Source organism: Pseudomarimonas arenosa (assembly GCF_014841215.1).
GTDB lineage: Bacteria > Pseudomonadota > Gammaproteobacteria > Xanthomonadales > Xanthomonadaceae > Pseudomarimonas > Pseudomarimonas arenosa.
Genome location: NZ_JACYTR010000015.1, coordinates 1 through 57671 on the forward strand (window position 1 = coordinate 1; position 57671 = coordinate 57671).

Below are 57671 nucleotides of genomic sequence, written 5' to 3' on the forward strand. Positions count from 1 at the left end.
GAACAACGCGGCAATCGGCGCAAAGGACCTCAGGGCGAATGCCCTGCGTAGCCGCGCAGCGGCCGAATGAGGGCCGTGCCAGCGCCGAAAGATCGCGAACACTCTGTTATCTCAACACCATCGATCGAAACCCTCGCCCCGCTTGGAATTGCCGGATCTTTCGGCGCGACCTCATGAAATATCCGGGCTAGGCACGCCATCCTTGGCGCACCTTAACAGGCCGCTGAAAGCAGTCTCAGCAGCCTGCTGGACGCATCCTTATCCGATCCTTGCCAAGTGCCGCGTGCTGCTTGGTGCGCCCAAGGCGCACCTGTAGCAAGCGCTGCCGTCAGTCGATCGGCACAAAAATGAACTCGGCTTCGCTCGGTGCCAATGCCTCGCGCACCCGCTGCTCGTCTTCGCGCTTGCCGACCAGCAGCACCTTGACGCCCTTGAACGAACCGGCCTGCGCCTCCTTGAACGACTCGATCACCATATCAGCCATGCGACTCGATTCCGGCGAACCAAACGCCAGCATGTTGCCCGGGGTCACGGTACGCATCACCACGCCGACCACGTTGTCGAGCTGACGGACGTATTGATCTTCGAAGTCTTCGACGGTGGCCGACGGCAGGTAGTACATGTACGGGCTGGAACGAACTCCCTTCATGTGCTGTTTGACCACGCCGCTGAGATACAGCTTCCAATCCTGATCGCTGGTCGAGGTCGGCACTTCCAACGCCACCGGCGCGGCTTCCTGCTTGCCCTTACCTTCATCCTGCTTGCCGCAGGCCACCAGACCCACCAGCATGAAGCCCAGTGCTGCACTCTTGATCATCGAATTCATCTAGGTCCTACCTTCATCGGGTTGAAATTGCTGCCACAGTGGCCCCCATCGGCCACCGCTCTACTCGTCTCCGCGCTTGCGCCTGAGCGCCTCAAACACAGCGGGATGCACAAAGCCGGAAACATCGCCGCCCAGACGGGCGATCTCCCGCACCAGTGAACTGGAAATGAAACTCCATTGCTCGGCCGGCGTCAGGAACAGGGTTTCCACTCTGGGAATCAGGTGGCGATTCATGCTGGCCAGCTGAAACTCGTATTCGAAATCGGACACGGCGCGCAGCCCACGCAGCAAGACCCCGGCGCCCTCTTTCTGCACGAAATCGGCCAGCAGGGTGTCGAAGCCCTTGACCTCAAGGTTGGGGATGCCGGCCAGCGCCAGTCGGGCCAGCTCGACGCGCTCGTCCAGGGAAAACCCGGGACTCTTGCCGGCACTGCGTGCGACGCCCACCACGATGCGCTCGAACAAGGGCGCTGCGCGTGCCACCAGATCGGCATGGCCGTTGGTGATCGGATCAAAGGTACCGGGATAGATCGCTACCCGTTGCGGCGCGTTGGAACCCATGCGCGATCGAACCTCGTGGCCGGATGTCAAAAGTCGGAGTGTAGCAGCCTGTGGTGCCTGCGCACTGCCCTCAGTCAGCCAGCTGAGCGGCAGCAGAATCAAGCTGATACAGCGCAAATCGCACATCGCGAGTGCGGCCTTCGCGATGCAGGCGCCAATCGGCGCCGGTCTGCAGCGGGCAATCGGGTGGAGATTCCAGGTACACCCAGCCACGCGGCTTCAACCAACGCTGCGCTGCCTGCAGGGCGCCCTGCCAGAGGCCGGCCTGAAACGGCGGGTCGACGAACACGATATCAGCCAGGGCGTCAGGCTGAACCTGGGTGGCGTCGGCGCAACGCACCTCCAGCCGCTCGGCCACCCCGAGCCGGGTCGCCTGCGCGCGCAATTGCTCGGCCAGGCCCGGATCGCGCTCGATGGCCACGGCACTGACAGCCCCCCGCGACAGCGCTTCCAGCGCCAGACAGCCGGTGCCGGCGAATAGATCAGCCACCCGGGCGCCAACGATTTCGTGCTGCAGCCAGTTGAACAAGGTTTCGCGCACCCGATCGGAACTCGGCCGCAAACCAGGCCGGTCAGGCACCGGCAGACGGCTGCCGCGCAGACTGCCGCCGATGATGCGGATGCTGCCGGGGCTGGCGCCCGACCGGCCCCTCGATTGACCACGGCCGCGTGGTTCAGCCATCGATTGCGCCTGCCGAGACACCGAGGATTCGAACTCTGAGTGCTACCATGCGCGAATTCTAGCTCGGTCTTCCGATCGCCCGATGTTCAACCTGTTCAAGAAGAAACCTGCCCAACCCGACGCGCAGGCGGCTGCGGCCGCTCCGCCGCAAACCGACCCCATCTCGCCCGAGGCCGCCGCGACAGACGCGGCGTCGCGACCGGCCAGTTGGCGCGAACGCCTGGCCGGCAGCGCCCTGGCGCGCAGCCTGGGTGGCCTGATCCGCCGTGAAACCCCGATCGATGCCAACCTGCTCGACGATATCGAGACCTGCTTGCTGACCGCCGACGTCGGCGTCGCTGCCAGCGAAGAAGTGATGGCCGAACTGCGCCGGGCGGTCGACCGCAAAGCGATCACCAGTGCCGCCGCCCTGGTTGAACACCTGCGCGCCAAATTGGTCAGCATGCTGCAGGGCGTCAGCTCGCCACTGAACATCGAGTCTGGCCAGAAGCCCTTCGTGATTCTCACCGTCGGCGTCAATGGCGTCGGCAAGACCACCACCATCGGCAAGCTGGCGCGGCGCTTTGCCGATGAGCGCAAGTCGGTCATCCTGGCTGCCGGTGACACTTTTCGCGCCGCCGCAGTCGAGCAACTGCAGCAGTGGGGCGAACGCAATCAGGTGCCGGTGATTGCCCAGGGCCAGGGGGCAGATTCTGCGGCGGTAATCTTCAATGCCATGCAGGCCGCGCAATCGCGCCAGGCCGACATCCTGATCGCCGACACCGCCGGCCGCTTGCATACGCAGGCCGGCCTGATGGACGAATTGGCCAAGGTGAAGCGGGTACTGGGCAAGCTCGATGCGGGAGCGCCGCACGAGGTGTTACTGGTGATTGACGGCACCACCGGTCAGAACGCGGTGCATCAAGTGCGGCAATTCAGCAAGGCCGTGGCAGTTACCGGTCTGGTGGTCACCAAGCTCGACGGCAGTGCCAAAGGCGGCGTGATCTTCGCCCTGGCGCGCGAATTCGGCATACCGATTCGATTCGTCGGTCTGGGCGAGAAGGTGCACGATCTGCGTAGCTTCGACGCCGATGCCTTCGTCGGCGCCCTGCTTCCCGACCATCTGTTGGACGTCGCCGGCTAAGCGCTTCGAGTATGCCGAGAGCCTCCGGCTCCACCGGTTCAGCGAGTCACCGACGCCAGTCACGCTGGGTGCGCTGGCTGCTCGGACTGATCGTCGTCAGTGCCACGGCATTGGCCGCCCTTAACTACTTGCTTGACCCTGCCCGCCTGGGTGCCTGGTTGCTCGCTCGGGCGGAAGCCGAAACCGGACTGCAGCTGCGCAGCGAACGGCCAGCCAAGCTGCATCTGTGGCCGGGAATACAGCTCAGCATCGATCAGCTGCGGGTCAGCCATCCCGCTGTCGCGCAGCCGCTTGCCAGCGTCGGCGAACTGCGCATCCGAGTTCCACTGCAGGCCTTGTGGCAGGACTGGCAGGTCGAGGAGATTCGCGCCAGCCAGATTGAGCTTGACTGGCCGGCGTTCGCTCAATCCGCCCCTATGGCCGGCAGCGATGAGGCCGGCCCACCACGCCCGTGGGTGATCCCGACCTTCCGCTACATCGAGCTTCGCGACCTGCGAGTGACCTTCCAGGATCAAACCTTGCAAGTTGACAGCGCTGAGCTCGAGCCGCTGGCCGATGCCGTGATCAATCATCTACGACTCGATGGACGACTGCACCATGCCGACGCTCTCAGCTTGCCGTTTTCCCTGCGGGCAGAGGCCGAACTCGGCACCGCTGACGGCGATCTCAGGCTGAATGCCATGACCTGGGCGCTGCAAGACGCCGACGGTGATGTGCTGCGTTCGAGCGGCCAGTTAAGAATCGACCCGGCCTTGCAGAGCGAGTTTGTCTTCGAGATCGAGCTCGGCCATTGGCCCGGCGATTGGCCTTCTCGCAGCGCCATGCTGGGCCAACTACTGGGCCAACAAATGGGCGATCCACTGCCCCTGCTCAGCGAGCAGGAGTGGAATGATGCGCTAAGTCAGGTCGAACCTGAGCGAGCAAGTCTGAACTACGCCAGCCGGCCCGCAGCACGCATGACACTGGCTCTGAGCGGGCCGAATCGCAGCCTGCGCCTCAGCGCTGCGTTGCCTGAATTGCAGCACTGGTGGCGCGAACAGCGCAACGCAGGGCTGCCGCCGCCGATCGACATCCATGCCGAGCTTCGCTCGCTGCAGCTGAAAGGCCAGCAGCTGCAAGGGCTGCGGATCGAAGCGATCGAGGCAGAACCGGCATCCGACCCTACCAAGGCTAAGGCAAAGAACAAGCCATGACGGACGGCCTCAACCATCTGCGCCCGCGGTTTGCCGATCGCCTGCTGACCTGGTTCGATCAGCATGGCCGCCACGACCTGCCCTGGCAGCATCCGCGCACGCCTTACCGGGTGTGGCTGTCGGAGATCATGCTGCAGCAAACCCAGGTCGCCACCGTGGTGCCCTATTTCCAGCGCTTCGTCGCGCGTTTTCCCGATCTGCCCTGCCTGGCCGCCGCTCAACGTGATGATGTGCTGGCACTGTGGGCGGGGCTCGGCTACTACAGCCGCGCACGCAATCTGCATGCGGCAGCGCAACGCTGTGTGGAGGAGCATGCAGGGCGTTTGCCCGACGATATCGACGCACTGTGCAGTCTGCCCGGCATTGGTCGCTCCACCGCGGCGGCGATCCTGTCGCAGGCCTTCGATCGCCCGGCGGCGATTCTCGATGGCAATGTCAAACGTGTGCTGTGCCGACTGTTGGCGATCGAACAATGGCCCGGCCTGCCGGCTGTGGAAAAGCAACTCTGGCAGGTCGCCGAAGCCCTGATGGGCGACATCCGGCCAGCCGACTATACGCAGGCCATCATGGATTTCGGCGCCACCTTGTGCCGCCGAAGCCGGCCTGACTGCGGCCATTGCCCATTCCGCTCTGACTGCCTGGCGTTCGCTCAATCGCGCGTCGCCGAGGTCCCCACCGCGCGCCCCAAGCGCGAGCTGCCGCGACGCCATTGCGTGGTGGTGCTATTGCAGGATGCCGACCAACACCTGCTGCTGCAGCGTCGCGACGGCCCAGGTGTGTGGAATGGCCTGTGGAGTCTGCCGGAGTTCTCCGACCTCGACGCCGCCGATGCGTTTCTGCTGCAGTTCGGTGCACGCGCGCTTGAATCCGAGCTGCCTGCTGTTGATCACAGCTTCAGCCACTATCATCTGCAACTGCGGCCGCGGGTCGCCCGAGTTCCGCATCGCGTCAACGAACGCAGCGGGGACTATTCCGAAACAGCGTGCTTCAGCGGCATGCGCTGGTGTAGCCGCGGCGACATCGCCAAGCTTGGCCTGCCGGCACCGATTCGGCGTCTGGTCGCCACCCATCTTATTGACCCGGCCAATTGATGTTTTATTGGCCGGGTCGACGCGCGGGACTTGATGTTTGAACAGGATGTTCAAACTTCAAGTTGCCGAATCAATAATTCGCCTTGAAACCAGGAGTTCCACCATGAGTCGAACCGTGTTTTGCAAGAAGCAGCAAAAGGATGCCGAGGGCCTTGACTTCGTGCCCTGGCCGGGTCCGCTGGGCCAACGGGTGTTCAATGAAATCGGCAAACCGGCCTGGCAGGAATGGCTGGCGCACCAGACGATGTTGATCAATGAGAACCGCATTTCGCCGATGGACCCCAAGGCACGCGCCTTTCTGGCCAGCGAAATGGAGAAGTTCCTGTTCGGCGAGGGCGCGGACAGGCCTCAGGGCTATGTGCCAGAGTCTGAGGGTGAAGCCTGAACCTGACGAGCAACCCAATACTCGAGTTCGGCACCCAGCACACGCTTGCGGGCAGTGGCGATCTGCCGCTGCTTGTAGGCGCCATGGCTGGCCGGCCCTGAGGTCGAGGCCTGATAACTCTGCCGGTCCATCATCTGAATTTCGTAGTTGAAGTAAAAACTCATCTCGCCATGGCGGCGCCGATCGGCCCCACCTTCTCGATCGACCCAGTCGGCATCCATGCTGAGCCCGGCGTCGGGCAGATGAATCATGCGCCGCACGGTGAGCTGAACGCTACGGTAGCCCGAGCTGCTGTGCGGATTGTCCTGGCGCTCGGCCGCCTCTGATCGCTCGATCAATTGCGCATCCATCCGCTTCAACAGTTCAAGCGGGTAGCCTTGCGATTGCTCCATTTGTTGCCGATGGTGGGCAAACACTTCGCGCGCCACATCCAGATCGATCAGGTTGTTGCGCACCCGGTGCGATTCGATATTGATCGCCGACAGCAGCTGCGCCCGCTGCAGTACGCGCAGGGCCAGCAAGCATTCGGTGCGTGTCTCAAACACCATCCGCACACCGAGATGATCGTGGATGTCTTCGGCCACATAGGAGGGCTTCTGCAGCAGCTTGAGCAAGATGCTGTGGCGGCTCTTGTTGCTCTTCTTCTCGTAGTGCAACAGAGGCAGGCAGATTTCACCGTCGCTGAGGAAGGCGGCCTCGCCATCGCGCAGCACGACCTGTTCGAAGGACTCAAACACCTGCTGTCTGATTGCGTCGAAATGGCGCAACTTGATGTTGTTGTCGATGTAGAACAGCGCGTGCATCACCTTCAGCACGGCGCAACTCCACAGGCGCCGGGTGCTGCGGCTCTTCGAATAGCGTGAGGCATGCACCAGCAGATCGACCTCATCCACCGGATTGGCGATCTCGCTGGGAATCAGATCGCAGCTGGCCGAATCGAGCAGCTGACTACGGATGAAGTCCAGAGCCTCGCGATGCACACGGCGAATCCAGCTGCGGTGCAGCGGATCATCAAGATCGAATCCATACTCGGAAGCAAAACGCCGCGCATCCTCGCCGTCGCGCAGGGCCATGCCGCGCAGATCGATCGCACTCTGGCCACGCGCAATGGCCTGCAAATAGCCCCAGTTGAGCGACAGTCGGGCGCCATCCAGACGGGCTTGCGGCACGTGCATCACTGGCATCCATTCCGCGATTCAGAGCATCAGTGGACCACTGATTGGCCGCTTGCTCAAGGGCGCCGGCATTCCCTGGGCCCTGGCCCCTGCACTCAATCTGTGGCGAGCCAGCGCGCTAGCAGCCGTCAACGGGTTACAGCGGCGTCTTGCCCACCCACACCCGGCCGTTCTCGCGCTTCACCGCAAAGCGCAGCACCGAGCGATAGGCCGGGGCGCACAGCGGGTGACCATTGGTGACATCGAACTTGGCGCCGTGCAGCACGCATTCGACGGTGCCGGCCAGCGGGTCGAATTCGCCCTGTGAGAGTTCGAAATCTTCGTGACTGCAGCGGTCTTCCAGCGCGTACAGATCGCCCTCATAGTTGATCAGACAGACCGGCGTATCGCCGACCCAGTGCACCTGCATCTCACCGGGCAGGATATCCTGGCTGGCGCAGACGTCTTGCCACTCCTGGGCCACGGATTCACTCACAGGGTCTTCTCCAACACCTCGAAGCGCAGGTCATCACGCTTGGGCAGACCAAAGCGCGGGTCGGTGGCCGGGAACGGCTTCTTGATGCCGGTGCGACGATAGCCCCGGCGTTCGTACCAGGCGATCAGCTCCTCGCGCAGATCGATCACCGTCATGCGCATGATCGATAGCCCCCATTCCTCGCGAGCCAGCCGCTCGGCCTCGGCCAGCACCGCGCGGCCGACACCGCTGCCTTGCAAGGTTGGCTTGACCGCGAACATACCGAAGTAGCCGACACCCTCTTCGTCACAGACATGGGCGCAGGCCAGCATGTCGCCGCCGCGTTCGGCAATCAGCACTTGTGAGCGTGGCCGCAGGATGTCTCCCCGCAGCACTTCGGGATCGATCCGGTTGCCATCGAGGATGTCTGCCTCGGTGGTCCAGCCCTGACGACTGGCCTCGCCGCGATAAGCGCTGGTGACCAGGGGTACCAGGGCCTCGATATCAGCCTCGGTGGCAGCGCGATAACTCAAGGCTTCGCTATGGCTTGCAATGGTCGACATTCGGCACTCCGGCTTGCCGGCTCAGGCCAGCATGGTTCTGACTTTATCGATGGCGGCCACCGCCCGGTCGATTTCGTCCTCGGTATTCCAGAACGCCAAGGACGCCCGACAGGTGGCCGGCACACCAAAATAGTGCATCAATGGATGCGCACAGTGGTGGCCCGAACGCAGGGCCACGCCTTCCAGGTCGAGCAAGGTAGCCAGGTCGTGGGCGTGTGCGCCTTCGATCAGAAAGCTCAGAATGGCGGCCTTCTCTGCGGCTCGGCCGTACACCCGCAGGCCCGATATGGCATCGAATCTGGCGGTGGCGTATTCGAGCAACTCGCGCTCGCGTTGTTCGATCTCGCTCATGCCGATCGCGCTCAGCCAATCGACGGCGGCGCCCAGGCCAATAAAGCCGGCGATATTCGGCGTGCCGGCCTCGAACTTGTGCGGCGGGTCATTGAATACGGTGCGCTCAAAACGCACCTCCTTGATCATCTCGCCGCCGCCGATAAACGGCGGCATCGCCTGCCAATGCTCCTGGCGCGCCCACAAGGCGCCGGTGCCGGTGGGGCCACACATCTTGTGGCCGGTGATGGCATAAAAATCGCAACCCAGACTGGCGATATCGACCGGCCGGTGCGGTGCCGCCTGTGAACCATCGATCACCGTCACCACACCGTGTTTGCGCGCCAGCCGACACACTTCACGGATCGGGTTCACCGTGCCCAGTACATTGGACACATGAGTCAGGGCGAGGATCTTCGCCGGGCCCTGCAACTTGCGCTGCAGGTCATCGAGATCGAGTTCACCCGACTCGAAGATCTCCACCGGCACCACGCTGGCGCCACTGCGCTCGGCAACCAGCTGCCAGGGCACGATATTGGCGTGGTGCTCCATCCGGCTGATCAGGATCTGATCGCCCGGCTGCAGCCGCGGCAGGGCGAAACTGTAAGCGACCAGGTTGATCGCCATGGTGGTGCCACTGCACAGCACCAGATCATCGCTCTGAACACCGAGAAAGCGCGCCAGCTTGCCGCGTGCGCCCTCGTAAGCTTCAGTTGCCTCGGTACCAAGCGCGTGCACGGCGCGACTGACGTTGGCGTTATGCAGACGATAGAACTCATCGACCGCCTCGATCACCGCCGCCGGCTTCTGCGCGGTATTGGCAGAGTCGAGATAGATCAGCGGCTTGCCATGCACGCTGCGGCTGAGTAGCGGAAACTCATTGCGGATGGCCTGCCAGTCTTTGCTCACGGCAGATCCTCCCGAGCCAAGGCGGCGTCCAGCCGATCGATCAAGTCTTGTCGCAGAGTTTCATTGTCGACCTGGGCCAACAGCTCGCGACAAAACGCTGCGGTAAGCAGACGCCGCGCCTGCTCGACCGGCAGGCCACGCGAGCGTAGATAGAACAGTGCGGTCGGATCGAGCCGACCCACCGTCGCGCCATGCGCGGCCTTTACTTCGTCGGCGTGAATCACCAGCACCGGCTGGGTATCGACTTCGGCGTGCTCGGACAGCAACAGATTCTTGTTCGACAGCATCGCTTCGCTGCCGTCGGCACCGGCGTCGATGGTGATGCCGCCATGGAAGGCTACCCGCGAGCGATCGCGGCTGAGGCCGCGCCAGGTCAGATCGCAACGCGTATCGCCAGCCGCATGCACGATGCCCAGTCGAGTGTCACAATGCGCGCTGCCAGTGCCGAGCAGCACACCATCGGCCTGCAACACCGCACCGGCGTCGGCCAACTGAACCCCGAGTTCATGCCGTGACAGGCCCTGCCCCAGTTCCAGATCAAGCCGCCGATAACGCGATTCGCCACGCTGGGTCACGTCATCGCGCAAGAAGTGCGAACAACCGGCACCCAACTGCTGCAAGCGTATCTGCTGGAAAGCCGCAGACCTGGCCAAATCAAGCTGGCAAACCGTGGTGCCCAAGGCCAGCCCCTGGCCCAGGCTGAGCTCATGCTGCACCAGGCAAGCCTCGGCCCCTTCGCCCAGTACAAACTGGTGGCGAAGATGCCAGGCAATGCCCGCCGCCGGCCCGGTGGTTGTCACCGGCACGACACGACTGTCACTGATCTGCACCAGATGAATCGGTTGGCTATGCTGGCTGCCGGGCGCCAGCTTCAATAGCAGCCCATCGATCGCCAAGGCCGAGTTGGCCAGCGCAAACACGGCGCTGCCATCGACGCTTGGGCGGGCAAAAGCACCCACTGCATCGGCATCGCCGGCCTGCAGCGCGGCGGCCATCGAGCGAGCTTCAAAGCTCTCGGGCAAGCCCTCCAGCGCACTCAACGCATCGTTGAATCGCCCATTGACGAAGACTGCGCGTGGCCCAGGAATGTTTTCGACCAGGGCGCGCAGTTCCGCATCGGCCAGGGCTTCTGCCGCCGGTTGAAATCGATGCCGCGCCAGCGCACGCAGGGACGTGTATTTCCAGGCTTCACTGCGCGGGCCGGGCAGACCGGCATCGATCAGCGCGTCCAGCGCCGACTGCCGCAGGCCAACCAAGGCCTGCGGCTGGCTTGGTAATCCGCCGTGGGCGGTGCGGAAGGATTCAATCAGCTCGCTCATGGCCACACTCATGCCGCGCTCGGGGCCACCCGGTCGCGCAACCAGGCATAGCCATGTTGTTCTAGTTGCAAGGCCAGCTCCGGCCCGCCGGTTTCGACAATCCGGCCCTCGGCCAGCACGTGCACCACATCAGGCTTGATGTATTCGAGCAGGCGTTGATAGTGGGTGATCACAACGAAGGCACGATCCGGCGAGCGCAGCGTATTCACGCCATCGGCCACCGCTTTCAGCGCATCAATATCCAGCCCGGAATCGGTCTCATCCAGAATGGCCAGTCTGGGCTCCAGCACCGCTAGCTGAAAGATCTCGTTGCGCTTCTTCTCACCGCCTGAGAACCCTTCGTTGACACCGCGATGCAAGAGCTCATCCTTCAGGTGCAGCACCGAGAGTTTCTCGCGCACGCGCTTAAGAAACTGCATCGAGTCAAGTTCACTCTCGCCGCGCGCCTTGCGCTGCGCGTTGTAGGCCGCGCGCAAGAAATAAGTGTTGTTGACGCCGGGAATCTCCACCGGGTACTGGAAGGCCAGGAACACGCCAGCCGCCGCGCGCTGTTCGGGCTCCATGGCCAGCAGGTCCTGACCATCGAACTCGACCTGACCACCGGCCGCCTCATAGCCTTCGCGCCCGCTCAGTAAATAACCCAGCGTGCTCTTGCCAGCGCCATTCGGCCCCATGATGGCATGTACCTCGCCCGCTTTAACGTCGAGATTCAGACCCTTGAGGATGTCACGCTCGCCCAGCCGGACGTGGAGATCAGAAATTTTCAGCATGATGTTTGACTCTACGCGCGCTCAAAACGCTGTTGTAGGGTGGGCCTGTGGCCCACCATGAAATGACAGGACGGTGGGCGATACGCCCACCCTACGAAAGCCGGGCAGCTGTCCACCCCTCCCCTTGCGGTCCAACCGGCCGCAAGCTGTAGGGTGGGCCTGTGGCCCACCATGCTTAACGTTTGGTTGGGTGGGCGACACGCCCACCCTACGAAAGCCGGGCAGCGGCCCACTCCTCTTGCGGCGCAAAGCGCCGCAGGGGAAGACCGTGTGGGCGGTTGCCAGTGAGCGACTCACGCCCCCACCGCCTTGCGTCGTCCGGCCAGCCGCAACAAGCCCCAGCCGGCCACCAGGCACCACACGCCTTCCAGGACCACAAACGGAATGATCCCGCCCAGCCAGGCGGCGAAGCTGGCGATGCCGGCGCCAATGAAGTTCATCCACAGGAAGGTTGGCGAGTGATCGCCCAGCCGGCCGATCTGGTTGAGAAAGAAAGCCAGCAGTAGCACAGAGACGCCAGTGCTGGCGACCCAATCGACCGTACTCATCCGACCGCGCCCTCCAGACTGACTTCCAGCAACTTCTTCGCTTCAACAGCGAATTCCATCGGAAGCTCACGGAACACCTGCTTGCAGAAGCCATCGACGATCATGGAGACGGCATCCTCTTCACCGATGCCACGTGACAGGCAGTAGAACAACTGGTCCTCGGAAATCTTCGAGGTTGTCGCCTCGTGCTCGACAGTGGCGCTGGGGTGCTTGACCTCGATGTACGGAAAGGTGTGCGCACCACAGCGCTTGCCGATCAGCAACGAGTCACACTGGGTGTAGTTGCGCGCGTTCTCAGCACTCTTCTCCACCCGCACCAGGCCACGATAGCTGTTCTGCCCGCGACCTGCGCTGATGCCCTTGCTGATGATCTTGCTCTTGGTGTTCTTGCCGACGTGAATCATCTTGGTGCCGGTATCGGCCTGCTGACAGTGGTGTGTCAGAGCCACCGAGTAGAACTCGCCGACGCTGTCATCGCCGAGCAGCACGCAGCTGGGGTACTTCCAGGTGATGGCCGAGCCGGTTTCGACCTGGGTCCAGCTGATCTTCGACTTCACGCCGCGGCACTCGCCGCGCTTGGTGACGAAATTGTAGATACCGCCGCGGCCTTCCTCATCGCCCGGGTACCAGTTCTGCACCGTGCTGTACTTGATCTCGGCACGGTCCAGAGCCACCAGTTCCACCACCGCAGCATGCAGCTGGTTCTCGTCGCGCATTGGCGCCGTGCAGCCTTCCAGGTAACTGACGTAGCTGCCTTCCTCGGCAATGATCAGAGTGCGCTCGAACTGCCCGGTCTCGGCAGCATTGATGCGGAAGTAGGTGCTAAGTTCCATCGGGCAACGCGTGCCCTTGGGTATGAATACAAAACTGCCATCGGAAAACACCGCCGAATTCAAGGCCGCAAAGTAGTTGTCACCCTGCGGAACCACCGTGCCCAGGTATTGCCGGACCAATTCGGGATGCTCCTGCACCGCTTCTGAGAAGCTGCAGAAAATGACTCCGGCTTCGGCCAGCTCCTTCTTGAAGGTGGTGCCGACCGATACCGAATCGAACACCGCATCCACCGCTACGCCAGCCAGCTTGGCCCGCTCATGCAGGGGCACGCCGAGCTTTTCATAGGTTTCCAGCAGCTTCGGATCAACCTCGTCCAACGACTTGTACTTTTCCTTCGGCGCAGCGAAGTAGCTGATCGCCTGATAGTCAATCGGCGACAGTCTCAGCTTGGCCCAGTCCGGCGGTGTCATCTTCAGCCAGCGCCGATAGGCACCCAGGCGCCACTCGGTCATCCATTCGGGCTCGTTCTTGCGCGCAGATATCCAGCGCACAACGTCCTCGTTAAGGCCCGGGGGCAGGTAGTCGGATTCGATATCGGTAACAAAGCCGGCGCTGTAGCGGCGCGACAAGGCAGCTTCGATTTCAAGGTTTTCAGTGGCCATTGCAATCATCCATCGGCAAGCTGGCTCGGGATCAGGTGCGGGTGCCGGCTTGGCGTTTCGGCCGACCGGCACATGTCAGACAAACGAATTCCGCGCAGCGCCTGTTCCACCACATCGCTGATCCGGCGCCAGTTTCCACTCACGCCACAGTGCGGTTCGTGATCGCAGATGCCAGCATCCACGCTGCATTCGGTCACCCCGATCGGTCCCTCCATCGCAGCGATGATCTCGGCGACGCTGATCTGCTCAGCCGACCGAGCCAGGCGGTAACCGCCATTGGCGCCACGAAAGCTCTGGACCAGCCCGGCTCCGGCCAAGGTTTTCAACAACTTGCTGACCGTCGGCAACTCCAGGTGGGCGCGTTGGGCCAGTTCCGAAGCGCTGTGCACGTCGGCCGGCTTCTGGGCCAGCAAAGTGAGCACGGCGGTGGCGTAGTCGGTGAGCTTGCTGATTCGAAACATGGCTGGCAGTCGGGCTGCGGGCTAATTCGTACTAATATTGTACGGATTAGCTGGACCAGTTTGAAGCGGCCCGGTTTCTTGCGTTCAGCCGGCCGACTGTGAGCGACGCATCGCCAGACGGGTGATGACCGGACCAACCAGCTCGAATAGCACCACGGCCGCCATCACCACCGGCAACAACTTAGAGCGTTGGTCGGGAAAGCGCTGGGCCGCCAACAGAGCAACGCCGATCGCCACCCCGGCCTGCGGCAGCAAGGCCAGCCCCAGCCAACGCCGCGAACTTGGCCCAAGGCGCTGATCGCCCAGGCAAAGCAATCCACCGAGCCAGCGCCCCAGCACACGAAGGCCCACATAGCCCAGGCCGATCACTCCCAAGGTGGCCAGACCATTGAGCTGAAAGCTGGCGCCCACCATGATGAAGAACAGCAGCAATAGCGGCCATTCGAGGTGTTCGATCTCATGAAAGCTCTGCTGATGGTGCCTGGCGAAACGGGCGATCACATAGCCCATCACCATTGCGGTCAGGATGAAGGACACCTGCAGGTAAAGACTGAGACCGCAACACAGCAAGACCACGGCAATTGCTTCGATGGTGGTGGCCTCGCCTTTCTTGATCCGCCCGGTGATGGCGCTGAGCGGAAAACCAAGCGCCAGCCCGAGCAGCAAGGACCCACCCAGATCGCGCAGTACATGGAACAGTGAACCGAACTCGGCGCTGGGCAGAAACAGCGCACTCAGCACCACCAGGACGGCCGAAAAGATCAACAGTCCCCAGGCATCATCCAGGGCAACGATGCCCAGCAGCATGCGACCAAAATAGGACTGACCGCCATGCTCACGACTGACGTCGAGCACCGCCGCGGGATCAGTGGCCAAGGCGACGCTGGCCAGCAGCGATGCCAACAAGGGCGGCACGCCGATCAACCAGAGTCCGACCCCCACCACAACGAAAGTCACCACGCTGATCATCAGGGAATGACGCAACGCCAGACCCGCAGCGCCTTGCCCGGTCAGGCCGACCAGCTTGCCGCCAAGCAGGAATCCGACCATGGTCAAGGCCAGTGCGGCGATCAGCTCGAAATGCTTCAGCCAGCTTTGCTCGATCAGCGCCATGCCCTGCGGCCCGAGCACGAGGCCGAGTAGCAGCAGCAGAGTCACCTTGGGCAGGCGGGTACGGCGGCCCAGGGTTTCGCAGGCCAGTCCGAGCAGGAATACCAGGCCAAGCTGGATCAGATCCAGCGCATTCATGGGACTGCCCCGCACTCAGCTCGGTTTGCCACACTCAATCGACCTGGTCACGCGAGCGAAACTCCAGCGCCGCCGAATTGATGCAGTAGCGCAGGCCGGTGGGCTTCGGGCCGTCCGGAAACACATGCCCGAGATGACTGTCGCAGCGGGCACAGCGCACTTCCACTCGCCGCATGCCATGGCTTTCATCGAAGTGTTCGCTGACCGCGGCCTTGTTCAACGGCTGCCAATAGCTTGGCCAGCCCGAACCGGAATCGTACTTGTGCGTCGAGTCGAACAGCTCGGCGTGGCAGGCCACGCAGAGGTAATGGCCATCAGCCTTGTGATCCCAGTACTTGCCGGTGAACGCCCGCTCGGTGGCCGAGCAGCGGCACACAGCATATTGTTCAGGCGTCAGCTCCGCCTTCCATTGTTCCTCGGTCTTGCTCATCAATCCGCTCCCATGGAGTCACGCAGCGCCAGATGCTCAGCGCCAAACAACTTGTCGTTCCACCGCAAACTCAACTCCGCCGTACGCGGCCATTCTATTCGGAGTCGATATCGACCCGATCGGGCAACTCGATTTGCACCCGGGTGCCTTTGCCCGGCTCACTTTCAACCCGAATCTCGCCGCATAGCTTGTGTGTCACCAGATTATGGACGATATGCAAGCCCAGCCCGGTACCGCCACGATTGCGACGCGTGGTGAAGAATGGCTCGAAGATCTGCGATAGATGCTCGGCTCGGATGCCCTCGCCATTGTCGTGGCATTCAAGCAGCACGCCACCCTGCGCGCGACGCCGGGCCGACACGGTAATCACGCCGGCACTGGATGCTGCCAGTCCGTGAATCAAGGCATTCTGCAGCAGATTGATCAACACCTGGCCAAGCGACCCCGGGTAGGTCAACACGTGCAACTCGTCGGGGACATCGGCATTCACTTCGATCGGGCGCCCACGCCACAGGCTGGCCGAACTGGCCAGCAATTCGTCGATGAACTGACGCAGGTCGATCTCGCGCGCCAGGTCATTCGAACGATCCACCGATACTTGCTTGAAGCTTTGCACCAGACGCGCGGCACGATCGAGATTGCGCTCGATCATGCCGCTGGACTCCTGCGCCAGCTCGAAATATCGATTCAGCCCGGTCTTGGTCATCGTCGCCTGCTGCAGCTCGGCACGCGCCTCGCGCGTGGCCGCGCTGAGGTGGGAACTGGCAGTCAGGGCAACACCGACCGGCGTATTGATCTCGTGGGCAACTCCGGCTACCAGCTGGCCCAGCGAGGCCAGCTTGGCCGATTGAACCAACTGCTTTTGCGTATCGATCAGGTGCAGCAGCGCTTTCTCAGCGGTTTCCTTGGCTGTGGACAGCTCAGCGGTGCGCGCCTCCACCATGTCGCTCAACCGAGCTTCATTGCGTTGAATGGCTTGGCGATTGGCCTCCAGCTCGGAACGAAAGCGCTCAGCGACGGCGACCGAAAACAAGATCGTTGCAACCAGACTGATCAGCGGCAGCAGCCAGTCGAAGGCCGGATTGTCGCTGACCCAGCCGGCCTGTTTGCCGACGAAGAACAACAACACCAGCAGGTTGAGCAGTACGCCGATCAAGTAAGACTTGATGCGCACCTGGCCACGCAGGTACACGGTCGCAACGGCAGCAAGAATCATCAGGCCGCTGACCATGTGCAGCAAGGCATTGATCCTGTTCACCGCCACCGGCGCCACACTCCAGCTCAGCGCCAGACACAGGAAAGCGAGCACCGCAGGAAAGAGGAAATAGCGGTCGATGCGCGGCAGCCACCGCCGGCTTGCGATCATGGCCCGCAACAGCGCGAGGTTGCAGGCGCTGGCGACTCCGCCCATCAGGAAACTCAAGGCCGAGACGGAAAGATCGGCCGTACCCCACACCGCCGCAAACGCCGTGCCTTCGAAATGCGACTGGTACACCGCATTGCACATGGCGGTAGCGGCGGTCAGCAGGTAGCGCAGATCCCGGCTGCCACTGAACAGGAACAGCATGTACAGGCCCAGCACGAACTGCGCCCCGTGCATGCTGCCCAGCAGCCAGTTGGCCAGCAAGGCCTCACGTTGCAGTTTCGATTCCGACCACAGATGCAGATCGAGGGACAAGCCGGTGAAGGATTCCACCCGCAGCAGCAAGCGAACCCGGTCGCCGGCTGCAATGCTCATCGGGGCAACGTAATGGCGCGACGCCGGCCGCTGGGACAGCCGACTGAAGCCTTGCGCAGCGTCGGTGGCAAGCATCGCATCAACCTGATGTTTGGCCCCGCGGCGCAGCACCACATAGCGCGCCAGCGGTGTCGAGGCTGGATTCGAAAGCTCCACTACCAGCCAGGAAACCTGCCGACTGTAGCCGGCATTGGGCGCCCCCGGCTGCGCTCCCATGCTCAGCGCGAAGGACATCGGATCCTCGGCAGTGAGCAGGGATTTGGCGTCGATAGCCTGGCCGTCAGTGCGGAAAATTGCGGCCTGCTGCACGATCGGCTGGTCTTCGAGTTCAGCCGAAACCATGACAGCTTCCGCAGCAAGAGCCGGGCCCGAGGACAGGGCGAGAAGCAGCATGAACAGGGCGACCAGGGGCCGCCGCGCGGCGCTGTTCAAGCGGCGCCCCAGTGCTCTGCCGTGGAGGACGGTCGCGAACCTCAAGCGCGCCGCGCCTCGGCAGGCCGAGGGTGAGCACAGCACGGTTCGACGCGAACTGCCTTCATCGGCGGGCTCCTGCCATTCGCCACTGCAAGCCGCAGCTCGCACGATGCCAAAGAGCTGCCGCTCGATCATACGCGACTCGATTGACGCGGCGGCGTGTAGAGAGACTTCGGCAAGCGGCTGTTGGCGGGTCGCACAGCCCGATCAAACCTCCCCGCCCTTTGGCCGCCTTATCCGGCGCAATCCCGCCCGAGTAACCTGCTACAGTCAGAACGGTTGAGGGGATCTCTACGATAAGGAATGACGGATGGCGAACCGCACCTTGAACCTTCTGGATGCCTCCTGGCTGCTGGTCGAGTCGCACGAGACACCGATGCACGTCGGCGCCTTGATGCCTTTCAGCCTGCCCGACGGCGCCGCGCCCGATTTCATCAAGAAGATCATGGCCGACTTCCGCTCCGCCTCCGCGGTGCAGCCGCCCTGGAACCGACGCCTGAAATCGCCCAAGTTCAAAGGCCTGGTGCCGGTCTGGGAAGAGGTCGACGAGATCGACCTCGAGCACCACGTGCACCACTCAGCACTACCCGCACCGGGCGGCGAGCGCGAGCTCGGTCAGCTGATCGCCCGCCTGCATAGCCAACCGCTTGACCTGACCCGACCGCCGTGGGAAGTCGAGCTGATCGAAGGACTGGAAGGCGGTCGCTTCGCCTTGTACACCAAGGTTCACCACTCGTTGATGGATGGCATTGGAGGGGTGAAGCTACTTGTTAGGGCGATGTCGGACGACCCCAAAGCGAGCATGAAGTTCGCTCCGTTCTGGACCATCAAGCCAGAGCACAAGCCAGCCAAACCGAAGAAGCGCAAGACCCGGCAGGAAGACCCGGTCGCCACCGTGGCCCAGGCCGCCGCCGGCCTGATCGAAATGGTCAAGGGCCAGGCCGGCACCGTGCCGGACATTGCCCGCGCCTTCGGCACCATGTTCAGCGCGGTGCGCAACAAGAATGATGTGCTGCGGATTCCGTTTGAGGCTCCAGTGTCGGCACTTAACGGGCGAATTCGCGGCCCGCGCCGGTTTGCTACCCAGCGTTTTGAGCTGGAACGACTGAAATCGCTGGCCAAAGCCGCCGACTGCACCTTGAACGATGTCGTGCTGTGCCTGTGTGGGGCCGCGCTGCGCCGCTTCTTGGATGAACTCGGAGAGCTGCCGGACAAGCCCTTGACTGCGGGCATTCCGGTCTCGGTGCGCCCCTCCGACGACGATGACTCCGGCAATGCCATTACCTTCATCATTTCCACCCTGGGCACCGACATTGCCGACCCGCTGGAACGTCTGGACGCCATCCGCGCTTCCACGCGACGGGCGAAAGAGCATGTTCAGAGCCTGCCGCGGCAGGCCATGATGCAATACACCTTGTTGCTGATGACGCCGTACATGGCCTCGCTGCTGACCGGTGTCGGCGGCCGCACGCGGCCGATGTTCAACATCACCATCTCGAACGTGCCGGGCCCGGACAAGCCGCTGTATTTCCGCGGCGCCAAGATGGAGGCGTCGTACCCGGTATCCCTGGTGACCCACGGTCAGGCCCTGAACATTACCTGCCAGAGTTATGACGGCCACCTCAATTTCGGCTTCACCGGTTGCCGCGACAGCCTGCCGCACATGCAGCGCGTGGCCACCTACACCGGCGAGGCGCTGAGCGAGCTGGAATCCGTGCTGGCCAAGACCGGCAGCAAGACGCAAGCTGCCGGCAGCTCGCGTTCCAAGCCGAAATTGAGCTCCCAGCGAGGCAAGCCCGCAGCGACCAAAGCGGCGCCCGCCGCGGCCGCGCCGAAACGCAAACCCAGGCTGAAGAAGCGCGATTGAGTACTGCACTGCTTGCTGCGAGCGGCGCGCCAATGCCAGGCCAGGCGCTGCCGCAGGCGCGCCGGCCTGCGATCGCAATTGCCGTATCACGACGCTTGCGGCAAGCTTGCGCGCCTATGACCACCATGCCCTGCTCCACGCCTGCCGCCTCGTCGGCGTTGCACACCCATTGCCCGCCCGTCTCGCTCGCCGCCCCCGGCGGGTGCCGAGACCTGGTCGGCAAGCGTCTGGCCTGGCTGATCGCAGCTCTGCTCGCAAGTCCCAGTGTGATGGCCGCGGAAGCGCCCACTGACTGGCAGTTGTGCGGGCCGCGAATCAGTTTTCCCTGGGAAACCTCCCTGCCCGCCGATGCTGAGCCGCCCAGCCTGAATGCTGAGCGCTTTGATGTCAGCGGCAAGGATCTGTACCGCGCCGAGGGCGATGTCGAACTGACTCAAGCGGGCCAGCGGCTGCGCGCCGACCGCGCCGAGTACCGGCACTCAAGCTCGGATTTCAGCGCCGAAGGTCAGGTGCAGCTGCAGGATGCATCGGTCGCACTGCAGGCCGGGCGTGCCTCGGGCAATCTGAATGCTGAGCGCACCGAGCTGGAGCAGGTCGATTACCGCCTGATTGGTCTGCGCGGCAATGGCCAGGCCGAGCGCCTGCGCCGCGAGGGTGAGACCAGCGTGCTGGACATGCTGAGCTACACCACCTGCAATTCCGACGACCAGCAGTGGTTGTTGCGCGCCAAGTCTCTCAAGCTCGACCACCAGAATGGTGTCGGCGTGGCGCGCAATGCCAGCCTGCGGATTGGTTCGGTGCCGGTGCTGTGGCTGCCCTACGCGCGTTTTCCCCTCAATGACGATCGCAAGACCGGTCTGCTCTACCCCAGCATCGGCTATGCCGACGACACCGGCATCGACATCCGCCAGCCGATCTACCTCAATCTGGCGCCGAACTACGACGCCACCCTGACCCCGCGCATTCTCGGTCGCCGCGGTGCGATGTTGGGGCTGGAGCTGCGCCACCTGGGCGAATCCAGCAGCAGTCAGATCGATGGCGACTGGCTGCCCGATGACGACCTGACCGGCCGCGATCGTGGCTCGCTGCGCATCCGCCACAGCGACCGCTATAGCCCACACTGGGCCTTCAACGCCGACCTCAATCATGTCTCGGACGATCGCTATTTCGAGGATTTTGGCGACTCGCTGAGCACCCGCGCCACCAGTCTGCTGCAAAGTCAGGCCGGCCTGTTCGGCCGCGGCATTGGCTGGCAGGCCAGTCTTGAGGCACGTGACTGGGAAGTCACCGACCCGATCATCTCCGACCGCAGCGCGCCGTACCGGCAGCTACCGCGCGCCCGCTATTCCCTCAATCGCTGGACCAGCGGGCTGCACTACGGCGCCGATCTTGAGGCTGTGCGCTTCGAGCATGAGTTTGACGGCGGCAGCGTCAACGACCGCCCAGGGGCTAGCCGCTACGATCTGCAGCCGTGGCTGGAGTTGCCGCTGGAACGCGCTTTCGGCTACCTCAAGCCACGTCTGGCCTGGCGCCACACCGGCTACTCGCTGGACCGAGGCTGGCGCTGCGAGGAGACTCCCGACTGTGGCTTCGCCAGCGGCCGGGTGTTCGACGACCGCTCACCGACCCGCAGCACGGCGATTGCCAGCCTCGATGCGGCGCTGAACTTCGAACGCGACACCGACCTGTTCGGCACCGCGATGCTGAACACGCTGCAGCCGCGACTTTACTATCTGCACGTCCCGTATGAGGACCAGACCGATATTCCGCTGTTCGATACCGACGAGCTGACCTTCGGCTACGACTCTCTGTTCCGAACCAATCGTTTCAGCGGGGCCGATCGCCAGGGCGATGCCGACCAGCTCACCATTGCTGTGACCAGCCGCTGGTTTGAGCAGGCCAATGGCCGCGAGCGTCTGGCGCTCAGCCTGGGCCAGATCCGCTACTTCGACGACCGCCGGGTCACCCTTCCCAACAGCAGCCAGCCGAGCTACCGCAGCGATGCTGACGGCTCCGACTACATCGCCACTGCCGACTTGGTATTCAATCAGCACTGGCGCCTGGGTCTGGGTTATCAGTGGAATCCGCAGATCGATCGCACCACGGTTTCCGGCACGCGGCTGAGCTGGCGCGGCGATAACGGCGCCCTGGCCAACCTCAGCTACCGCTATCGTCGAACCGAACTGGAACAGCTCGACGGTTCCTTTATCGTGCCGATTCAGGGGCAGTGGCGATTGGTCGGACGCTGGAACTATTCCCTGCTCGATCGGTCAACGCTGGAGGCATTTGGCGGTTTCGAGTGGCAAGACTGCTGCATCGCGGTGCGCGTGTTGAGTCGCCACTATGTGCGGAATCGCGAAGGCGAAAAGAACAATGCCTTGTTCTTCGAACTGGAGCTCAAGGGCTTGGCCAGCTTCGGCCGTGATGCGGCTGACTTCCTGGAGCGTGCTATGCTGGGCTATTCGCGTTAATGAAACTCAGCAAGTGGCGGTGATTCGTCTAGGCCGATGCCAGAGCCAGTTGAGTTTCGCCCGCGAGCGTCCGCCTGATCCTTCGCTCAGCTGCGAGCAAGGCAGGCCGCGCTTCAATGCCGCTCACAATCCCTCGATTTCCAATGGCTGACCGCCGATGACACATTATTCATTCAATCTGCTGCCGCGTGCCTTGTCTGTCGTCCTGCTGGGCGCTGCCCTGGCCGCGCTCGCCTATTCCCCCACCGGCCGCGCCCAGGCGCTGGTCTCCAATCAGCTCGACAGCATTGTCGCCCTGGTGGAAGAGGACGTGATCCTGCGTAGCGAATTGGATACCGCCGTTAGCAACATCATGATCCAGTACGCCGATCGTCAGGCTCAGCTACCGCCGCGCAATATTCTTGAAAAGCAGGTGCTGGAGCGACTGGTGCTGCTGCGATTGCAGCTGCAGCGTGCCGAGGCCGGCGGGATCCGCGTAGGCGACGGTGAATTGGAGCAGGCGATTCGTTCGATTGCGCAACAGAACCGCATCACTCCGGAACAGATGCGTGCGCAGCTGGCCCGCGACGGCATGGACTTCGCAGAGTTCCGCCGCAACCTGCGTGACGAGATCATCAGTCAGCGTTTGCGTCAGTCGGTGATTCAGAACCGCGTCAATGTCACCGACACCGAAATCGACATCGCTCTGGCCAGTGACAGTATGAAGACCGGCCAGGTACGCATCGGCCTGATCCTGATCGCGGTGCCCGACGGCGCCACGCAGGAGCAAATCAGCACCGCGCTGACCAAGGCCGAGGGCGTTCGCGATCTGGTGACTTCGGGGAAAATGGAGTTCAGCGCCGCTGCCATTCGCTATTCCGACGCACCCAATGCGCTGGAAGGCGGCGATATCGGCTGGCGCAGCTTCGATGAGATGCCGCCGATGTTCGCCAACGTCGTCGAGGGCATGAGCAAGGGCGACCTGACCCCGCCGATTCGCGGCCAGAGCGGTTATCACCTGCTCAAGCTGATCGACTCGCGCGACCAGCAGCAGCAAGAAACCGTCACCGAATACCGAGCGCGCGACATCCTGATTCGTGCCGGCGATCTGGTCAGCATGGATGAAGCCAAGCGAAAGATCGACGAGATCCACGCCCGCATCAAGGCTGGGGAGAAATTCGAGGATCTGGCGCGCACATTGTCCGACGACACCATGACCAAGAACGCCGGCGGCGACATGGGCTGGTTCCATGCCTACGCCTGGGGCAATGCAGTGGGTGAGCAAGTGCTGCAGTTGAGCGACGGTGAGGTTTCAGAACCGTTCCGCACCGAAGCCGGCTGGCATTTGATCCAACGTCTGGAAAGCCGCGTGCAGGACGTCACCGAAGAGAGCAAGCGCAACCGCGCTCGTGAGATGCTGGCCCGACGCAAGTCTGACGAGGAAATGGAACGCTTCCTGCGTCAGCTGCGTGAGGAAAGCTTCGTCGAGCTACGCCTCGGCAGCTGATCCGGATCCGGCCTTGCTCACGCACCAGGCCACCATCCAGACTGCCTACCTGCGGCGCGCCGCGGTCATCTCAGCCGCGCGCAAGACGCCGCGCCTGCCAACCCAGCGGCGGAGCGCGGGCTGATGCCCGCCCGTCCACGCATTGCCCTGGTGCCCGGCGAACCGGCCGGCATCGGCCCGGAACTGTGCGTTCGACTTGCCCAGCGCGACTGGCCGGTGGATCTGGTCGCCTATGCCGACCCGGGCCTGTTGCAAGACACCGCCACCGCGTTTGAGCTTCCGCTGGAACTGCTGGACATCAATGCACCGAGCCACGCTGGCGCCCTGGCCTTGGCCCCGTTCCCGCTGTCCAAGCCGGTGGTGATGGGTCGACCCGACCCCGACAACGCGCGCGCCACCATCAATGCCCTGTTGGCTGCTGGCCAGGCCTGTATCGGCGGCGAGCTGCAAGGCATGGTCACCGGGCCGGTACACAAGGCCAATATCAATGCGGGTGGCATCGCCTACACCGGCACCACCGAGCTACTGGCGGATCAGGCCCACACCGATGTGGTGATGATGCTGGCCTCGCCTGAACTAAGAGTTGCACTGGCGACCACGCACCTGCCGCTGCGCGAAGTGCCCGAAGCGATCACCCCGGCACTGCTGGAACGCTGCATCCGCATCACCGATCGCGCCCTGCGCCGCCAGTTCGGTATCGGCAAACCACGCATCGCCGTGCTCGGCTTGAACCCGCACGCCGGCGAAGACGGCCTGCTCGGCAGCGAAGAAAAGGCGGTGATGATCCCGGTCATCGAGCGACTGCGCACGCAGGGCTTTCAACTCAGCGACCCGCTGCCGGCCGATACCGCCTTCCTGCCGCGCAAGCTGACCCACTTTGACGCCGTGCTGGCCATGTACCACGATCAAGGCCTGCCGGTGCTGAAGTTCAGCGGCTTCGAGCGCGCAGTGAATATCACCCTGGGCCTGCCCTACCCTCGTGTCGCAGTCGATCACGGCACCGCTCTGGAACTGGCCGGCAAGGGCGAGGCCGACGCCTCCAGCATGGCAGCGGCGATTGAACTATGCGCTAAGATTGCCGCACGGGCTAACGAGATTCCCTGAACAGGCGAGTGGCGGTAGCGAACCCCCAACCTAAGCCGTGGGCCAAACGCCCGCCCTATGGGTGAAGCGTAGGGCCGTGCGACAGGCTCAGCGATGGTTCGGCGACCGAACTTGCGCACCCTGAGCCTGCCGAAGGGTGCCTGAGCGAAGCGACACGTCAAGGCTGACTGTGCTTGCCAAAACGCTTATCGGCCCACCGCGCGGCGCAGGAACATCGCCTTCAAGGGCGCGATCTTGTCGACCAGGCCGAGTGCCGGGCCGCGCAGCAGGGTCGGCAGCAGTGCGTCGTTGGAGAACAGCCGATTCAGGCCATCGAAGCTGTAGGCGGCCACTGCATTTGCCGAGCGCTGGTGACGGGCGATGGCGGCCAGTCGGTGTGGGTCACCGAGGTCGTCGCGGCCCTGAGTGCGGACCAACAATTCAGCCACATCGCGCAGCCCCAGGTTCACACCCTGACCGGCCAGCGGATGCACCACGTGTGCGGCATCGCCGATCAACAGGCAGCGGCCTTGCTGGTAAGTCTTGGCCAATTGTCGGCGCAGGGGAAAGCTACGCCGCGCCGAGACCAGCCGCAGGCCCCCCAGTCGACCATCCAGGGCACGCTCCAGTTCATCGACAAACGCGCCCTCTTCCAGGGCTGACAGACGCTCGGCTTCCACGCTGGGCAACGACCACACGATGGAACTGCAGGTTTTGGCCACCGGCAAGAAAGCCAGCGGCCCGCTCGGCAGGAAGCGCTGATAGCAGGTGTGCTCGGTATCGCGTTCCGACTCCACATAGGCGACCAGGCCACTCTGCTGGTAGTCATGGCTGTCACACTCGATGCCGAGCATTGCGCGCAGCGGTGAGCCGGCGCCATCGGCCGCCAACAACAGATGGCCGCGCAGGCGCAGACCGTCATCCAGTTCGATCCGCACCTCCTGATCATCCTGTTCCAGCGTCACCACGCTGGCTGGACAATGCACTCGAATGTCGCTTTCGGCGCGCACTGCTTGCCACAGTCGATCGACCAGCAGGGCGTTCTGCGCAATCCAGCCGAGTTCAGGCAGGCCGGCCTGTTCGGCGCTGAAATGCAGCTCGCCGCCGCCACCGGCATCCCAGACTCGCATCGCATAGTAGGGCCAGCCATAGGGCTCGACCGCCGACCAAACGCCGTGTTGTTCCAGCAGACGAGCATTGTCCGGCGCAAAAGCCAGCACCCGCAGATCGGGCTGCTCGGCCGACCAAGCCGGCGGCACCGCACGCTCGATCAGCTGAACCCGCCGACCTTGCTTGGCCAGGGCCAGCGCCGCTGCGGCGCCGACGATACCAGCGCCGACCACCAAGGCATCCGCCACCTCGCGACGTGAGCCGGCACGACTCATCGTGCGGCCCTCGCCAGCGCCGGCACCTGGCCGCGAAAGCCCATGGCACCAGCCGCCATCCTGGCCTTCAGTGCAACGCTGCGTTCGAGCAGCAACAGGGCCAGGCTGCGTCCGGCATGCATGGCATCTCCCTCACGTGCGGTCAATTGTGCCAAGCCATGACTGAAGTCCAGAGTCAATGCGCGGTCCTGCCGGCGTCTCTCAACATAGCGTTCCAACATCGATTCACTTCCCGGATCATCGGTTTCGGCCAGGCACTCAGCCAGACTGAGTGCATCACGCAGCCCCAGATTGAACCCCTGTGCGCCCAGCGGATGCACGGTTTGCGCGGCATTGCCGACCAGTACGGCACGCGGCCCCAGCAATCGCTCGGCCAGCGTCGCCCGCAGCGGATAGGCCACCCGCTTGCCGACCGCCAGAAAACGCCCGGCGCGCCAACCAAAACGTTGCTGCAGATACTCGAGATAGTCCTGATCATCGAGCTTCATCTGCTCAGCCAGTTGGTGGCTGGCCACCCCACAGACCGCGCCGAAACGCCCATCATTGCGCGGCAACAAGGCGACCGGCCCGGTGCTGCTGAAACGCTCCCAGGCCCGGCCATCGGGCTTACGACTGCTTTGCACGCTGCAGACGATCAGGCTTTGCTGATAATCCTGAGTCTGCACGCCGATATCGAGCGCCTGCCGCACACGACTATCGGTTCCATCGGCACCCACCAGCAGGCGAGTCCGCACCTGCTGCTCGCCCTGCGGCGTAATCAGAGTCACCCGCCAGCCCGACTCGATCGGCTCGGCCGCTTGCAAGGTAGCGGGCGCGAAGCGCGGCGTGCCGAGCTGCTCACAGCGCGCCTGCAGCGCAAGTCCAAGATCGCGCGCCATCACCACACCGCCCAGGGCGTCGACGCCGTAGTCGCTGGCCGCCAGTCGCACGACCCCAAGATCGCCTTGCCGGCTGATATGAATCTGCTCGATCGCTGCCGGCGAGCGCGGCAGCCGATCCAGCACCCCCATCGCGCCCAGCGCATTCAAGCTTGCCCGCGCCAAGGCCAGATTGCGTTCATCAAAGCTGGGGGGCGCCGCCTGGCCGCCGGCCTGGCTTTCCACCAAGCCCACCTTCCAGCGCGATTCGGCCAAGGCAATGGCCAGGCTGCAGCCCACCAGGCCACCGCCAACAATCAACACATCCATTTGTTCGTTCGACATTTCGCTTCCTGCTGCTTTTCCCTTCTCCCATGGGAGAGGGGGCCGGGGGTGAGGGTCGGGCGAAGCTACGCCAGGCCGGTGATCGTGAACCTCAGAGTGGGCCTGTGGCCCACCATTGGCTCTCCGACGGTGGGCCACAGGTCCACCCTACAAGTCTGCTGCTCCCCTAGCCAGCCAGGAACCTCGTTACGCGAGGCCCCTGGGCAGGAACAGATCGGCTCCCTAACCCCACCCCGCCCTCCCCGAACATCGGGGAGCGAGTTCCGGGGCGCCGGTGCGACGAAAATCGGGGCACATCGATCTCTCCCATAGGCGGAGGGATTATCTGGAACTCACTGGGCTATGCTACGACCCAATCCGGCGACGGACCATGAATCGTCGCTTTGTCATCGCTTGCGTGGCCAGAATCCGGCCACATCTCACTCTCAGCATGCTGCTCTACACTCACCCAATCTGCTTGCAACATCTGCCCGGCCCAGGCCATCCGGAAGCGCCGGAACGGCTTGCGACTGTGCTGGAGGCGATCGACGGCGCGTTTCCTCAACTGCACTGGACCCAGGCACAGCGAGCTGACCGCGACAGCCTGCGGCTGGCTCATAGCGCCGAGATGATCGAACAGGTATTGCTGTCGCCGCCCCCTGCCTTTCGCCGCATAGATGCCGATACGGCGATGAGCCAGCATTCGGCTGAAGCCGCCCTGCGCGCGGTCGGCGCCATGATCGAAGCAATTGATCAGGTGATCGACGGCCAGGATCGGCGGGCATTCTGCGCAGTGCGCCCTCCCGGCCACCATGCCACCGCGGTGCAGGCGATGGGCTTTTGCCTGTTCAACGCGGTGGCCATCGGCGCCTTGCATGCCCTGCGTCGGCGCGGACTGCAGCGCGTAGCGGTGGTGGACTTCGATGTTCACCATGGCAATGGCACGCAGGACATTCTGTGGAACGAAGCGGGCGCCTTCTATCTGAGCTCGCACCAGGCGCCGCTGTACCCAGGCACCGGGCTGGGTTCCGAGCATGGAGGCGCGGGCAAGGTGCTGAATCTGGAACTGCCGGAAGGCGCCGATGGCAGCTTCGTACGGCGCGCCTATACTGAACATCTTCTTCCTGCACTGGACCAGTTCGAGCCGGAGCTGATCCTGGTTTCCGCCGGATTCGACGCGCACCGGCTCGATCCACTGGCCGGCCTGAATCTGCAGGCGGCCGACTACGCCTGGATCACCGCCGAGTTGGTGCAGATCGCCAATCGCCACGCGCAAGGCCGGATCGTGTCCATCCTGGAAGGTGGCTACAGCCTGACCGCGCTGAACGAAAGCAGTGTGGCGCATCTTGGCGAGTTGCTGCGTGATTGATTTCGACAGCGGGATGCTTGATGCCCTCTGGTGCGCCCAAGACGCACCCTATGTCACGCTGTCTGCACTCAATGGCCCCGCCCATTCCATAGGGTGCGTCTTGGGCGCACCACCACCCTTCACTCACTGATTCACGGTCTATGTCCAGCACCCGCGCCGACCTCCGACTGGCCTTCGCCCGCCACGCCCTGAGCTGCCCCACGCTGGAACTGGAGTCGGCTTCGGCCGATGCCAGCTTTCGCAGCTACTGGCGCACCGTGGGCATCACGCCCTCGCGCATCGTGATGGACGCGCCGCCCGAGCGCGAAGATCTCGGCCCCTGGCTGCAGGTGGCTCGGCAACTCAATGCTGCCGACATCGCCGCCCCGCAGATCCTCGCCGAGGATCTGCAGCAGGGATTTCTACTGTTAAGTGATCTTGGCCGCCAGACCCTGCTACCGCTGCTCAGCCAGGCATCGGTCGATGGCCACTATCAATCGGCCATCGACACCATCGTGCAAATGCAGCAGCGACTCGATGCCAGCGGCTTGCCGACCTACGATCACCAGCGCCTGACCACCGAAATGGAGCTGATGCCAGCCTGGCTCCTGCAAAAGCATCTTGGTTACACGCCAGAGTGCGAGGAGTGGGATGTCATCGAGTCAGCGTTTCAGGCCTTGCTCGACAATGCGGCGGCGCAGCCGCAGGCGTTCGTGCACCGCGACTACCATTCGCGCAATCTGATGGTTCAGCAGGATGGCACCTTGGCGGTGATCGATTTCCAGGACGCGGTGCGCGGCCCGATCACCTATGATCCGGTGTCACTGCTGCGCGACTGCTATATCGAGTGGCCAGACGAGCAGGTGTATGCCTGGCTCGATCAGTACCGCCAGCGCCTGGCCGCCGCCGGTGGACCAGAGCTTGATCGCGAGCAACTCAACACCTGGTTCGACCTGATGGGCCTGCAGCGCCACATCAAGGTGCTGGGCATCTTCTGTCGGCTCTGGTATCGCGATGCAAAGCCCGGCTACCTCGGTGATCTTCCCCTGGTCTGGCGCTACACCCAGCGCGTCGGCCGCCGCTATGAAAAGATCCGACCGCTGATCGAACTGCTGGAACGGGTGATCGGTGAGCGCGATCTGTGTCAGCCGGTGGCCCTGCAGCCCGAGCACGCCTGATGCGGGCGATGATCTTCGCTGCCGGGCGCGGTGAGCGCATGCGGCCGCTGACCGATCTCACGCCCAAGCCTTTGTTGCAGGTGGGTGGCAAGCCGCTGATCGTCTGGCATCTCGAACGTCTGGCCGCCGCTGGCGTCACCGATGTGGTGATCAACACCTCCTGGCTGGCCGAGCAGATTCCAGCGACGCTGGGCGATGGCAGCCGCTTCGGTCTTGGCATTCGGTATCTCTATGAAGGCCCGACCCCACTGGAAACCGGCGGCGGCATGCTGAACGCCCTGCCCTTGCTCGGACGCGAACCGTTCTGGCTGGTCAATGGCGATATATTCACCGACTTCGAATACGCCAGCCTGCCGCGCGCACCCGATGGCCTGGCGCATCTGGTGCTGGTTGACCCGCCTGCGCAGTCGACTCAGGGCGATTTCGCCGTTGATTCAAACGGACGACTGATCAGCAGTGGTGAACACAGGCTCACCTATTCTGGCATCGGTGTCTATCGACCCGAGTTGTTCGACGACTGGCCATTGGTGATCGGTGAGCTGGCGCCCGCAGACCGCCAGCCAGCACGGTTTCGGCTCGCGCCATTGCTGCACGCGGCGATTGCCAAAGGGCGCATCAGCGCCGAACACTACGCCGGCGTATGGATCGATGTGGGCACGCCGGAACGTCTGCAAGCGCTGCGAAGCAGCCTGCAAGGCTGAACTCGCAGCGCCACCATGCGGTGACGTACAGATTCGCTGACACACAGAATGGTGAATAATCGCCGGCCGTTGCACGCAATCTGCGTTGTGGATTCCGGGATCATGATCGAATCGTTTAACCGCGAACAACTGCTGTCCTCCAGCGAGGGCAGGCTTTTTTCCGCCAATAGCGGCCGCCTGCCGGCGCCACCGATGCTGATGTTTGACCGCATCACCCATATCGCCGATGAAGGCGGCGAGCACGGCCTTGGCCTGATCAAGGCGGAACTTGATGTTAATCCCGACCTGTGGTTCTTTGATTGCCATTTCAAGACCGACCCGGTGATGCCGGGCTGCCTGGGTCTCGACGCGATGTGGCAACTGGTCGGCTTCTTCCTGACCTGGAAGAAACTGCCGGGGCGCGGTCGCGCCCTGGGTGTCGGTGAAGTGAAGTTCTTTGGCGAAGTCTGCCCCAGCGCCAAGCTGGTGACCTATGTGATCGATATCAAACGGGTGATCCAGCGCAAGCTGATCATGGCTATTGGCGATGCCAAGATGCTGGTCGACGGCAAGGAGATCTACAGTGCGCAGGATTTGCGCGTCGGCCTGTTCGAACGCGGAGCCAGCGCATGATGGCTCCGCGTCGGGTGGTGGTCACCGGATTTGGCATCGTCAGCTGCCTCGGCAATGACGAAGCCAGCGTGGTCGATGCGCTGAAGCACGGCCGCTCGGGCATACGCATCGATGCCGAAGCGGTCGAGTTCGGCTTGCGCAGCCATATGGCGGGTCGTCCGCAGATCGATCTGGAAGCCCGCATCGATCGCAAGGCGCGCCGCTTCATGGCCGATGCTGCGGCCTACGCCCATGTCGCACTGGACGAGGCGATTGCCATGTCCGGCCTGCCGCCCGAGACGGTGTCGAATGTGCGTACCGGATTGATGATGGGCTCGGGCGGCGCCTCCTCGTTGGCCCAGAGCGAAGCCTGCGACACCCTGCGCGCCAAGGGCGTGCGTCGGGTCGGCGCCTACGGCGTCACCAAAACCATGAGTTCCACCGTCTCGGCCTGTCTGTCCACGGCCTTCAAGATCAAGGGTCTCAACTATTCGATCGCCTCGGCCTGCGCCACCTCGGCGCACTGCATCGGCGTCTCCGCCCAACAGATTCGCTGGGGCGAACAGGATGTGATGTTTGCCGGCGGTGGCGAAGAACTGAGCTGGGCGATGAGCTGTCTGTTCGACGGCATGGGCGCGCTGTCGACCAATAACGAACAGGCGGAAACCGCCTCACGCCCTTACGATGCCGGTCGCGATGGCTTTGTCATTGCCGGCGGCGGCGGCGTTCTGGTGCTGGAGAGCCTGGAGCACGCGCAGGCGCGCGGCGCGAACATTCTGGCCGAACTGGTCGGCTTTGGCGCCAGCAGCGACGGCGCCGATATGGTCGCGCCGTCCGGCGAGGGCGCGGTGCGCTGCATGCGCCAGGCCCTGGCCGGCCTGCCCGGCTCGGTCGACTACATCAACACCCACGGCACCTCGACCCCGGTCGGTGATCTGGCCGAACTGGGCGCGATGCGCGAGGTGTTCGGCGTCGAGATGCCGCCGTTCTCCTCCACCAAGGCGCTCAGCGGTCACTCGCTGGGAGCCGCCGGCGTGCACGAAGCGATCTACAGCCTGTTGATGATGAAGCATGGCTTCATGGCCGGCTCGGCCCATATCAGCGAAGTGGATCCTGCGGCCGCCGATATGCCCCTGCTGCGCCAGTCGCGCGATGCACAGCTCAACTACGTGCTAAGCAACAGTTTCGGCTTTGGCGGCACCAACGCATCGCTGGTATTCGGCCGCTACGCGAGTTGAGCCGGGTGGGCGCAACGCCCACCGAGCTGGTGCTTTGCACCCTTCTCCCTGTGCGAGAAGGTGCCCGAAGGGCAGGTGAGGGTCCGAACACGCCGTGCGTCTGGTCATTACAAGGACTCAAGGACATCCGGCCCTCACCAAAGCCCTTTCCATGAAGCGACTACTTAACTCTTTGATTCGCTTGAGTCAGACTTTGCTCCCCTCCCCCCTGGCGGGGGAGAGATCGATGTGCGCCGATTTTCGCCGCACCGGTTGATGCCCCGAAACTCCCTCCCCGATGTTCGGGGAGGCTGGGGAGGGGTTAGGGAGCCGATCCTTGCCTGCCCAGGGGCCTCGCGCAGCGGGGTTCCTGGGTAGATCGATGCGCACTGACAACGCGCGCCGGCTGATGCCCCGAAACTCCATCCCCGATGTTCGGGGAGGGCTGGGGAGGGGTTAGGGAGCCGATCCTTGCCTGCCCAGGGGCCTCGCGCAGCGGGGTTCCTGGGTAGATCGATGCGCACTGACAACGCGCGCCGGCTGATGCCCCGAAACTCCCTCCCCGATGTTCGGGGAGGGCTGGGGAGGGGTTAGGGAGCCCATCCTTGCCTGCCCAGGGGCCTCGCGCAGCGGGGTTCCTGGGTAGGGGCTTCAAATCGCTCCGGTGCAGTCTCTCACGCGGCCCGCAACGTCGGCGGTGGCCGTGTGATCCTGTTTGCATCCAAAGCGCGCGTTTCATGGTGGCAGGCAATTTGTCTGCACTCGCTCGGTGTAAGCCGCCACGGCCGGCGCCGCAAGCGAGCCCCATTCCGCTGTTGGAGATCACTGATGAAAATGAAATTCGCCCTGGCGATGTCGTTGTCCGTTGCCGCATTCACCGGTTCGCTGTTTGCTACCAGCGCGCGCGCCGACGTCTACCCGGACCCGCAATGCTTCCGCGCCTGCCAGCAGGAATACCGCCTGTGCATGACCTATACGCCGGACAAGGCCGTGCTGTGCGAGCGTCGTCGCCGCGAATGCCTGACCGACTGCGGCACCTACTTGTAAGCCCAGTCTGAGCTCGGCCATGCAGCCGGATGATCGCCGGCTGCATGGTTACCCCAGCCACTCAACATTGCGCTTGCGCGCACAACCTTCGGAATGAAACATGCTCAAGCACCTGAAAACGGCGTTCCTGATGCTCATCCTGGCCGCGGCCAGTGCAGCGCTCGGTGGACTTGCCGCCACCTGGTTCAAGGCCGATACCGAGACCTTCATCGCTGGCGACTATTCGCTGCAGCGCAGTGTTACCGGCCAGGATGTGGTGCTGATCGGGACGAGCTGGTGCGGATACTGCAAGCAGACCCGAGAGTTTCTTGCCCAGCGTGGCGTCGAGTTTGCCGATCTCGACCTGGAGAACTCCAAGCAGGCCTATGACTGGGTCGAGAGCCTGAACGCGCCCGGCGTACCGGTGCTGCTGATTGGCAATCGGCAGATTCGCGGCTTTCGGCCCGAAGCCATCGAAGAAGCCCTGTCGGCATGGGCGGCAAGACCCGCTGCCAGCGCAGGCTGATCGCCCCCGATCGCCTCTCTTGCGCCCGCCACTGACCGCAGGCATCAGTCGGGACCATCGGCCACGGCAAGCCTGGACTGGATTCATGCGTCTCCCTCGGGTAGCCTTCGCGGCTGGCCGACGTTCTGAGCGACTTCGATCCTTTGATCGCGGCAGGATCGTCACGTTCCCACAGAACCGGCGTCTGAACCGCATGAGCAGCGATAGCGAGCATGACATCACCGACTTGCTGAGTCGGCTGCGCCGCGGCGAGGCAGAAGCACAGGGCTTGCTGATGGAGTCGCTGTATCCGGCCTTTAAGCGCATGGCCTCACGCAACCTGCGCCAGTTTGGCAGCCAGCTCACCTTGAGCGCCACCGAACTGGTGCACGAAACCTATCTGCGCTTTGAGCCACAGCGACGGGTCAGCTGGGAAAACCGCGAACAGCTGATCGGTGTCATCGGCATGCTGATGCGGCGAGCCGCGCTCGACTATCTGCGCGGTCGACGCACCGAGAAGCGTGGCGCCCAGCAAAACCTGCGCTCGCTCGACACGCTGCCCACCGCCGAACTACCAGGCAGTGAGGAGGATCGCGAGCTGCTTGATCTTGAATCGGCGTTGCGCGAGCTGGCTGAAAAGATGCCGGTCATCGCCGCCGTGGCGGAGCTCAAGCTGTTCTCCGGCATGACCAAGGACGAGATCGCATCGAGCTGCAACATTTCCACCGCCACCGTGGTGCGGCATTGGCGCTTCGCCCGCGCCTGGCTGGGTGAGCGACTGGGAGGCCTGGCCGCCGCCGATGACGAGTGACACCGATCTTGAGCAACTGCAATCAGCATTCGAAGCCCTGGTCGCGCTGAACCCAGACGACCAGGGGCGGCGTCTGGCTGACCTTGAAAACGCCGCGCCGGCGCTGGCCGCCAAGCTGCGCCGGCTGATCGAGCTCGACGCCGAATACGAAGCTGCAGAACAGCAGCGCCCTGTATCACTGGCCGATTCGACAACCCTGCCCACCCTGCCCGGCTACGAGGTGCTCGACCTGGTCGGCAGCGGCGGCATGGGCCAGGTCTATCGCGCCATTCAATGCAACGATGCGCAACGCGTGGTTCGCGCGGTGAAGGTGCTGCACAGTGAACGCTCACCGGACCAGCTGCGCGAACGTTTCGAGGCCGAATGCAAGGTACTGTCCGAACTCGACCATCCCAATATTGCCCGCTACATAGCCTCTGGTTTCAGCGAGAAGGGTGCGCCCTATGTGGTGATGGAGTTCGTGGATGGCGAGCCAATCGATCGGTGGTGTGATGCGCGAGGCAAGACACTGGCACAGCGCGTCGCCCTGGTTCGCCAGCTGCTCGCCGCCTTGCAGCATGCCCACCAGCGCCTGATCGTGCACCGCGACATCAAGCCAAACAATGTGTTGGTGGATGCCTCGGGAAAGCTGTTTCTGGTGGATTTCGGTATCGCCAAGCGACTGGCCGACGCGTCCTCTGCCAGTGCCACGGTCACCAGCGATCGCTTTCTCAGCCTGCTGAGCGCAGCGCCGGAGCAGCTGTCGGGCAAGGCTGCCAGCACCGCCACCGATGTCTATGCCGTCGGCTTGCTGCTGTTTCGACTGCTCTCCGGCAACGACCCGTTCACCGACAGCGACGATGCCTCGCCGGTTCGCTACCAGCAACGCGTACTCGATGCCCCGGCTCCTTCGATGGCCAGCCGGGTCAAGGAGTCAGACACCATGCTGGCCACATCGCGCCGCTTCGCTTCGGTGGCCGATTGGCGTCGCGCCCTGCGCGGCGACTTGGGACGCGTGGTATTGCGCTGCCTGAGAAAATCGCCGGAAGAGCGCTATGCCGATGCCGGCAGCCTGGATCGCGACCTGCGTGCCGTGCTGGAAGGCTGGCCGATCAGCGAACGCGAATCCGAGCCGGTGTATCGGCTGCGCAAGTTCGTTGGCCGACATCGCCCCGGTGTTGCCCTGGCAGGCCTTGCCGCCCTGTTGCTGGCCGGATTGTGGTGGAACGCTGAGCTGCAGCGCGCACGCGCCCTGCACGAGCGCGACCGCGCGGAAGCGGCCACCCGCGTGCTCACCCAGTCATTCGCTGCGGCCAACCCTCTGGGCGTGAGCGGTGGCGACGCCCGCGTGAGCCATGTGCTGGATGCCAGTCGCGAACAGCTCCATCCCCTGCGTGAAGAGCAGCCCGAACTGTTCGCCACGCTATCGGCCACGCTGGCCGAGGTCGAACTGTCGGCCGGCCGACCCAGCGAAGCACTGCAGCTGACCCGCGACGCCCTCGGTGCAGTCGATGAAACAGCTAGTGATGAATGGGTGCGCCGCTTACGACAGCTCAAGGCGCGGGCACAGTTGGAGGCTGGCGAACTCACTGACCTGCAAGCCGAGCTGGATGTGCTGCCGCGCTCCAGCGTGCGAGATCGAGTCGAGCACAGCATTCTGCTCGGCCGATTTGCCTACCTGCAGTCCGATCTCGATGCGGCCGTCGGCCACCTGCAGATAGCGAATTCGCTGTCATCCCAACTTGCCGATGATGATGCGCTGAAGTTCGAAGCGCGCATCTTTCTGGCTCAGGCGCTGCGCTTGAACGAGCAGCCGGCGCAGGCGATCGAAGTGCTGGACAACACGTTGGCATCCTTGTCACATCGTTTCGCTGTCGATCATCCACGCATCGTGCTGACCCAGCTGCGTAGAATCGAATTGCAACGGGGATTTGCTCCAGCCGACCGTCTGCTGCAGGAGGTCAACGCACTGACCCCACGCCTGGAGACCGTGTTCGGCACTCGATCAGCGCCCTACGCACGACTCCTGGGCCTGCGCGCCCAAATACAGCGCCAGGCCGGTGAACATGTCGCTTCACTCTCGAGCTACCGAGCCGCCTGGCAAGCCTGGTCGGCCGCGACTGCCCCAGGGCATCCGAACAGTCTGCGTGCCCTGTTCAACCTGGCTTTTATCAGCAGCCGTCTGGAGCAACCGCCCGAGACGGTGGATGCGCTCTATCTGCGCCTGATGGATGACGCCAAGGCCGGCATTGAACAAGACAGCAGCATTCACAACTATTGGCGGGTGTCCTACCTGGAGTTCCTGGTCGACCAGCAGAAGTGCACATCGGCGCTGCGCGTTGCCGGCGCCGAGCTGGTAGCGCAACCACACACAGCATTCAACCCGCCGACCCTGAAACTGCTATCCGATGTGGTGGACAAGCTCACCCGCCGCTGCGACTGCCCCGCTGCGACCAGCACCGCGGCCAGCGAAGCAACGGCCAGTAGCCTCGCCGCCGACCCTGAGCGCTGCGCTGCCCTGCCGCGCTTGTCTGCCCTCGCCAAGGCGGAGGCGCTCGCGGCGTCCGGCAACCACTGATCCCATTGGGCAACAATTCGCGCGTTATCCAGAGTCCCCATACCCAACCCGGAGCCCCCATGCACCACAGCAGACTGAACCCGTTCTCTCTCTCCTTGCTCACGCTGGCCCTCGGCGCGCTCGCCGTTGCAGCTCCGGCCGTGGCCGATGATGACGACGACCGTACCTGCGACTACACCGACAGCCACGAATGCGGCCTGATCGGCTGCTACGACACCAAGTACCAGGATTGGATCCTGCCTTCGCCGCAGGCCGGCTACTGCTCTTACAAGGTGCAGTCGATTCCGAACTACACGTTCTACAAGTATGTGCCGGCCGAACCGCCGGAACCGACCATCGCCTGTACGCGCGTCGCCAACTGCACCCTCTCGTGCCTGGCCCAGCCAGAGGGCGCCGGGCTGACCTACACCTGGACCAAACAAGGTCCATCGACCTTCAACCCGCAGCCGCAGAGCAATGAAAACACCGCCCTGATCGATATCCACACCCCCAACTCGATCACCATCCGCGTGTCGATCACCTCGCCCTACGGCCAACAATCCTCACCCGCCGCATGGACGGTAGTTCCCCACAGCGTCTGCTTCCCCAACTAAAGCGCCAGGCCTCTCCCTTCAGGGGAGAGGCGAGAAACGCGTTGCCTAGCGAATCATTGCGTTAAGAAATGGGTGCCTGTGGTTCAGTACCAAGCTTCATCCCCTCTCGCGGCACTGACCGGCTCCGCAATATCGCAAAGAGTTGGGGCCACAAAGCAGTCTGAACCGAAGCGGATCAAAGCCCCTCTCCCCCCGCGGGAGAGGGGTTGGGGTGAGGGGGAGGCCAACTTCGCTCGCCCCCTCTCCCCCGGCCCTCTCCCTCCAGGCGAGAGGGGAGCAAAGCGCGCTCCAGGCAATTCATCCGACTACCAGTTCAAGAAATATCGTGTAGGGTGAGGCACACCGCCAATACCTAGCCCGCCATGCGCACCATCCATGTAACCCGCCAACTGAACTCCCCGATTGATCACGTTTTCGACTTGCTAGCCGATCACGCCGGCTATACCCGCTTTCCCGGCGTTCGCGCCGCCAGAGTGACCCGAGCAGGCCAATCCGATCGCAATGGGCTTGGCGCGGTGCGCGTGATCGATCTTGGCAACGCCTGGTTCGAGGAGGAAATCATCGAGTTCGAACCACCCACCCGACTTGGCTACCTGATTCTGCGCTCCAAACCGCCGATGGAACATCAAGGCGGGCGGATCACCCTGACCGCCAATGAACAAGGCTGCCTCGCAGAGTGGACCTCGACGTTCAGAATTAGCGTGCCTGTGGCCGGGCCACTGCTGACCTGGTTCGCGGTGAAGTCGATCAGCCGTGGATTTGCCGCGGTTTTGAAGACAGTGGAACGACTGGCTGCGGAGTCGAGTACACAGGCGAGTGCATGATCCTGCCTTGAAGGCCGCACGCGATAGGGATAAGGCAAAGCTGAGCGCCTCATCCCAACCTCTCACTCCGCTGCTGCGCAGCGCAAGCCCCCCCTCTCCCCAACCCCTCTCCCGCCAGGGGAGAGGGGCTTCAAGTCGTTTGCTCCCCTCTCCCCGTGGAAGAGGGGTCGGGGGTGAGGGTCGAGCGAAGCTACGCGCGCGGCTATACACCGAAGGCCGAAGCGGACGGCCTATGAATCGGACTCGAGGACTGGGCCCTCACCCCACCTCTGCTGAGTGGGACTTGAGGACTGCGCCCTCACCCCAACCCGCACCCCAGCCATCGGGCTTGCATGCACGTTGGCGTTCGGCGACTTCGTCGCTACGACGGGCTGACGTCCGAACGCTGGCTCGCAGCTGTCCTTTCTCGAAATCCCAGCTCACCCCACGGGGAGAGGGGCTTGCTCGCTTCGGCTCAAGGTCTCTGCGATTGTTCGAAGAAGAACTCGGATCTCTCCATGAACCGACGGCATAACCCATCAATTCGCCGAGAGCGACCAAATGCTTGAGAAATCTCAGCGCCTCTCCTCCTCCACGCTGACCGCCCGTTCCACCGCCTGCTGCAGACTGTGCTTCCCCGCCACATAGTCCGGCATCGCGCCCAACACCGCCGGATGCAGGCTCTTGAACACTTCGTTGCGCTTCATGTACAGCTCGTAGTCCGGCCGCCCCTGCTGAGCCAGCTGCTCCTGCACCGCCACGCCGACAAAGAAGAACAGAATGGCATGCCAGAGATCGCGCGGCGCCCGCGCACCCAGCCTGTCACTCGCCGCCGCGATCGCTTCGGCGACGCTGCCGCGATCTTGCAGAATCACCGCATGAGTCGGCTCGTGGAACACCAGCTCGACGAAATTGTCGCGTCCCACCGCGCTATCTCCGTGACGTGACTCAATCACCGCGACCGTCTGTGGTTCGATCGTGGTGTAGGCGCCCACGGCATTGGCAAACCAGGAAAGATGCACGGTAATCTTCTCTGGGCAGCTTCCCGCGGCCAGCTGCTCAATCCGCGCCAAAGTCGGCTGCTCGATCTTGCGCAGCAGCGACAAGGTCTGCATCACCAGCTGACGATTGGCGGCGTCATGTGCGGGCCAGAAGTGCTCTTCGTAGATCGGCCGCGTATTCAGCAAGGCCTGATACAGCCCTTGCTGCATCTTTCCCACGCTGAGGGCATCCGCGCTGGCATGCTCCATCAGATGCAGCTTTACGTTATGTAGATAGCCATCGAACAACAGGTTCCGCTTGACCAGATGCGCGCGGTAGTAGTCGATGGCAGATTGCAGGGGCGCCAGGTCGGGCTCACTCAGCGCTGGCTTTGCATGCTCGCGCAAATAGTCGAGCGGATCCCCCCGCTCACGCGCCAGCGCATGCAGGAAGTGATGCTGATTTACATGCAGATTGCTCAGAAACTCGATCCGCTGCAGAGCGGCAATACGATCTTCTGCATGCAGCGGAGCGGAGATCGCCGCAGCCAGCAGAGCCATCCAACACAAAAGCAGACGCCAGAACGGCATGGCAATCCTCCGCTTGAGTCGTAGCACATGGTAGCGCGCTGGGTGGGCACCGTGGTCATCCCGGCATTTCGGCGCGCTCGTGCGCGCCTCGTCGTCGGGATGACGAGTTTTGAGACTTCGAACGACCAAGAAATGTCTCCGACCAATCAAGGCTCGCGCTACTCAGCGCCAACCGCCCGCCACCGCGACCCGCCCCGGCCTATACTCCTCACGCGGTACACAACCAAGGGGAATCAGATGCGCAAGACACTATGGCTAGTGCTGCTCTGGCTGGTTGGCGGACTGGCGCTGGCAGCACCCACCGCGAGCGACCCGCAACCCCCCAGTCTGCTCGGCGTCTGGCACGGCACCTATCCGGCCAGCGACGGCCAAGGTACGGTCGAACTCTGGATGGGCGTGTACTGGCAACTCAGCAAGGATGGTTGGAACGTACGTGGCCATAACCGCTGGCAAGTGCACCAAGGCGATGCGGCCCTGCACGGCGGTGCCAGCCATGGTAAGAACGCCGAGCAGTTCGACACCATCAGCGGCAGCATCGATCGCGATGGCCGCCATGTGCACCTGAGCGAAGACACCCGCGGTAGCCGCATCGACGCCACGCTGGAAAGCCCCGACACGCTGAACGCCAGCTTCTATGCCAAAGGCGCCAGCACACCACGTTTCACCGTCGTGCTGAAACGCATCGACACCCACTACGATCCATCGCAACACGCAACCCTCGGCCTCGATGTATCGCACCACTCCGGCAAGGTCGACTGGAAGCAAGTCGAAGCGCATGGCTACCGCTTTGCTTACATCAAGGCCAGCGAAGGCGTCGACAACCCCGACGCGATGTTTGCCCAGCACTGGGCAGCTCTACGCGACACCGGGCTCGCCCGTGGCGCCTACCACTTCTACGTCACCGAAGACGACCCGGTGCAGCAAGCCAAGTTCTTCGCCTCGCGCCTGCGCGACGACCCCGGCACCCTGCCACCCGCCGTGGATGTCGAACTACTCGGCAAGAACACCAGCGGGGACATGACCGCCACCCTGCTTAGCTTCCTCAAGACCTTCGAACAGGAAACCGGCATCAAACCCGCCATCTACACCGCCGCCGCCTTCTGGGATCGCTACTATCGCCCCGAATTCTCCGAATACCCGCTATGGATGGCGGAATACGGCGTTAAGATGCCCAAGGTACCATTCGGCTGGCAAAACTGGACCTTCTGGCAACACGCCGAAAACCGCCCAGTGCCCGGCGTGGAAATGAGCGCCGACATTTCCCTGGCCCATCCCGATCTCAACCTCAACCAGCTGATCCCACGCTCACCCTGAGCGCTGGCCTGATGAACACAGCAGACGCAATCCGACGTTGACTACACATCGGCCGATGGCGACTCCGCTTGCTGTTTCCAAGTCGACAACAGCGAAACCGAACCGAAGCGAGTCAAAGCCCCTCTCCCCTCGCGGAAGAGATCGATGCGCACCGACAACGCGCGCCGGCTGGTGCCCCGGAACTCCCTCCCCGATGTTCGCGGAGGGCCGGGGTGGGGTTAGGGAGCCGATCTTTTCCTGCCCAGGGGCCTCGCATAGCGAGGTTCCTGGGTAGGAGTTGGGGTGAGGGGGACGCTCACTTAGCAGGTTCGCCCCTCTCCCCTCGCGGGAGAGGGGTTGGGGTGAGGGGGACGCTCACTTCGCAGGTTCGCCCCCTCTCCCCCGGCCTCGCCTCGCAAAACCACAGCGAGCTTGAACCGAAGCGAGTTAAAGCCCCTCTCCCCTCGCGGGAGAGACCGATGCGCACTGACAACGCGCGCCCGCTGGTGCCCCGGAACTCCCTCCCCGATGTTCGGGGAGGGCTGGGGTGGGGTTAGGGAGCCGATCTTCTCCTGCCCAGGGGTCTCGCGAAGCGAGGTTCCTGGGTAGGGGTTGGGGTGAGGGGGATTTTCAGCCAGATCAAACTGCCGCCACCCCGACAGAGCCAGAGGAATCTCTTCCTGCCTGATTAGCCGCCAGTTGAAAACGTCCAGCGCTGGCTGTCGTGAGGCGTGGACTGTTCGTGAGCTATCACATTGTCATCATCCAGTTCCATCACCGTATTGTTGTTCTTGATCTGATTCCATTTGAACAGAAACAGCGTGTTCGAACCCTTCGACAGCACAATATCCCACAGCTGGTTGTAGGGATCGTTGCTGTTGAAAGGAGCCAGCTCCAATTGCTCATCTTCGCCTTTGTACGTGATGCAATTGCCGGGATCCGAATTCGGGCTGATCATGTAACCGCCCTGCGGAATGGCCGAATTGGGATTGAACACCGGGGTGAACACCCACTGCTGCGTCGGTTGCGTGGGATCCGTGATGGAGGTGGTGACTTCAGTGCTGTTCGCGGAAATAGACCTCTTGTTGTTATCCACGGATGTAATGATGTAGTACGCCGAACCCTGCACCGAGTTTGGCATCGTCTTGGCGCGCTTCTCCGCGATGATGTTGTCGTTCAAGGTTTCGATCACTAGATTTAGCGGCGTTTGGATCTGAATATCGTCCGGGAACTCCAGCGTTGCCCTCGCCTGGTTTGGGTTCACCGTGGTGCTAAGGGTGAAACTCATATCGCCGTTGTCCGGCTGTTCCACCGTGATCGATACATTCTGACTAACACTGCTGGAATTGACGATATCGATCTTGGTCGGAAACACGGTGAACTGGATCGATTCCGTGGTGCTGGGCAAACCGACCGAGAACTGGGTGCCGCTGTTGCCCACCAGCACGCCTTCCAGATTCAACAGACTGGCATTCAGAGTGCGATTGCTTGAGCTTGGTGTCGGATAGACACTCACGCCGACGTTGCCGCCATCCTCGTATTGCTGGAACAGATTCTGCACGTCCACGGAATCCGATGCAGGCAATACCTGCACCACATCACATTGAATTCCGTGCTCCGTATTACTGATAAACGAAAGGTTGGCCATCGTGGACGTGGTGGTGTTGTTCAGCGTAACCACCGGATTACCCACCTCCCCCTGGGCAAAAAGCGTGATGGCACCGCTACCATCGACTTCCTCCGCTATCCGATGGATGCTCGATGGTCGCTTCCCGGTCTTCTTGTCTGCCAGGGCGCCAAGCAACACGGGCAAAACCAGTGACACCGCGCTGGTGGCGAAGGACCAGAAGTTGGACTTGTCTTTTTCGATCTTGATCATGACTGAAAGCCTTATTCCATGTTATGAGAAACGAATAATCGATCAATGGCCGTCTGCGAAAGCAACGAAACAATCAATCCCAACACGACCCTTGGCACAGACCTGCGAATCGACGCCGCACGGCAGCGCGAGAATTTGAAACCACAATCGACAGGCGCGCTAACGTTGCGTTCAATCTACGCGGCGGTACCCGTTCTACGCTTTATCCACGCTCCTGGCAATTGAAAAGCCGGTCACGTTTGCGAGTTTGGCAGTCCGTCCAGCTGTTTAACGCCATATCGAGCGGAATGAGCGTTTCGAGAAGCTTCCGCCACCTTGATCGCGGCACAATTGAAATCATCCTCATCTCATGGATTGATCAGCAACGATCAAGCGAAACGCGGTGTATGGTGGCGTGCTGAAGAGCACAGCAATGCAAAGCCAACGAGTCGCCTTGGCCAAACGTTGTCGGCGTTGTTGTACGCTCAAGGTAGTAGTCGTGTTGCGCTGGCAAGCCCACTGGAGGTGACATGCGTGTGCTTAGAGTTGCTTTGTGGTCTGTATTGATACTGCTGCCTTTCCCCGCCTATTCCGATTTCGATGTCTGGTCTTTGAATGCTTATCACCTTGGCTACAACAAGCGCTCAATCGACGGCTATCGACAAGCCAAGTATGCGTATCTCAATGCCAACTACCTGTGCGGCGCCCAAGCCCCCGTGATCACGCTGGTGCAGGAAGTGATGGCACAAGCGGAAGCGGCCGAGATCTGTCCACCGCCGGCGGTCTATACGGTGCACCCGCAAAGTGCCCAGAACCCGCCTTGGAATCTGCGCGGTTTCAACAGCTACCGGGAAGGCTACGCACTGATCATCCAGAACGCCACGGCCACTGCTGGCCACCAAGTGGTGTGTTATTTCAACGCCGATCAACGATTCACTTTGCAACCCAAGGATTTCATCCGACCTCCGGATATCGCCTTGATCCGCAACGTGGCCACCAATACCAAGACCTGGGTCGTCAATTTCCACGCACTGTTTGGCGCCATCGGCAACCGCCGTCAAGAAGTGGTGCGGCTGGGCAACATAGTTGCGCAACTGAAAGCACTGGTCGCCGCGGACTGCAGCAACATCGCAGTTTCCCGAGTGCTTGTGCTGGGTGATTGGAACCTACCGGCAACCGATCAGGCGATCGCCGATTTCTTCACTGCAGCGGGGTTCACTCAGCCGCAAATACAACCGAACGGGGCCGATCAACTAACGACGGTAAACCGGGCCGGCCAACTTGCCAGCAGTTACGATCACTTCGTCTGGGATGCCGGTGAAATGGACGTTACCTTTGATCAGATCTACACCCCACCGGAAGGTTACCTGCAATACTTCAAGAACACCTCGGATCATCTCGGCGTGCGCGCCAACGTGACCGACTAAAGTGCATGTATTCGTATCCGATATCAGATCGGCGATGCGAGAGCGAGAGGGCAGCAAATGAAAGCGATGCTTCTATCGATTGCGGTAGTGTTGCTGGCGGGCTGCCAGCTAGCCCAGGAAAGGCAACACGGCGGCGACCCGCCAACCGGTGGATTCCGCGCTGACCTCGACAAGATCATCAAGAACATCGCGACCAAGCGCTGTCGCGATGATGGCGTCGACAACGATGAACTCACCTATGGCAACGACCTTCTGGTTGGCGGCTACTACGTCCAGGATGGCGAGATCATCGATGCGATTCTGGACATCGATATGGATTCGGTGATTGTGGATGTTGGGTCGCAAACGGTCACCATGAACATCACCTTCAGCGATCAGCCAACGGCGCCATTGGGCAACTACCAGTTGTTCCTGCCACTCACGCCCTATGTGGTGCTGACGAACAGCAATACGCCTGTGCCATCTCAACCCACCCCGGTAAAAGTGGCATTCACTCAACCCACCCAGTCGTACCAGCCACGTCAGACCATCAAGATCGAAACGCAAAGTGGCGATGCACCTGCTGGTTTGACCACTCTCTGGATTGCCTCCCCGATCAGCGGCCCGTCACCGCAGGCAGTGCAAGTGTCCGACGCGGATGCGACAGCCGCCTTCAACTGCACCAACCTCGCTTCAATTACCGTCAGCGTATTCGCCCCCGAAGGCTCATTCAATGGCAGCGTAAAGATTGGCCCGGGCACGCAACCGGTGATCGTATTGTCGCCGGAGTAGAACTGACATTGTTCACCCCGTAATTCGGGTTCGCCGGTTCATCCCCGCGTGTGCGGGGAACGCTCGACATGGCCGCTTGAATTCAGCGCGACGATCGGTTCATCCCCGCGTGTGCGGGGAACGCGATGTGCTTAACAAACGACTCCAGCTCATCCGCGGTTCATCCCCGCGTGTGCGGGGAACGCGCAGCCCGATGGATCTGAAGTGCACTCAAAGGCGGTTCATCCCCGCGTGTGCGGGGAACGCCACTGACAAGCCCCCGTCCCTCTCGCGGAACGCGGTTCATCCCCGCGTGTGCGGGGAACGCTGATGCACCCGGGCGCATGGATCGAGGCGTGCCGGTTCATCCCCGCGTGTGCGGGGAACGCGCGGACGCGCTAAGCGTTGAGATCGGGCCGATCACGGTTCATCCCCGCGTGTGCGGGGAACGCGGCTGCAGGAGATTGCGCGCCGTGAGGAGCGGCGGTTCATCCCCGCGTGTGCGGGGAACGCGCGGACGCGCTAAGCGTTGAGATCGGGCCGATCACGGTTCATCCCCGCGTGTGCGGGGAACGCGTTCCATCGAGCGCTGAGCCTTGGCTATGGGCCGGTTCATCCCCGCGTGTGCGGGGAACGCGCTGGCCAGTAGATCGCCGGCGGTCTGGCCGTTCGGTTCATCCCCGCGTGTGCGGGGAACGCGTCACCACGTCAGACGAATTGCTCTGCGATTGCGGTTCATCCCCGCGTGTGCGGGGAACGCGATGAGCTGCCGGTTGATGTTAACGGCATCGCCGGTTCATCCCCGCGTGTGCGGGGAACGCGTCGGATGAGCATGTGCATGATGCCCATTCGAACGGTTCATCCCCGCGTGTGCGGGGAACGCGCTCCAAGCTGCGCGCAGGCGTCAGCGAACGACGGTTCATCCCCGCGTGTGCGGGGAACGCAACTCCTGTGCAGGGTGGAATTTCGATTGATCCGGTTCATCCCCGCGTGTGCGGGGAACGCCCTTTCAGCACCACCGGCACCCTCACCCATTCCGGTTCATCCCCGCGTGTGCGGGGAACGCGAGTTCGGTATCACTCCGGCCGCGGAGGTCGACGGTTCATCCCCGCGTGTGCGGGGAACGCGCTGGGGTGAAGCACAACGCGCAGAACATGGACGGTTCATCCCCGCGTGTGCGGGGAACGCTGCGGACCAGTTTTCGCCCTGCTCCTGTGCGCCGGTTCATCCCCGCGTGTGCGGGGAACGCTGCTGAGCGCTGTGAGCCTGGAACCCTGAAATCGGTTCATCCCCGCGTGTGCGGGGAACGCGGCATTTGCGTGATCAACACACAGCGAATGCCCGGTTCATCCCCGCGTGTGCGGGGAACGCCACCACATCCGGCGTAGCAGCCGAGTTGAGCGCGGTTCATCCCCGCGTGTGCGGGGAACGCGCCATGCGTCGAAATCAGGGACAGGTAGATCAACGGTTCATCCCCGCGTGTGCGGGGAACGCACCCGTGTGGACTGGTAGCTGCCCTTGCCAGCCGGTTCATCCCCGCGTGTGCGGGGAACGCTATTGCTCTGAGTCGATACGCCACTGGCCCAGCGGTTCATCCCCGCGTGTGCGGGGAACGCGCGGATCACACCGGCCACAAAGCAGCTATCTACGGTTCATCCCCGCGTGTGCGGGGAACGTGCCGAAACGAAGCGTTCAGTTTGAACCCTGACCGGTTCATCCCCGCGTGTGCGGGGAACGCGACCCTGGGCATCTTGATGACGCCGGGCATGTCGGTTCATCCCCGCGTGTGCGGGGAACGCGGCTAGTTCCGCAAATGCTCAATACGCGCGACCGGTTCATCCCCGCGTGTGCGGGGAACGCGTCGAATGCGCCGCCGATGTCAGCCGTCACTGCGGTTCATCCCCGCGTGTGCGGGGAACGCTTCCAGCCAATCATGTTGGTGTCGGATTGGTACGGTTCATCCCCGCGTGTGCGGGGAACGCGAGAACTACGGGCTCGCCGTGATGGCGGCGGGCGGTTCATCCCCGCGTGTGCGGGGAACGCGGTCTGCCGGTTGTAGTTCACTGAGCGCCAAACGGTTCATCCCCGCGTGTGCGGGGAACGCTACAGGACAGCGCCCGACGGAAGTTCCTCCCACTGGTTCATCCCCGCGTGTGCGGGGAACGCCCCTTCGATCCCTGATTGAGCAGAGGTATGAGCGGTTCATCCCCGCGTGTGCGGGGAACGCTGAGCCCCGCGGCGCCCGGGCTTAACGAAGGCCGGTTCATCCCCGCGTGTGCGGGGAACGCGTAGCATTCGTGCAACAACTTCGATCCGTCGGCGGTTCATCCCCGCGTGTGCGGGGAACGCGCGCTTTCTGATCCTTGGTTATTGCTGCGGATGGGTTCATCCCCGCGTGTGCGGGGAACGCTACCGCAAAGAGTGGAACGAACAGGTGCAGGCCGGTTCATCCCCGCGTGTGCGGGGAACGCCCTGGATACTCGCTGTACCGCGGACTGAGTCCCGGTTCATCCCCGCGTGTGCGGGGAACGCGCGCGATCAAGCAGCCGGGCCAGTAGTCCAGCCGGTTCATCCCCGCGTGTGCGGGGAACGCGCTCAAGTGCCGCGAGGATCGGTGCGGAAAGTCGGTTCATCCCCGCGTGTGCGGGGAACGCGTCGGCGTTCGTACACGTCTGCAGCAGACAGACGGTTCATCCCCGCGTGTGCGGGGAACGCCACCAAGCCGCCTGAGATGTTCAACACAGCGACGGTTCATCCCCGCGTGTGCGGGGAACGCTCGCCCCAACCGATCACCTGCACCACAAACCGCGGTTCATCCCCGCGTGTGCGGGGAACGCCCGATGGGGTCAGCTACACCCTCGACAGCATGCGGTTCATCCCCGCGTGTGCGGGGAACGCGTTAAGGCAGTGGCATTACCATTGTCAAACGTCGGTTCATCCCCGCGTGTGCGGGGAACGCTAGGTCGGAGTCCTCGATATAGACGTCGCGGCCGGTTCATCCCCGCGTGTGCGGGGAACGCCGTGGCGGGTACCAGTGACAGCTCACCGCCGACGGTTCATCCCCGCGTGTGCGGGGAACGCCACGCTGGCGGTGACCACGACCGACGGCCGCACGGTTCATCCCCGCGTGTGCGGGGAACGCTTCGTTATGGCCGTCAAGTTCGGTTCCGACATCGGTTCATCCCCGCGTGTGCGGGGAACGCGCTGGGCGCGACTGTTTACCAATCCGGCGAGCCGGTTCATCCCCGCGTGTGCGGGGAACGCTCCTGGGCCGCCTGCTTCCAGCGCAGCACTTCCGGTTCATCCCCGCGTGTGCGGGGAACGCGTAGTGTTCGGCCGAACCTCGATGCCGAGTTTCGGTTCATCCCCGCGTGTGCGGGGAACGCTTGCGCCGAGTTCTGATGACAGACGTCGACAACGGTTCATCCCCGCGTGTGCGGGGAACGCACCACTGCGAGCGCATAAATGGCAAACACCAGCGGTTCATCCCCGCGTGTGCGGGGAACGCGAGCGCATCAGCTTCGGCGCCACTACTACCGGCGGTTCATCCCCGCGTGTGCGGGGAACGCTGATTGATGGCGGGTCGTACGGCATCGCGAAACGGTTCATCCCCGCGTGTGCGGGGAACGCATGCCGCAGGACGACGTGTTTCACGTCCCTGGCGGTTCATCCCCGCGTGTGCGGGGAACGCGAACAAAAAATACGAGTCTAGGTAGCTCCAGTCGGTTCATCCCCGCGTGTGCGGGGAACGCCGCATGCCATCCATGCGCGCCTGAAGCCAGGCCGGTTCATCCCCGCGTGTGCGGGGAACGCGTTCAAGCAGACCTGGCGGGAGCGGGTTACGCCGGTTCATCCCCGCGTGTGCGGGGAACGCCCCCATCACTTGGGTGGATGACGGCAACCACTCGGTTCATCCCCGCGTGTGCGGGGAACGCTAGGTGCTCGTGCGTTTTTCCAATCCTGGGAACGGTTCATCCCCGCGTGTGCGGGGAACGCCGAAATGCACTCGCCAATTTCTAACGCGAACTCGGTTCATCCCCGCGTGTGCGGGGAACGTGTTTGGGTTCTCCCAACGCTTATCGCCGCGAACGGTTCATCCCCGCGTGTGCGGGGAACGCGCGCAGGTTCCAGATGAAGTTGTGCGTGTACTCGGTTCATCCCCGCGTGTGCGGGGAACGCTGATCCAGCGTGATCGTTGTTCCCTGCCGAGCCGGTTCATCCCCGCGTGTGCGGGGAACGCTCCCGAGAGCGGCGCAAGAGCTGCAACAATATCGGTTCATCCCCGCGTGTGCGGGGAACGCTCTGGATAGCAGAAAACACGGTGATTGATTGTCCGGTTCATCCCCGCGTGTGCGGGGAACGCCCACGCACAGTCGCCAGCCAGCGGGCACCTGACGGTTCATCCCCGCGTGTGCGGGGAACGCCTTCCAGGGCTTCCCGCTCTTTTGACTCACGCCGGTTCATCCCCGCGTGTGCGGGGAACGCTCATGCTCACTCATGGGGGCTCTCCGGCTGGTCGGTTCATCCCCGCGTGTGCGGGGAACGCGCCACCCAACGACCGCGGCGGATCATCTCGGTCGGTTCATCCCCGCGTGTGCGGGGAACGCCGCGCCTCGGCACGATCGGCGATCATCGCGTGCGGTTCATCCCCGCGTGTGCGGGGAACGCATCTACTGCTGCCACGTGAAGGACCGAATCAACGGTTCATCCCCGCGTGTGCGGGGAACGCGCCACTGCGGTCCAGGGATCACGAAGAATTCGCCGGTTCATCCCCGCGTGTGCGGGGAACGCCTCTCGGTTGGCGTTGTAGCCAATGCCCCCAGCGGTTCATCCCCGCGTGTGCGGGGAACGCAGCTGTTTCATCTCCTCCACCGTGCGCAACGTCGGTTCATCCCCGCGTGTGCGGGGAACGCGCGAGGCGTTCCGTATGGCTTGCCGCATCCCTCGGTTCATCCCCGCGTGTGCGGGGAACGCGTTCCCGGTTGGGTCAGTGATGCGGCGCAGGCCGGTTCATCCCCGCGTGTGCGGGGAACGCGGAATAATTAGTCTGTCCCGTTGGCCCGCAAGCGGTTCATCCCCGCGTGTGCGGGGAACGCGTCGCGATTCCGCTGCCGAGCTTTACGCTCTACGGTTCATCCCCGCGTGTGCGGGGAACGCGCAAGAGGTCATTGACCGGGTCAAAGCGGGTGCGGTTCATCCCCGCGTGTGCGGGGAACGCGCTAGTGATGCCGTCGGCGTGGTTCTCGATCACGGTTCATCCCCGCGTGTGCGGGGAACGCGCCGGCTCAACATCGCGGCCCCAGTCAAGCGCCGGTTCATCCCCGCGTGTGCGGGGAACGCGGTCAGCAACCCGTCCATGTCTTCTCCCAGCCCGGTTCATCCCCGCGTGTGCGGGGAACGCTTTATCTGTGCCGCCCTTAGGCGGAAAAAACGCGGTTCATCCCCGCGTGTGCGGGGAACGCCCAGGGAGGCGAGCGGGGGAGGCGTGCAGGGGCGGTTCATCCCCGCGTGTGCGGGGAACGCGTGGCCCGATTGACCCGGATGTTACGCAGCACCGGTTCATCCCCGCGTGTGCGGGGAACGCGACGTTCTGACGGATGTCGGCAGCGGTGAGCGCGGTTCATCCCCGCGTGTGCGGGGAACGCCCGACCGTGCCGCGGATATAGCCGTAGTGGTTCGGTTCATCCCCGCGTGTGCGGGGAACGCGCCCGCCGCGAGGGCGACATCAACGGCCAAGACGGTTCATCCCCGCGTGTGCGGGGAACGCGGCCCAACAGCCTACACCCCGGGGTCAACCGTCGGTTCATCCCCGCGTGTGCGGGGAACGCGCGGAAATAGCGGCTTTCGACACGCCGGCTGCCGGTTCATCCCCGCGTGTGCGGGGAACGCTGAAGGCGAAGAACCTGGCGCATCGTTTCCGACGGTTCATCCCCGCGTGTGCGGGGAACGCGTCCGGCGGCGGATCGCCACTCGGCGCAAGAGCCGGTTCATCCCCGCGTGTGCGGGGAACGCGGTATCGAGCCGCGAGCGCTGCGACTCCAGCGGGTTCATCCCCGCGTGTGCGGGGAACGCGGCAGCAGCAGCCCTGCTCTGAACGCGTTGCCCGGTTCATCCCCGCGTGTGCGGGGAACGCGATGGATGTGCGAATTGGAGCGTGAAGGGTGCCGGTTCATCCCCGCGTGTGCGGGGAACGCTACCGCCGGCAGCGTGCCGGCCTATCTATGGGCGGTTCATCCCCGCGTGTGCGGGGAACGCTGATAGTCGTTGCATTGCGATTCCTATAGAGACGGTTCATCCCCGCGTGTGCGGGGAACGCGCTGACTAGGCAAAGCGGTCTACGTTTGTTAACGGTTCATCCCCGCGTGTGCGGGGAACGCATCCGGCCCGGTGACCGGCGTCAACGTCGTGCCGGTTCATCCCCGCGTGTGCGGGGAACGCGCGGTGAGCGCAGTTCTCAGGGACTACGACGACGGTTCATCCCCGCGTGTGCGGGGAACGCAAACCGATCACGTGGGGCTGCGTGAGTTGGTTCGGTTCATCCCCGCGTGTGCGGGGAACGCATCTGCATATCTGGATCGAACGCCCATCCATACGGTTCATCCCCGCGTGTGCGGGGAACGCCGTCAATCGCGAACGTACGCGACTCGCCGCGCCGGTTCATCCCCGCGTGTGCGGGGAACGCTGCGGCGTCGCCTCTGCTGACTATCTGCTGATCGGTTCATCCCCGCGTGTGCGGGGAACGCTGCTGGCGTCGCGAGAGCACCAAGCGGTGATCCGGTTCATCCCCGCGTGTGCGGGGAACGCACCAAAACCGCCACCGACGACGGGGCCGGCAACGGTTCATCCCCGCGTGTGCGGGGAACGCGTGATGCCAATCGCCCAATGCAATGAAACAGTCGGTTCATCCCCGCGTGTGCGGGGAACGCCATCGCCTTGGCGCGGAACTGATCGACCGACCAGCCGGTTCATCCCCGCGTGTGCGGGGAACGCGTCACTTCCTGATGGTACCCAAGCCAAGCACACGGTTCATCCCCGCGTGTGCGGGGAACGCGCATGGAGAGGCGCCGCAGAACCCGCGGGCGTCGGTTCATCCCCGCGTGTGCGGGGAACGCAGCTTTGTTAAGTGTCCCGTTGGACAAGTAGACGGTTCATCCCCGCGTGTGCGGGGAACGCCCGCGCGAGCCGGTTGATGTTAACGGCATCGCCGGTTCATCCCCGCGTGTGCGGGGAACGCTCGTTGAAGGTGCACGAAGGCGCAGAGAGCGGCGGTTCATCCCCGCGTGTGCGGGGAACGCTAGCGCGCAGTGGCAGCCGTCGCGCTCAAGTTCGGTTCATCCCCGCGTGTGCGGGGAACGCGTGCGCGGGGGCAGCTGGTCGAGTTCTTCGCACGGTTCATCCCCGCGTGTGCGGGGAACGCTCCTCTTCGAGTCTCGCCGTTTCGTCGGCCAACGGTTCATCCCCGCGTGTGCGGGGAACGCGTCCTGGGGATCAGTCCGCAGCAGGCCGAAGAAGGTTCATCCCCGCGTGTGCGGGGAACGCGTCCACTGGCTGATCGCAGCACTGAGCTGGGCCGGTTCATCCCCGCGTGTGCGGGGAACGCGCACATGCCGCTGATCACTTCGCGAAAATCGTCGGTTCATCCCCGCGTGTGCGGGGAACGCGTTTCACGTGGAAGCACCACAGTGATGACTTTCGGTTCATCCCCGCGTGTGCGGGGAACGCCCCTTGGCACTGGTTCGCCGCGATTCGGCAATCCGGTTCATCCCCGCGTGTGCGGGGAACGCGGAGCCGGATTCGCGCCGACGCTCGACCGGCGCGGTTCATCCCCGCGTGTGCGGGGAACGCACCTACGCCAAGCGTTTAGCGCTCGCCCGGTTCATCCCCGCGTGTGCGGGGAACGCGTCGGGCGCTGTTGGTGACGTGCCGGTTTTGATGGTTCATCCCCGCGTGTGCGGGGAACGCCAGTGGTGGGACTTCGTGAGCTATCACCCGAACGGTTCATCCCCGCGTGTGCGGGGAACGCGTGTCGCCAACAGCTTCGGAATATCGCGATCAGCGGTTCATCCCCGCGTGTGCGGGGAACGCCCTTGCGGCTGGAACCGCATTGCCGTGGTGGACGGTTCATCCCCGCGTGTGCGGGGAACGCGTCAAATGCGCCTGGGTGGCGTGGCAAGCGGCCGGTTCATCCCCGCGTGTGCGGGGAACGCGGTGCGTAATCAGGACGCAACCAAGAAGCCGGCGGTTCATCCCCGCGTGTGCGGGGAACGCGCGTCAGTTTTCGTGCTTGGGTTCGGTTTTGGCGGTTCATCCCCGCGTGTGCGGGGAACGCCCGAAAGCAAGCATTCACGGTCTACAACACGCGCGGTTCATCCCCGCGTGTGCGGGGAACGCTGGGGCATGACTGGCGTCACCGTGGTGAATGTCGGTTCATCCCCGCGTGTGCGGGGAACGCTCGGCCAGAACGCCAGTTAGCGCGGCGTTGGGCGGTTCATCCCCGCGTGTGCGGGGAACGCCGCCGGAAAAGTTGGCGCGGTGGCTTGTTGATCGGTTCATCCCCGCGTGTGCGGGGAACGCACTTCTTCCAACTCGCTGTTTATCCTACGAAAAAGCAGCGACTGAAATTCTACCAACCTGAACTGTCAAAGATCGGCCGGGTCGGGCGGCTTGAAGGCCACCAGCCGGAGTCCGTCGTAATCCACGGGTTCGCGACGGTTGGTACCCAATGTCTGGAAGTCGTATCCGGATTCGCACTTGCTCGACCATGCCATCACCACGCTGCCGTCTTCGTGCCCGGCATCAAGCTGTTGCCAGATCATCTCACGGACACGGCGGCTAACGTTGCCAACATAGACCCCGGCGCGCACTTCCAGCAGCCAGATGGCGAGTCTTCCGCGCAGGCGAGGCGGTACGTTCTCGGTCACCACAACCAGAAACGTCATCAGCGACTCCGATGCCCCACATCGCCCGGACCGGTCGGGTTCGGTATGGCCGGCGGCACAGATTCTGGCGGGGCAGCTGGCGGGCTGATGCCTCCAGCTGCCAGCACATCCTCGATCAACGGGATGATTCGTCCAAGCAATTTGTCGGATCGGAACAAGTCTCGACAGGCGAGGCGGATTTGGCGCTCAGGCTCTGCAGGGATACTGGCGGCGATGCGAAAGGCCAGCGGAACCACAGTCTCGAACTTGAAGAGATCGGCGATATCGTAGACGAAGGACAGCGGCTTGCCCGTGTGGATGAACCCTACAGCTGGCGCGTATCCGGCAGCCAGCACCGCCGCTTCGGTGATGCCATACAGGCACGACGTGGCAGCCGACAGACAGCGATTTGGCATGTCGGCAACATCCCATTGGTTGCGGTCGTAGTTGCGCGCCTTCCAATTGACGCGATGCTTCTGCGCCATCAATTTGTAGGTGGCGCGCACCCGAGCGCCTTCGATGCCGCGAAGCTGCTCCACACTGCGCCGCGCCGGCGCCGGTTCACCGAAGCGCACCTCATACATTTTGCGCACCACCTTCAAACGAAGCTCGTCGTCCAGCGCCAGCTTGGCCTGATACAGCAGCCGGTCGGCGCGCGCCCCACCCGGCTGGCCGCTCGAGTACAAACGCACGCCCGATTCGCCGACCCAAACCAGCAATGTGCCCACCACAGCAGCCAGATTCACCGCGGCGTGAGAGATGCGTGTGCCCGGTTCGAGCATGATGCAGGCCACCGAACCGACCGGAATGTGCTTACGCACACCATTTCTATCGACCACCACGAAGGCGCCATCGAGCACGTCGATCTGCCCGTACCGGACAAAGATCATCGAAATGCGGTCTTTCATCGGCAGGGGCTTGAGCGGTGGCAGCAGTGGCGTGGTCATCAGATCTCTTCCGCCAGCCTCAGCGTGTCTTGAATCAGCTGTGGCGAGAGGAAATAGCCACTGCCGTGTACCCGGGTCGAGCAGGGGGCGACCTGTGGGACCAGTCCGGCACGCTTGGCCAACACCAACGTGCCGCAGGTACCAATGTGGGGAATACGCAGGTGCGCCGCCGCTCGTCTTCCCCGCTGCTCATCGATCAGCAATGAACCTTCGAGTCGCAGCGCCAGCGCGATCGCCTTCTTCTCGCCGGGGTCGAGCGACAGGGCAATGAGTTCGTCGGCAAGCGCCTCATCCTCGCAGACTTCGAGCACGCCTTTCTCGCAGGCTCGGAGGATGGATGCGGACCCCGCCGTGGCCGCCCGTTCGACGCACTCGTGAATCACAGTTCGGGGGACCAGCACTCGCCCCCACAGGGCTACCGGCCACGGCAGGCCATCGAGCCCCGCCAAGGCGATCAGCGGTCCGCTATCGGCGACGATGATCCGCATCGAAGGCTTTGAGTTCAACGTCGAGTTCGCCCGCTTCATAGCGCACCACCGGCACCTGGTGGCTGGCGCAGGCTGCGAAGAACTCCGCCAGCGACAAGCCGGCTAGCTTCGCCGCCTGCCCCTGAGTGACAACACCCTCGTCGAACAGACGCACCGCCAGTGAGACCATCACTCCCTGCTCAAGCAGCTTCTGGTCGAACGGCAGGGCCACAATCACCGGCCGACCATGCTTGGTCATCAGCGCGAGATGGCCCGCCTCGGCGCCCTTGATCAGCTCGCCAGTGCGGTCGCGAAGGTCTCGAACGGTGTAGGTTTCCATGGCTTGGCTCCTATGTGCCCACATGTGATGGCACAAATCTATCGACACCTTGCGAGGCTCAAGAGGCCACACCCGAATGCTTTGCCTGGGCCAATGCCGTCGATAGTGGCGCGGGCGAGTTTGGTCACATCATTTACCTGCAATCGCCCCTCGAAGCACACCTTCAGAACGCTGATGCGTGTATCGCCCTTAGGGCTACGCATCAACTCGCTTCCGGTCGCCAAGGCCGCCTCCACAAAGAAGCCACGGCGCTCGCCCTGACGTGCAAGCCATGCAAGCTGCGCGTCCTCAGACATCAGACCGAGACGCTTTCCATTGCGGGTGACGTTGGGGTTGGCGAACAGCCGGAAGCGCAGTCGCTCTCTATCTTGGATCCACCGCTCGGGATGCCACTCGCGGACCTCCGCCTCACCCTTCAGATAACTGTGAATGGATGAGAGTGCCGACCAATCGCCTGCCACCTGGGTCTGCACTAGTACAACGGGCTCGCTCCAGGTGGTTACCGGCTCAGCACGCCAGAGGATTCGGGGCGGGGTCTGCGCCTCATCACGAACGAAAGCGCGTACCAAGGTCCGATGCATCTCATAAGGATCGGCCAAGTCGCGCCGCGCCTGGGCGCTGCGCGGGTCAAGCCGCAGTCGGGTCAGGTACATGGGCCGCTCCCGTGAAGAACTGTTCAGACTTGACGAAGCGCGGGCCGAAGCGCCGCTCAGCGAATGGCGCAATCGGTTGGTCAAGACGCACGCTGCCCTCGCTGGCGTGTTCCAGCAGCACCCGCCGTGGCGATTCGGGCAAGGCACCGGAGAGCAGACACGGCCACCGACGCAGCGCTTCCTCCAGCGTTTCCTCGCGCACAGCATCAGGCAGATGGATCGGCAGAGAAGGAACGAAACTCTTGCGCCCCAACGCGAGCGGCCACACCGGGCGGGCCAACGCAACATGGATGCTGGCGAGCAGATGGGCATCACCCTCCAGGCCAACCAGAAATACCGCATCGGCCAGGAAGAAGCGCGGACTGACCACCGTACGCTCGGCATCAACCTTCCCGGCAGCGTTGACCACACCGGTAGCGGTCTGATAATCGCGCATCGGTACGCCTTCGCGGTCGACCCGAACGCCCATACGCAGCGCCGCCAGATCTGCCACCTGCTCGGCCCGATCACGTCCCAACGCAGCGCAGATCAAACCGAGTACGCCTGATTTGGAGGGCTCCAGTTGCGTATCGCGTTCGTCGAAACGACTGGTGGTGCCCCAGGACTGCATCGGCCCCTGCAGGCGCAGCAGCAAGGTGGCCATGCTCACCCCTCCAGCGCAGCGGCGGCCAGCGCTCGTGTCCGTTGCGCCAGAGCGTCCAGATTGCTGGTGGCCTCGCCCTTGTCAGCCGGCCAGCGACCGGTCAGATCGAGCGTCAGCCATTGGTCTTCGGGCGCCGCATAGACACCGGCGAGCTTGGCTTCATAGGCTGCGAGTCGCTCGACCGACTGCTCAGTGAGGGCAAGGTCAGAACGCGGCAGCACCGGCTTCTCGAACGCATTGGCCAGACTCAGCGGCGTCGCATGGCGCAGGCACACGCCGATGAAC

At 63.3% G+C, this 57671-nt stretch carries 48 protein-coding genes and 1 CRISPR repeat array (1 of these 49 running past the window's edge); of the genes, 22 read left to right on the forward strand and 26 right to left on the reverse strand.

Annotation, left to right across the window (positions count from 1 at the left end; translation table 11 throughout):
* Positions 1–328: 328 nt before the first annotated feature.
* From IFO71_RS09265 to rsmD, 3 genes are all read right to left on the reverse strand, one after another.
* Positions 329–826, reverse strand: a complete 498-nt coding sequence (locus IFO71_RS09265; protein WP_192029354.1) for a hypothetical protein — start codon at positions 824–826, stop codon at positions 329–331.
* Positions 827–886: 60 nt separating this feature from the next.
* On the reverse strand, positions 887–1387 hold the full coding sequence (gene coaD, locus IFO71_RS09270) for a pantetheine-phosphate adenylyltransferase (RefSeq protein ID WP_192029355.1): 501 nt from the start codon (positions 1385–1387) through the stop codon (positions 887–889).
* Between the two features lie 70 nt (positions 1388–1457).
* Complete coding sequence (gene rsmD, locus IFO71_RS09275) at positions 1458–2069, reverse strand: 16S rRNA (guanine(966)-N(2))-methyltransferase RsmD (RefSeq protein ID WP_192029356.1); 612 nt, start codon at positions 2067–2069, stop codon at positions 1458–1460.
* A gap of 82 nt (positions 2070–2151) precedes the next feature.
* Between rsmD and ftsY the strand changes: the two genes are divergently transcribed.
* From ftsY to IFO71_RS09295, 4 genes are all read left to right on the forward strand, one after another.
* Positions 2152–3192, forward strand: a complete 1041-nt coding sequence (gene ftsY, locus IFO71_RS09280; protein WP_192029357.1) for a signal recognition particle-docking protein FtsY — start codon at positions 2152–2154, stop codon at positions 3190–3192.
* Between the two features lie 11 nt (positions 3193–3203).
* Positions 3204–4385 (forward strand): AsmA family protein, encoded by a 1182-nt coding sequence (locus tag IFO71_RS09285; RefSeq protein WP_192029358.1) that lies wholly within the window; start codon positions 3204–3206, stop codon positions 4383–4385.
* Positions 4382–5476: an A/G-specific adenine glycosylase gene (gene mutY / locus IFO71_RS09290; protein ID WP_192029359.1), complete on the forward strand. Its 1095-nt coding sequence runs from the start codon at positions 4382–4384 to the stop codon at positions 5474–5476. The genes IFO71_RS09285 and mutY overlap by 4 nt, the downstream gene beginning before the upstream one ends.
* A gap of 103 nt (positions 5477–5579) precedes the next feature.
* Positions 5580–5861, forward strand: a complete 282-nt coding sequence (locus IFO71_RS09295) for an oxidative damage protection protein (RefSeq protein ID WP_192029360.1) — start codon at positions 5580–5582, stop codon at positions 5859–5861.
* Here the strand turns inward: IFO71_RS09295 and IFO71_RS09300 are convergent.
* The 12 genes from IFO71_RS09300 to IFO71_RS09355 all read right to left on the reverse strand — a co-directional run bounded on the left by IFO71_RS09300 (position 5831) and on the right by IFO71_RS09355 (position 17584).
* Positions 5831–7036, reverse strand: coding sequence for a TIGR04552 family protein (locus tag IFO71_RS09300; protein WP_192029361.1), 1206 nt, complete (start codon positions 7034–7036; stop codon positions 5831–5833). The genes IFO71_RS09295 and IFO71_RS09300 overlap by 31 nt on opposite strands.
* A 136-nt stretch (positions 7037–7172) precedes the next feature.
* Complete coding sequence (locus tag IFO71_RS09305; protein WP_192029429.1) at positions 7173–7499, reverse strand: non-heme iron oxygenase ferredoxin subunit; 327 nt, start codon at positions 7497–7499, stop codon at positions 7173–7175.
* 8 nt (positions 7500–7507) lie between these two features.
* On the reverse strand, positions 7508–8053 hold the full coding sequence (locus IFO71_RS09310) for a GNAT family N-acetyltransferase (RefSeq protein ID WP_192029362.1): 546 nt from the start codon (positions 8051–8053) through the stop codon (positions 7508–7510).
* Between the two features lie 21 nt (positions 8054–8074).
* The gene (locus tag IFO71_RS09315; RefSeq protein ID WP_192029363.1) at positions 8075–9292 is read right to left on the reverse strand and encodes a cysteine desulfurase; all 1218 of its coding nucleotides are present in this window, start codon (positions 9290–9292) and stop codon (positions 8075–8077) included.
* A complete protein-coding gene (locus IFO71_RS09320; RefSeq protein ID WP_192029364.1) occupies positions 9289–10611 on the reverse strand; it encodes a SufB/SufD family protein in 1323 nt (440 codons plus the stop codon). Before IFO71_RS09320 ends, IFO71_RS09315 begins: the two co-directional genes overlap by 4 nt.
* An 8-nt stretch (positions 10612–10619) precedes the next feature.
* Positions 10620–11381, reverse strand: a complete 762-nt coding sequence (gene sufC / locus IFO71_RS09325) for a Fe-S cluster assembly ATPase SufC (RefSeq protein WP_192029365.1) — start codon at positions 11379–11381, stop codon at positions 10620–10622.
* 293 nt (positions 11382–11674) lie between these two features.
* Positions 11675–11929, reverse strand: a complete 255-nt coding sequence (locus IFO71_RS09330) for a CBU_0592 family membrane protein (protein WP_192029366.1) — start codon at positions 11927–11929, stop codon at positions 11675–11677.
* Positions 11926–13365 carry a Fe-S cluster assembly protein SufB gene (gene sufB, locus IFO71_RS09335; RefSeq protein WP_192029367.1) on the reverse strand — a complete coding sequence of 480 codons (1440 nt, stop codon included), beginning with the start codon at positions 13363–13365 and terminating at the stop codon, positions 11926–11928. The genes IFO71_RS09330 and sufB overlap by 4 nt, the downstream gene beginning before the upstream one ends.
* A 5-nt stretch (positions 13366–13370) precedes the next feature.
* Positions 13371–13826, reverse strand: a complete 456-nt coding sequence (locus IFO71_RS09340) for an SUF system Fe-S cluster assembly regulator (RefSeq protein ID WP_192029368.1) — start codon at positions 13824–13826, stop codon at positions 13371–13373.
* 84 nt (positions 13827–13910) lie between these two features.
* Positions 13911–15074, reverse strand: a complete 1164-nt coding sequence (locus tag IFO71_RS09345; RefSeq protein ID WP_192029369.1) for a cation:proton antiporter — start codon at positions 15072–15074, stop codon at positions 13911–13913.
* A gap of 34 nt (positions 15075–15108) precedes the next feature.
* A complete protein-coding gene (msrB, locus tag IFO71_RS09350; protein WP_192029370.1) occupies positions 15109–15504 on the reverse strand; it encodes a peptide-methionine (R)-S-oxide reductase MsrB in 396 nt (131 codons plus the stop codon).
* Positions 15505–15598: 94 nt separating this feature from the next.
* A complete protein-coding gene (locus IFO71_RS09355; protein WP_192029371.1) occupies positions 15599–17584 on the reverse strand; it encodes a sensor histidine kinase in 1986 nt (661 codons plus the stop codon).
* A gap of 442 nt (positions 17585–18026) precedes the next feature.
* Here IFO71_RS09355 and IFO71_RS09360 point away from each other — a divergent pair, with 442 nt between their 5' ends.
* From IFO71_RS09360 to pdxA, 4 genes are all read left to right on the forward strand, one after another.
* On the forward strand, positions 18027–19583 hold the full coding sequence (locus IFO71_RS09360) for a WS/DGAT/MGAT family O-acyltransferase (protein WP_192029372.1): 1557 nt from the start codon (positions 18027–18029) through the stop codon (positions 19581–19583).
* 116 nt (positions 19584–19699) lie between these two features.
* Positions 19700–22054: an LPS assembly protein LptD gene (lptD, locus tag IFO71_RS09365; protein ID WP_192029373.1), complete on the forward strand. Its 2355-nt coding sequence runs from the start codon at positions 19700–19702 to the stop codon at positions 22052–22054.
* A 157-nt stretch (positions 22055–22211) separates the two neighbouring features.
* A complete protein-coding gene (locus IFO71_RS09370) occupies positions 22212–23540 on the forward strand; it encodes a peptidylprolyl isomerase (protein ID WP_192029374.1) in 1329 nt (442 codons plus the stop codon).
* A 123-nt stretch (positions 23541–23663) separates the two neighbouring features.
* Entirely contained in the window at positions 23664–24644 is a 981-nt protein-coding gene (gene pdxA, locus IFO71_RS09375; protein WP_192029375.1) for a 4-hydroxythreonine-4-phosphate dehydrogenase PdxA, read from the forward strand.
* Between the two features lie 185 nt (positions 24645–24829).
* Here the strand turns inward: pdxA and IFO71_RS09380 are convergent, their stop codons facing one another.
* Positions 24830–26008: an FAD-dependent oxidoreductase gene (locus tag IFO71_RS09380; RefSeq protein ID WP_192029376.1), complete on the reverse strand. Its 1179-nt coding sequence runs from the start codon at positions 26006–26008 to the stop codon at positions 24830–24832.
* Positions 26005–27210: a 2-octaprenyl-6-methoxyphenyl hydroxylase gene (gene ubiH, locus IFO71_RS09385; protein ID WP_192029377.1), complete on the reverse strand. Its 1206-nt coding sequence runs from the start codon at positions 27208–27210 to the stop codon at positions 26005–26007. The genes IFO71_RS09380 and ubiH overlap by 4 nt, the downstream gene beginning before the upstream one ends.
* 430 nt (positions 27211–27640) lie before the next feature.
* Here ubiH and IFO71_RS09390 point away from each other — a divergent pair, with 430 nt between their 5' ends.
* From IFO71_RS09390 to IFO71_RS09440, 11 genes are all read left to right on the forward strand, one after another.
* Positions 27641–28558 (forward strand): histone deacetylase family protein, encoded by a 918-nt coding sequence (locus IFO71_RS09390; RefSeq protein WP_192029430.1) that lies wholly within the window; start codon positions 27641–27643, stop codon positions 28556–28558.
* Positions 28559–28698: 140 nt separating this feature from the next.
* Entirely contained in the window at positions 28699–29715 is a 1017-nt protein-coding gene (locus IFO71_RS09395) for an aminoglycoside phosphotransferase family protein (protein ID WP_192029378.1), read from the forward strand.
* Positions 29715–30416 (forward strand): N-acetylmuramate alpha-1-phosphate uridylyltransferase MurU, encoded by a 702-nt coding sequence (gene murU, locus IFO71_RS09400; protein WP_192029379.1) that lies wholly within the window; start codon positions 29715–29717, stop codon positions 30414–30416. Before IFO71_RS09395 ends, murU begins: the two co-directional genes overlap by 1 nt.
* A gap of 102 nt (positions 30417–30518) precedes the next feature.
* The gene (gene fabA, locus IFO71_RS09405; RefSeq protein ID WP_192029380.1) at positions 30519–31028 is read left to right on the forward strand and encodes a 3-hydroxyacyl-[acyl-carrier-protein] dehydratase FabA; all 510 of its coding nucleotides are present in this window, start codon (positions 30519–30521) and stop codon (positions 31026–31028) included.
* On the forward strand, positions 31028–32245 hold the full coding sequence (gene fabB / locus IFO71_RS09410; RefSeq protein ID WP_192029431.1) for a beta-ketoacyl-ACP synthase I: 1218 nt from the start codon (positions 31028–31030) through the stop codon (positions 32243–32245). The genes fabA and fabB overlap by 1 nt, the downstream gene beginning before the upstream one ends.
* 807 nt (positions 32246–33052) lie before the next feature.
* Complete coding sequence (locus IFO71_RS09415) at positions 33053–33271, forward strand: hypothetical protein (protein ID WP_192029381.1); 219 nt, start codon at positions 33053–33055, stop codon at positions 33269–33271.
* A gap of 100 nt (positions 33272–33371) precedes the next feature.
* Positions 33372–33776 carry a glutaredoxin family protein gene (locus tag IFO71_RS09420; protein WP_192029382.1) on the forward strand — a complete coding sequence of 135 codons (405 nt, stop codon included), beginning with the start codon at positions 33372–33374 and terminating at the stop codon, positions 33774–33776.
* Positions 33777–33969: 193 nt separating this feature from the next.
* Entirely contained in the window at positions 33970–34566 is a 597-nt protein-coding gene (locus IFO71_RS09425) for an ECF-type sigma factor (protein WP_192029383.1), read from the forward strand.
* Positions 34556–37123, forward strand: a complete 2568-nt coding sequence (locus tag IFO71_RS09430; protein ID WP_192029384.1) for a serine/threonine protein kinase — start codon at positions 34556–34558, stop codon at positions 37121–37123. Before IFO71_RS09425 ends, IFO71_RS09430 begins: the two co-directional genes overlap by 11 nt.
* A gap of 59 nt (positions 37124–37182) precedes the next feature.
* A complete protein-coding gene (locus IFO71_RS09435) occupies positions 37183–37716 on the forward strand; it encodes a hypothetical protein (RefSeq protein WP_192029385.1) in 534 nt (177 codons plus the stop codon).
* 362 nt (positions 37717–38078) lie between these two features.
* A complete protein-coding gene (locus IFO71_RS09440; RefSeq protein WP_192029386.1) occupies positions 38079–38540 on the forward strand; it encodes an SRPBCC family protein in 462 nt (153 codons plus the stop codon).
* Between the two features lie 554 nt (positions 38541–39094).
* Here the strand turns inward: IFO71_RS09440 and IFO71_RS09445 are convergent.
* A complete protein-coding gene (locus IFO71_RS09445; RefSeq protein WP_192029387.1) occupies positions 39095–40090 on the reverse strand; it encodes a hypothetical protein in 996 nt (331 codons plus the stop codon).
* A gap of 237 nt (positions 40091–40327) precedes the next feature.
* Here IFO71_RS09445 and IFO71_RS09450 point away from each other — a divergent pair, with 237 nt between their 5' ends.
* Positions 40328–41404: a glycoside hydrolase family 25 protein gene (locus tag IFO71_RS09450; RefSeq protein ID WP_192029388.1), complete on the forward strand. Its 1077-nt coding sequence runs from the start codon at positions 40328–40330 to the stop codon at positions 41402–41404.
* Positions 41405–42071: 667 nt separating this feature from the next.
* Here the strand turns inward: IFO71_RS09450 and IFO71_RS09455 are convergent.
* Entirely contained in the window at positions 42072–43262 is a 1191-nt protein-coding gene (locus IFO71_RS09455) for an RICIN domain-containing protein (protein ID WP_192029389.1), read from the reverse strand.
* 509 nt (positions 43263–43771) lie between these two features.
* On the opposite strand from IFO71_RS09455, the gene IFO71_RS09460 reads away from it, so the two are divergent.
* Both IFO71_RS09460 and IFO71_RS09465 read left to right on the forward strand, forming a co-directional pair.
* Positions 43772–44668: an exonuclease/endonuclease/phosphatase family protein gene (locus tag IFO71_RS09460; protein ID WP_192029390.1), complete on the forward strand. Its 897-nt coding sequence runs from the start codon at positions 43772–43774 to the stop codon at positions 44666–44668.
* A gap of 57 nt (positions 44669–44725) precedes the next feature.
* Positions 44726–45439, forward strand: coding sequence for a hypothetical protein (locus tag IFO71_RS09465; protein ID WP_192029391.1), 714 nt, complete (start codon positions 44726–44728; stop codon positions 45437–45439).
* A gap of 34 nt (positions 45440–45473) precedes the next feature.
* Positions 45474–53992: direct repeats of the CRISPR family, unit length 29 nt; unit sequence CGGTTCATCCCCGCGTGTGCGGGGAACGC.
* Between the two features lie 65 nt (positions 53993–54057).
* Here the strand turns inward: IFO71_RS09465 and cas2e are convergent.
* The 7 genes in view from cas2e to cas7e are tightly spaced (at most 38 nt apart) and all read right to left on the reverse strand, a layout consistent with a single transcriptional unit that may run on beyond the window.
* A complete protein-coding gene (gene cas2e, locus IFO71_RS09470) occupies positions 54058–54357 on the reverse strand; it encodes a type I-E CRISPR-associated endoribonuclease Cas2e (RefSeq protein ID WP_192029392.1) in 300 nt (99 codons plus the stop codon).
* Positions 54357–55283, reverse strand: a complete 927-nt coding sequence (cas1e, locus tag IFO71_RS09475; RefSeq protein WP_225444519.1) for a type I-E CRISPR-associated endonuclease Cas1e — start codon at positions 55281–55283, stop codon at positions 54357–54359. Before cas1e ends, cas2e begins: the two co-directional genes overlap by 1 nt.
* Positions 55283–55771, reverse strand: a complete 489-nt coding sequence (locus IFO71_RS09480) for a PIN domain-containing protein (protein ID WP_192029393.1) — start codon at positions 55769–55771, stop codon at positions 55283–55285. The genes cas1e and IFO71_RS09480 overlap by 1 nt, the downstream gene beginning before the upstream one ends.
* Positions 55749–56090, reverse strand: a complete 342-nt coding sequence (locus IFO71_RS09485; protein ID WP_192029394.1) for a type II toxin-antitoxin system prevent-host-death family antitoxin — start codon at positions 56088–56090, stop codon at positions 55749–55751. The genes IFO71_RS09480 and IFO71_RS09485 overlap by 23 nt, the downstream gene beginning before the upstream one ends.
* A gap of 38 nt (positions 56091–56128) precedes the next feature.
* Positions 56129–56743, reverse strand: coding sequence for a type I-E CRISPR-associated protein Cas6/Cse3/CasE (gene cas6e / locus IFO71_RS09490; protein ID WP_192029395.1), 615 nt, complete (start codon positions 56741–56743; stop codon positions 56129–56131).
* Entirely contained in the window at positions 56718–57386 is a 669-nt protein-coding gene (cas5e, locus tag IFO71_RS09495; RefSeq protein ID WP_192029396.1) for a type I-E CRISPR-associated protein Cas5/CasD, read from the reverse strand. Before cas5e ends, cas6e begins: the two co-directional genes overlap by 26 nt.
* A gap of 2 nt (positions 57387–57388) precedes the next feature.
* Positions 57389–57671, reverse strand: the 3' portion of a protein-coding gene (gene cas7e, locus IFO71_RS09500; protein WP_192029397.1) for a type I-E CRISPR-associated protein Cas7/Cse4/CasC. 878 nt of this gene lie beyond the right edge of the window; the window shows 283 of its 1161 coding nt (coding positions 879–1161); the start codon falls outside the window, past its right edge — the gene reads right to left on this strand; its stop codon occupies positions 57389–57391.

What these genes read in the sequence shown, in the direction of transcription:
- IFO71_RS09295 (WP_192029360.1), top strand. Translation starts at nt 5,580, where the DNA reads ATGAGTCGAACCGTGTTTTGCAAGAAGCAGCAAAAGGATGCCGAGGGC.
- msrB (WP_192029370.1), bottom strand. Translation starts at nt 15,504, where the DNA reads ATGAGCAAGACCGAGGAACAATGGAAGGCGGAGCTGACGCCTGAACAA.
- IFO71_RS09340 (WP_192029368.1), bottom strand. Translation starts at nt 13,826, where the DNA reads ATGTTTCGAATCAGCAAGCTCACCGACTACGCCACCGCCGTGCTCACT.
- IFO71_RS09285 (WP_192029358.1), top strand. Translation starts at nt 3,204, where the DNA reads ATGCCGAGAGCCTCCGGCTCCACCGGTTCAGCGAGTCACCGACGCCAG.
- cas6e (WP_192029395.1), bottom strand. Translation starts at nt 56,743, where the DNA reads ATGTACCTGACCCGACTGCGGCTTGACCCGCGCAGCGCCCAGGCGCGG.
- IFO71_RS09450 (WP_192029388.1), top strand. Translation starts at nt 40,328, where the DNA reads ATGCGCAAGACACTATGGCTAGTGCTGCTCTGGCTGGTTGGCGGACTG.
- murU (WP_192029379.1), top strand. Translation starts at nt 29,715, where the DNA reads ATGCGGGCGATGATCTTCGCTGCCGGGCGCGGTGAGCGCATGCGGCCG.
- IFO71_RS09360 (WP_192029372.1), top strand. Translation starts at nt 18,027, where the DNA reads ATGGCGAACCGCACCTTGAACCTTCTGGATGCCTCCTGGCTGCTGGTC.
- IFO71_RS09440 (WP_192029386.1), top strand. Translation starts at nt 38,079, where the DNA reads ATGCGCACCATCCATGTAACCCGCCAACTGAACTCCCCGATTGATCAC.
- IFO71_RS09435 (WP_192029385.1), top strand. Translation starts at nt 37,183, where the DNA reads ATGCACCACAGCAGACTGAACCCGTTCTCTCTCTCCTTGCTCACGCTG.
- IFO71_RS09320 (WP_192029364.1), bottom strand. Translation starts at nt 10,611, where the DNA reads ATGAGCGAGCTGATTGAATCCTTCCGCACCGCCCACGGCGGATTACCA.
- IFO71_RS09465 (WP_192029391.1), top strand. Translation starts at nt 44,726, where the DNA reads ATGAAAGCGATGCTTCTATCGATTGCGGTAGTGTTGCTGGCGGGCTGC.
- mutY (WP_192029359.1), top strand. Translation starts at nt 4,382, where the DNA reads ATGACGGACGGCCTCAACCATCTGCGCCCGCGGTTTGCCGATCGCCTG.
- IFO71_RS09345 (WP_192029369.1), bottom strand. Translation starts at nt 15,074, where the DNA reads ATGAATGCGCTGGATCTGATCCAGCTTGGCCTGGTATTCCTGCTCGGA.
- cas1e (WP_225444519.1), bottom strand. Translation starts at nt 55,283, where the DNA reads ATGACCACGCCACTGCTGCCACCGCTCAAGCCCCTGCCGATGAAAGAC.
- IFO71_RS09445 (WP_192029387.1), bottom strand. Translation starts at nt 40,090, where the DNA reads ATGCCGTTCTGGCGTCTGCTTTTGTGTTGGATGGCTCTGCTGGCTGCG.
- IFO71_RS09370 (WP_192029374.1), top strand. Translation starts at nt 22,212, where the DNA reads ATGACACATTATTCATTCAATCTGCTGCCGCGTGCCTTGTCTGTCGTC.
- ftsY (WP_192029357.1), top strand. Translation starts at nt 2,152, where the DNA reads ATGTTCAACCTGTTCAAGAAGAAACCTGCCCAACCCGACGCGCAGGCG.
- IFO71_RS09380 (WP_192029376.1), bottom strand. Translation starts at nt 26,008, where the DNA reads ATGAGTCGTGCCGGCTCACGTCGCGAGGTGGCGGATGCCTTGGTGGTC.
- rsmD (WP_192029356.1), bottom strand. Translation starts at nt 2,069, where the DNA reads ATGGCTGAACCACGCGGCCGTGGTCAATCGAGGGGCCGGTCGGGCGCC.
- fabA (WP_192029380.1), top strand. Translation starts at nt 30,519, where the DNA reads ATGATCGAATCGTTTAACCGCGAACAACTGCTGTCCTCCAGCGAGGGC.
- IFO71_RS09415 (WP_192029381.1), top strand. Translation starts at nt 33,053, where the DNA reads ATGAAAATGAAATTCGCCCTGGCGATGTCGTTGTCCGTTGCCGCATTC.
- IFO71_RS09300 (WP_192029361.1), bottom strand. Translation starts at nt 7,036, where the DNA reads ATGCACGTGCCGCAAGCCCGTCTGGATGGCGCCCGACTGTCGCTCAAC.
- coaD (WP_192029355.1), bottom strand. Translation starts at nt 1,387, where the DNA reads ATGGGTTCCAACGCGCCGCAACGGGTAGCGATCTATCCCGGTACCTTT.
- cas2e (WP_192029392.1), bottom strand. Translation starts at nt 54,357, where the DNA reads ATGACGTTTCTGGTTGTGGTGACCGAGAACGTACCGCCTCGCCTGCGC.
- IFO71_RS09330 (WP_192029366.1), bottom strand. Translation starts at nt 11,929, where the DNA reads ATGAGTACGGTCGATTGGGTCGCCAGCACTGGCGTCTCTGTGCTACTG.
- sufC (WP_192029365.1), bottom strand. Translation starts at nt 11,381, where the DNA reads ATGCTGAAAATTTCTGATCTCCACGTCCGGCTGGGCGAGCGTGACATC.
- fabB (WP_192029431.1), top strand. Translation starts at nt 31,028, where the DNA reads ATGGCTCCGCGTCGGGTGGTGGTCACCGGATTTGGCATCGTCAGCTGC.
- cas5e (WP_192029396.1), bottom strand. Translation starts at nt 57,386, where the DNA reads ATGGCCACCTTGCTGCTGCGCCTGCAGGGGCCGATGCAGTCCTGGGGC.
- ubiH (WP_192029377.1), bottom strand. Translation starts at nt 27,210, where the DNA reads ATGTCGAACGAACAAATGGATGTGTTGATTGTTGGCGGTGGCCTGGTG.
- IFO71_RS09430 (WP_192029384.1), top strand. Translation starts at nt 34,556, where the DNA reads ATGACGAGTGACACCGATCTTGAGCAACTGCAATCAGCATTCGAAGCC.
- pdxA (WP_192029375.1), top strand. Translation starts at nt 23,664, where the DNA reads ATGCCCGCCCGTCCACGCATTGCCCTGGTGCCCGGCGAACCGGCCGGC.
- IFO71_RS09265 (WP_192029354.1), bottom strand. Translation starts at nt 826, where the DNA reads ATGAATTCGATGATCAAGAGTGCAGCACTGGGCTTCATGCTGGTGGGT.
- IFO71_RS09425 (WP_192029383.1), top strand. Translation starts at nt 33,970, where the DNA reads ATGAGCAGCGATAGCGAGCATGACATCACCGACTTGCTGAGTCGGCTG.
- IFO71_RS09480 (WP_192029393.1), bottom strand. Translation starts at nt 55,771, where the DNA reads ATGCGGATCATCGTCGCCGATAGCGGACCGCTGATCGCCTTGGCGGGG.
- IFO71_RS09485 (WP_192029394.1), bottom strand. Translation starts at nt 56,090, where the DNA reads ATGGAAACCTACACCGTTCGAGACCTTCGCGACCGCACTGGCGAGCTG.
- IFO71_RS09420 (WP_192029382.1), top strand. Translation starts at nt 33,372, where the DNA reads ATGCTCAAGCACCTGAAAACGGCGTTCCTGATGCTCATCCTGGCCGCG.
- IFO71_RS09455 (WP_192029389.1), bottom strand. Translation starts at nt 43,262, where the DNA reads ATGATCAAGATCGAAAAAGACAAGTCCAACTTCTGGTCCTTCGCCACC.
- IFO71_RS09355 (WP_192029371.1), bottom strand. Translation starts at nt 17,584, where the DNA reads ATGGTTTCGGCTGAACTCGAAGACCAGCCGATCGTGCAGCAGGCCGCA.
- IFO71_RS09460 (WP_192029390.1), top strand. Translation starts at nt 43,772, where the DNA reads ATGCGTGTGCTTAGAGTTGCTTTGTGGTCTGTATTGATACTGCTGCCT.
- IFO71_RS09310 (WP_192029362.1), bottom strand. Translation starts at nt 8,053, where the DNA reads ATGTCGACCATTGCAAGCCATAGCGAAGCCTTGAGTTATCGCGCTGCC.
- sufB (WP_192029367.1), bottom strand. Translation starts at nt 13,365, where the DNA reads ATGGCCACTGAAAACCTTGAAATCGAAGCTGCCTTGTCGCGCCGCTAC.
- IFO71_RS09390 (WP_192029430.1), top strand. Translation starts at nt 27,641, where the DNA reads ATGCTGCTCTACACTCACCCAATCTGCTTGCAACATCTGCCCGGCCCA.
- IFO71_RS09395 (WP_192029378.1), top strand. Translation starts at nt 28,699, where the DNA reads ATGTCCAGCACCCGCGCCGACCTCCGACTGGCCTTCGCCCGCCACGCC.
- lptD (WP_192029373.1), top strand. Translation starts at nt 19,700, where the DNA reads ATGACCACCATGCCCTGCTCCACGCCTGCCGCCTCGTCGGCGTTGCAC.